General features: G+C 69.4%; 51 protein-coding genes and 1 pseudogene. 23 read left to right on the forward strand and 29 right to left on the reverse strand.

Annotated features, from left to right (window positions below):
• The 4 genes and pseudogenes from ACYVF6_RS10675 to ACYVF6_RS10690 all read left to right on the forward strand — a co-directional run.
• Positions 1-616: pseudogene (locus ACYVF6_RS10675) on the forward strand (hypothetical protein); the annotation flags it as partial.
• A gap of 190 nt (positions 617-806) precedes the next feature.
• The gene (rfbC, locus tag ACYVF6_RS10680) at positions 807-1,409 is read left to right on the forward strand and encodes a dTDP-4-dehydrorhamnose 3,5-epimerase family protein (RefSeq protein WP_460519448.1); all 603 of its coding nucleotides are present in this window, start codon (positions 807-809) and stop codon (positions 1,407-1,409) included.
• Between the two features lie 3 nt (positions 1,410-1,412).
• Positions 1,413-2,789, forward strand: a complete 1,377-nt coding sequence (locus ACYVF6_RS10685) for a hypothetical protein (protein WP_460519451.1) — start codon at positions 1,413-1,415, stop codon at positions 2,787-2,789.
• 202 nt (positions 2,790-2,991) lie between these two features.
• Positions 2,992-3,177, forward strand: a complete 186-nt coding sequence (locus ACYVF6_RS10690; protein WP_460519453.1) for a hypothetical protein — start codon at positions 2,992-2,994, stop codon at positions 3,175-3,177.
• Here the strand turns inward: ACYVF6_RS10690 and ACYVF6_RS10695 are convergent.
• The gene (locus ACYVF6_RS10695; protein WP_460519456.1) at positions 3,170-3,481 is read right to left on the reverse strand and encodes a hypothetical protein; all 312 of its coding nucleotides are present in this window, start codon (positions 3,479-3,481) and stop codon (positions 3,170-3,172) included. The two genes, ACYVF6_RS10690 and ACYVF6_RS10695, sit on opposite strands and share 8 nt — an antisense overlap.
• A 363-nt stretch (positions 3,482-3,844) precedes the next feature.
• Between ACYVF6_RS10695 and ACYVF6_RS10700 the strand changes: the two genes are divergently transcribed.
• Positions 3,845-5,392, forward strand: a complete 1,548-nt coding sequence (locus ACYVF6_RS10700) for an integrin alpha (protein ID WP_460519459.1) — start codon at positions 3,845-3,847, stop codon at positions 5,390-5,392.
• Between the two features lie 87 nt (positions 5,393-5,479).
• Here ACYVF6_RS10700 and ACYVF6_RS10705 read toward each other — a convergent pair whose 3' ends face one another.
• The 4 genes from ACYVF6_RS10705 to ACYVF6_RS10720 all read right to left on the reverse strand — a co-directional run bounded on the left by ACYVF6_RS10705 (position 5,480) and on the right by ACYVF6_RS10720 (position 10,164).
• Positions 5,480-6,532, reverse strand: coding sequence for a class I SAM-dependent methyltransferase (locus ACYVF6_RS10705; protein ID WP_460519461.1), 1,053 nt, complete (start codon positions 6,530-6,532; stop codon positions 5,480-5,482).
• Between the two features lie 109 nt (positions 6,533-6,641).
• Positions 6,642-7,604, reverse strand: coding sequence for a class I SAM-dependent methyltransferase (locus ACYVF6_RS10710; protein ID WP_460519465.1), 963 nt, complete (start codon positions 7,602-7,604; stop codon positions 6,642-6,644).
• A 200-nt stretch (positions 7,605-7,804) separates the two neighbouring features.
• Positions 7,805-8,644 (reverse strand): CmcI family methyltransferase, encoded by an 840-nt coding sequence (locus ACYVF6_RS10715; RefSeq protein WP_460519469.1) that lies wholly within the window; start codon positions 8,642-8,644, stop codon positions 7,805-7,807.
• Positions 8,645-8,826: 182 nt separating this feature from the next.
• Positions 8,827-10,164, reverse strand: a complete 1,338-nt coding sequence (locus ACYVF6_RS10720) for a hypothetical protein (protein ID WP_460519471.1) — start codon at positions 10,162-10,164, stop codon at positions 8,827-8,829.
• Positions 10,165-10,305: 141 nt separating this feature from the next.
• On the opposite strand from ACYVF6_RS10720, the gene ACYVF6_RS10725 reads away from it, so the two are divergent.
• Positions 10,306-10,947, forward strand: a complete 642-nt coding sequence (locus ACYVF6_RS10725; protein WP_460519474.1) for an O-methyltransferase — start codon at positions 10,306-10,308, stop codon at positions 10,945-10,947.
• 5 nt (positions 10,948-10,952) lie between these two features.
• On the opposite strand, the gene ACYVF6_RS10730 is transcribed toward ACYVF6_RS10725, so the two are convergent.
• Complete coding sequence (locus ACYVF6_RS10730; protein ID WP_460519477.1) at positions 10,953-12,194, reverse strand: AfsR/SARP family transcriptional regulator; 1,242 nt, start codon at positions 12,192-12,194, stop codon at positions 10,953-10,955.
• Positions 12,195-12,261: 67 nt separating this feature from the next.
• Between ACYVF6_RS10730 and ACYVF6_RS10735 the strand changes: the two genes are divergently transcribed.
• Entirely contained in the window at positions 12,262-13,329 is a 1,068-nt protein-coding gene (locus ACYVF6_RS10735; protein ID WP_460519480.1) for a phage baseplate protein, read from the forward strand.
• Between the two features lie 3 nt (positions 13,330-13,332).
• Here the strand turns inward: ACYVF6_RS10735 and rfbD are convergent, their stop codons facing one another.
• The 3 genes from rfbD to ACYVF6_RS10750 are packed head-to-tail and all read right to left on the reverse strand — an operon-like array spanning position 13,333 to position 16,237.
• The gene (rfbD, locus tag ACYVF6_RS10740; RefSeq protein WP_460519483.1) at positions 13,333-14,181 is read right to left on the reverse strand and encodes an SDR family oxidoreductase; all 849 of its coding nucleotides are present in this window, start codon (positions 14,179-14,181) and stop codon (positions 13,333-13,335) included.
• Positions 14,178-15,167 (reverse strand): dTDP-glucose 4,6-dehydratase, encoded by a 990-nt coding sequence (gene rfbB, locus ACYVF6_RS10745; RefSeq protein WP_460519486.1) that lies wholly within the window; start codon positions 15,165-15,167, stop codon positions 14,178-14,180. The genes rfbD and rfbB overlap by 4 nt, the downstream gene beginning before the upstream one ends.
• A complete protein-coding gene (locus tag ACYVF6_RS10750; RefSeq protein WP_460519488.1) occupies positions 15,164-16,237 on the reverse strand; it encodes a glucose-1-phosphate thymidylyltransferase in 1,074 nt (357 codons plus the stop codon). The genes rfbB and ACYVF6_RS10750 overlap by 4 nt, the downstream gene beginning before the upstream one ends.
• 266 nt (positions 16,238-16,503) lie before the next feature.
• On the opposite strand from ACYVF6_RS10750, the gene ACYVF6_RS10755 reads away from it, so the two are divergent.
• The 3 genes from ACYVF6_RS10755 to ACYVF6_RS10765 all read left to right on the forward strand — a co-directional run bounded on the left by ACYVF6_RS10755 (position 16,504) and on the right by ACYVF6_RS10765 (position 20,541).
• Entirely contained in the window at positions 16,504-16,998 is a 495-nt protein-coding gene (locus ACYVF6_RS10755) for a SigE family RNA polymerase sigma factor (protein WP_460519491.1), read from the forward strand.
• Entirely contained in the window at positions 16,995-18,332 is a 1,338-nt protein-coding gene (locus ACYVF6_RS10760; RefSeq protein WP_460519494.1) for a WD40/YVTN/BNR-like repeat-containing protein, read from the forward strand. Before ACYVF6_RS10755 ends, ACYVF6_RS10760 begins: the two co-directional genes overlap by 4 nt.
• Before the next feature lie 79 nt (positions 18,333-18,411).
• Complete coding sequence (locus ACYVF6_RS10765; RefSeq protein ID WP_460519497.1) at positions 18,412-20,541, forward strand: endo-beta-N-acetylglucosaminidase; 2,130 nt, start codon at positions 18,412-18,414, stop codon at positions 20,539-20,541.
• A gap of 16 nt (positions 20,542-20,557) precedes the next feature.
• Here ACYVF6_RS10765 and ACYVF6_RS10770 read toward each other — a convergent pair whose 3' ends face one another.
• Genes ACYVF6_RS10770 through ddaH form a run of 3 tightly spaced genes read right to left on the reverse strand, consistent with a single transcriptional unit; the run spans position 20,558 to position 22,959 of the window.
• The gene (locus tag ACYVF6_RS10770; protein ID WP_460519500.1) at positions 20,558-21,145 is read right to left on the reverse strand and encodes a DUF5655 domain-containing protein; all 588 of its coding nucleotides are present in this window, start codon (positions 21,143-21,145) and stop codon (positions 20,558-20,560) included.
• A gap of 10 nt (positions 21,146-21,155) precedes the next feature.
• On the reverse strand, positions 21,156-22,190 hold the full coding sequence (locus tag ACYVF6_RS10775; protein ID WP_460519504.1) for an aminoglycoside phosphotransferase family protein: 1,035 nt from the start codon (positions 22,188-22,190) through the stop codon (positions 21,156-21,158).
• Between the two features lie 4 nt (positions 22,191-22,194).
• The gene (ddaH, locus tag ACYVF6_RS10780) at positions 22,195-22,959 is read right to left on the reverse strand and encodes a dimethylarginine dimethylaminohydrolase family protein (protein WP_460519507.1); all 765 of its coding nucleotides are present in this window, start codon (positions 22,957-22,959) and stop codon (positions 22,195-22,197) included.
• A gap of 120 nt (positions 22,960-23,079) precedes the next feature.
• Here ddaH and ACYVF6_RS10785 point away from each other — a divergent pair, with 120 nt between their 5' ends.
• On the forward strand, positions 23,080-27,639 hold the full coding sequence (locus ACYVF6_RS10785; RefSeq protein WP_460519510.1) for a DEAD/DEAH box helicase family protein: 4,560 nt from the start codon (positions 23,080-23,082) through the stop codon (positions 27,637-27,639).
• Between the two features lie 575 nt (positions 27,640-28,214).
• On the opposite strand, the gene ACYVF6_RS10790 is transcribed toward ACYVF6_RS10785, so the two are convergent.
• On the reverse strand, positions 28,215-28,673 hold the full coding sequence (locus ACYVF6_RS10790) for a MarR family winged helix-turn-helix transcriptional regulator (RefSeq protein ID WP_460519513.1): 459 nt from the start codon (positions 28,671-28,673) through the stop codon (positions 28,215-28,217).
• A gap of 55 nt (positions 28,674-28,728) precedes the next feature.
• Between ACYVF6_RS10790 and ACYVF6_RS10795 the strand changes: the two genes are divergently transcribed.
• Both ACYVF6_RS10795 and ACYVF6_RS10800 read left to right on the forward strand, forming a co-directional pair.
• On the forward strand, positions 28,729-29,133 hold the full coding sequence (locus ACYVF6_RS10795) for a VOC family protein (RefSeq protein WP_460519516.1): 405 nt from the start codon (positions 28,729-28,731) through the stop codon (positions 29,131-29,133).
• Positions 29,134-29,158: 25 nt separating this feature from the next.
• Complete coding sequence (locus ACYVF6_RS10800) at positions 29,159-29,962, forward strand: sulfotransferase family protein (RefSeq protein ID WP_460519519.1); 804 nt, start codon at positions 29,159-29,161, stop codon at positions 29,960-29,962.
• Between the two features lie 214 nt (positions 29,963-30,176).
• Here ACYVF6_RS10800 and ACYVF6_RS10805 read toward each other — a convergent pair whose 3' ends face one another.
• Positions 30,177-30,410: a DUF6343 family protein gene (locus ACYVF6_RS10805; protein ID WP_460519522.1), complete on the reverse strand. Its 234-nt coding sequence runs from the start codon at positions 30,408-30,410 to the stop codon at positions 30,177-30,179.
• A gap of 28 nt (positions 30,411-30,438) precedes the next feature.
• A complete protein-coding gene (locus ACYVF6_RS10810; protein WP_460519526.1) occupies positions 30,439-30,885 on the reverse strand; it encodes a CBS domain-containing protein in 447 nt (148 codons plus the stop codon).
• A gap of 258 nt (positions 30,886-31,143) precedes the next feature.
• Here ACYVF6_RS10810 and ACYVF6_RS10815 point away from each other — a divergent pair, with 258 nt between their 5' ends.
• Both ACYVF6_RS10815 and ACYVF6_RS10820 read left to right on the forward strand, forming a co-directional pair.
• Positions 31,144-31,926 (forward strand): sigma-70 family RNA polymerase sigma factor, encoded by a 783-nt coding sequence (locus ACYVF6_RS10815; RefSeq protein WP_460519529.1) that lies wholly within the window; start codon positions 31,144-31,146, stop codon positions 31,924-31,926.
• A gap of 214 nt (positions 31,927-32,140) precedes the next feature.
• On the forward strand, positions 32,141-33,349 hold the full coding sequence (locus tag ACYVF6_RS10820) for a glycosyltransferase family protein (protein ID WP_460519532.1): 1,209 nt from the start codon (positions 32,141-32,143) through the stop codon (positions 33,347-33,349).
• Positions 33,350-33,429: 80 nt separating this feature from the next.
• Here the strand turns inward: ACYVF6_RS10820 and ACYVF6_RS10825 are convergent, their stop codons facing one another.
• Together ACYVF6_RS10825 and ACYVF6_RS10830 are read right to left on the reverse strand one after the other, a co-directional pair.
• Positions 33,430-33,633 (reverse strand): cold-shock protein, encoded by a 204-nt coding sequence (locus ACYVF6_RS10825; protein ID WP_460519535.1) that lies wholly within the window; start codon positions 33,631-33,633, stop codon positions 33,430-33,432.
• Between the two features lie 245 nt (positions 33,634-33,878).
• Positions 33,879-35,597 (reverse strand): glycerol-3-phosphate dehydrogenase/oxidase, encoded by a 1,719-nt coding sequence (locus tag ACYVF6_RS10830; protein ID WP_460519538.1) that lies wholly within the window; start codon positions 35,595-35,597, stop codon positions 33,879-33,881.
• A gap of 234 nt (positions 35,598-35,831) precedes the next feature.
• On the opposite strand from ACYVF6_RS10830, the gene ACYVF6_RS10835 reads away from it, so the two are divergent.
• From ACYVF6_RS10835 to ACYVF6_RS10850, 4 genes are all read left to right on the forward strand, one after another.
• Entirely contained in the window at positions 35,832-36,554 is a 723-nt protein-coding gene (locus ACYVF6_RS10835) for an MIP/aquaporin family protein (RefSeq protein WP_460519541.1), read from the forward strand.
• Between the two features lie 29 nt (positions 36,555-36,583).
• Positions 36,584-38,098, forward strand: coding sequence for an FGGY family carbohydrate kinase (glpK, locus tag ACYVF6_RS10840; RefSeq protein WP_460519544.1), 1,515 nt, complete (start codon positions 36,584-36,586; stop codon positions 38,096-38,098).
• Between the two features lie 141 nt (positions 38,099-38,239).
• Positions 38,240-40,246, forward strand: coding sequence for a serine/threonine protein kinase (locus tag ACYVF6_RS10845; RefSeq protein ID WP_460519547.1), 2,007 nt, complete (start codon positions 38,240-38,242; stop codon positions 40,244-40,246).
• A gap of 29 nt (positions 40,247-40,275) precedes the next feature.
• Positions 40,276-41,916 (forward strand): serine/threonine-protein kinase, encoded by a 1,641-nt coding sequence (locus ACYVF6_RS10850; RefSeq protein ID WP_460519550.1) that lies wholly within the window; start codon positions 40,276-40,278, stop codon positions 41,914-41,916.
• A 5-nt stretch (positions 41,917-41,921) separates the two neighbouring features.
• On the opposite strand, the gene ACYVF6_RS10855 is transcribed toward ACYVF6_RS10850, so the two are convergent.
• The 6 genes from ACYVF6_RS10855 to ACYVF6_RS10880 all read right to left on the reverse strand — a co-directional run bounded on the left by ACYVF6_RS10855 (position 41,922) and on the right by ACYVF6_RS10880 (position 47,691).
• A complete protein-coding gene (locus tag ACYVF6_RS10855; protein ID WP_460519553.1) occupies positions 41,922-42,566 on the reverse strand; it encodes a class I SAM-dependent methyltransferase in 645 nt (214 codons plus the stop codon).
• 9 nt (positions 42,567-42,575) lie between these two features.
• Positions 42,576-44,573, reverse strand: coding sequence for an NPCBM/NEW2 domain-containing protein (locus tag ACYVF6_RS10860; RefSeq protein ID WP_460519556.1), 1,998 nt, complete (start codon positions 44,571-44,573; stop codon positions 42,576-42,578).
• Positions 44,500-45,789: an MFS transporter gene (locus ACYVF6_RS10865; protein WP_460519559.1), complete on the reverse strand. Its 1,290-nt coding sequence runs from the start codon at positions 45,787-45,789 to the stop codon at positions 44,500-44,502. The genes ACYVF6_RS10860 and ACYVF6_RS10865 overlap by 74 nt, the downstream gene beginning before the upstream one ends.
• Before the next feature lie 179 nt (positions 45,790-45,968).
• Positions 45,969-46,664 carry a permease prefix domain 1-containing protein gene (locus ACYVF6_RS10870; protein ID WP_460519562.1) on the reverse strand — a complete coding sequence of 232 codons (696 nt, stop codon included), beginning with the start codon at positions 46,662-46,664 and terminating at the stop codon, positions 45,969-45,971.
• Positions 46,664-47,341, reverse strand: a complete 678-nt coding sequence (locus ACYVF6_RS10875; RefSeq protein ID WP_460519565.1) for a permease prefix domain 1-containing protein — start codon at positions 47,339-47,341, stop codon at positions 46,664-46,666. The genes ACYVF6_RS10870 and ACYVF6_RS10875 overlap by 1 nt, the downstream gene beginning before the upstream one ends.
• Positions 47,338-47,691 (reverse strand): PadR family transcriptional regulator, encoded by a 354-nt coding sequence (locus ACYVF6_RS10880; protein ID WP_460519568.1) that lies wholly within the window; start codon positions 47,689-47,691, stop codon positions 47,338-47,340. Before ACYVF6_RS10880 ends, ACYVF6_RS10875 begins: the two co-directional genes overlap by 4 nt.
• 165 nt (positions 47,692-47,856) lie before the next feature.
• On the opposite strand from ACYVF6_RS10880, the gene ACYVF6_RS10885 reads away from it, so the two are divergent.
• Positions 47,857-48,300, forward strand: a complete 444-nt coding sequence (locus tag ACYVF6_RS10885) for a hypothetical protein (protein ID WP_460519571.1) — start codon at positions 47,857-47,859, stop codon at positions 48,298-48,300.
• The gene (locus ACYVF6_RS10890; RefSeq protein WP_460519574.1) at positions 48,297-49,868 is read left to right on the forward strand and encodes a multicopper oxidase family protein; all 1,572 of its coding nucleotides are present in this window, start codon (positions 48,297-48,299) and stop codon (positions 49,866-49,868) included. Before ACYVF6_RS10885 ends, ACYVF6_RS10890 begins: the two co-directional genes overlap by 4 nt.
• A gap of 5 nt (positions 49,869-49,873) precedes the next feature.
• Here the strand turns inward: ACYVF6_RS10890 and ACYVF6_RS10895 are convergent, their stop codons facing one another.
• Genes ACYVF6_RS10895 through ACYVF6_RS10905 form a run of 3 tightly spaced genes read right to left on the reverse strand, consistent with a single transcriptional unit; the run spans position 49,874 to position 52,204 of the window.
• Positions 49,874-50,611 carry an ABC transporter permease gene (locus ACYVF6_RS10895; protein ID WP_460519577.1) on the reverse strand — a complete coding sequence of 246 codons (738 nt, stop codon included), beginning with the start codon at positions 50,609-50,611 and terminating at the stop codon, positions 49,874-49,876.
• The gene (locus ACYVF6_RS10900) at positions 50,592-51,569 is read right to left on the reverse strand and encodes an ABC transporter ATP-binding protein (RefSeq protein ID WP_460519579.1); all 978 of its coding nucleotides are present in this window, start codon (positions 51,567-51,569) and stop codon (positions 50,592-50,594) included. Before ACYVF6_RS10900 ends, ACYVF6_RS10895 begins: the two co-directional genes overlap by 20 nt.
• Positions 51,566-52,204 (reverse strand): ArsR/SmtB family transcription factor, encoded by a 639-nt coding sequence (locus ACYVF6_RS10905; protein WP_460519582.1) that lies wholly within the window; start codon positions 52,202-52,204, stop codon positions 51,566-51,568. Before ACYVF6_RS10905 ends, ACYVF6_RS10900 begins: the two co-directional genes overlap by 4 nt.
• Before the next feature lie 78 nt (positions 52,205-52,282).
• Between ACYVF6_RS10905 and ACYVF6_RS10910 the strand changes: the two genes are divergently transcribed.
• Positions 52,283-52,972, forward strand: coding sequence for a ribonuclease FAU-1 family protein (locus ACYVF6_RS10910; protein WP_460519585.1), 690 nt, complete (start codon positions 52,283-52,285; stop codon positions 52,970-52,972).
• 187 nt (positions 52,973-53,159) lie between these two features.
• Positions 53,160-53,411, forward strand: coding sequence for a hypothetical protein (locus tag ACYVF6_RS10915; RefSeq protein WP_460519588.1), 252 nt, complete (start codon positions 53,160-53,162; stop codon positions 53,409-53,411).
• A gap of 278 nt (positions 53,412-53,689) precedes the next feature.
• On the opposite strand, the gene ACYVF6_RS10920 is transcribed toward ACYVF6_RS10915, so the two are convergent.
• The 3 genes from ACYVF6_RS10920 to dapA are packed head-to-tail and all read right to left on the reverse strand — an operon-like array spanning position 53,690 to position 56,580.
• Positions 53,690-53,944 (reverse strand): His/Gly/Thr/Pro-type tRNA ligase C-terminal domain-containing protein, encoded by a 255-nt coding sequence (locus tag ACYVF6_RS10920; RefSeq protein ID WP_460519716.1) that lies wholly within the window; start codon positions 53,942-53,944, stop codon positions 53,690-53,692.
• Between the two features lie 30 nt (positions 53,945-53,974).
• Entirely contained in the window at positions 53,975-55,666 is a 1,692-nt protein-coding gene (locus ACYVF6_RS10925) for a ribonuclease J (RefSeq protein WP_460519591.1), read from the reverse strand.
• Positions 55,663-56,580 carry a 4-hydroxy-tetrahydrodipicolinate synthase gene (gene dapA, locus ACYVF6_RS10930; protein ID WP_460519593.1) on the reverse strand — a complete coding sequence of 306 codons (918 nt, stop codon included), beginning with the start codon at positions 56,578-56,580 and terminating at the stop codon, positions 55,663-55,665. The genes ACYVF6_RS10925 and dapA overlap by 4 nt, the downstream gene beginning before the upstream one ends.
• Positions 56,581-56,661: the final 81 nt, after the last annotated feature.

The following is a 56,661-nucleotide window of genomic DNA, read 5'->3' on the forward strand; positions in this document are numbered from 1 at the left end:
CGGCTGGACCAAGGACACCAGGATCGGCTCGCTGCGTGCCGAAGGCGTGCCGGACCAGCTGGTGCCGGCGCTGGTGGGCTCGCCGCCGCGGCTGGTCACGCCGTACTGGACCGACAAGCACAACAACCTCTCGCTCGACATCGGCCAGCGGATCCGCCGGCTCGACACCGCTCTACTGCCGGGAGCCGACGCGGCGACCGCCTCCGCGAACGAGGACGGCGTCGAGGTCACGGTTCCGCTGACGCTGGCGCGCGCGACCACCGCCGACACCGCGGCCACTCTGCGGGCCAGCCGTAGCGTCTCGGGCCAGCAGGCCGAGACCGCCGCGACGGTGACGGAGACCGGCGACCTGACCGCCGAGGTGACCGGGCGGTTCGCGTCCGGTGAGCTGACGCCCGGCAGCTGGGAGCTCGAGGTGCGTCTCACCGAGCACGGACCCTACGTCAAGCTGCCGCTGAAGCTGTCGGTGCCGGCGAAGGGGACGCCCGTGCTGCAGCGCGGCACCGCCGGCCGGGCACCGCGCTCGGCGCTCGGCACGTCGGAAGCGGCGGTGTCCAAGCCGCCGCTGGTCGCCCGCCTGCGCCGCCTGGCCCGTCGCATCCTGGCCCGCCGCTAAGCTGACTCTCACCCGAATGACCACGTTAACCACGCAATTGGCGGGTTAACCACGCGCCGGCACGTGGCCAACCACCCACTGGCGTGGCGAACCACCGGCTGCGTGGCGAAGCGCGAATGACCACGTTAACCAGCCAAAGCCGTGGTTAACGTGGTCATTCGCAGACCGAGCAAAGGAAGGACCTGTCCTCGTGAAACCGCTCGACATCGAAGGCGCCTGGGTCGTTGAGCCACCTGTCCACCCGGATCCGCGGGGCAGTTTCCAGGCCTGGTTCAGCGACTCGGAGTTCCAGCAGGCGGTCGGGCATCCGTTCGGTCTGAAGCAGGCCAACTGCTCGATCTCCAAGCGCGGCGTGCTGCGCGGCATCCACTTCGCCGACGTACCACCGAGCCAGGCCAAGTACGTCACGTGCGTACGCGGTGCCGTGCTCGACGTCATCGTCGACATCCGGGTGGGCTCGCCGACGTTCGGACGCTGGGAATCCGTCCGGCTCGACGAGGACAGCCGGCGCGCGGTCTACCTCGCAGAGGGCCTCGGCCACGGCTTCCTGGCGCTGAGCGACGACGCGACGTTCGTCTACCTCTGCTCCGAGGGCTACGCACCGACACGGGAGCACGGCGTGCACCCGCTCGACCCGGAGCTCGGCATCGACTGGGGTGGCGAGGTCGAGCCGCTGCTGTCCGACAAGGACGCCGCCGCACCGTCGCTGGCCGAGGCCGAGCGCGCGGGCCTGCTGCCGACGTACGAAGCGTGCCTGGCGTTCCGCAAGCAGCTCACCGGCGAGCAGAGCTAGCCGATGTCCGGGGCCCGGGTCAGAGCCTGCTGGGTGCCGCTGCTGGCGACCGTCGTGACGTTGGCAGGACTGGCGTCCTGTGGAACCGAGACGTCCACCCGGCCCACGCCCTCGACGTCAGCGACCTGCGCCGGGCCGACGACACCGCAGATGCTGCCGACCGAAGGCCTCGAGGACACCCACTCCGAGGCCAAGGACTACCCCCGGATCACCGGTGCCAGCGAGATCCGGTGGACCAAGACCACCGGCCGGTTCCAGCTGACCCTGCACAACGGCACGTGCGCTTCCTGGCAGGACACCGATCTGAGCCTCGACCTGGGAGGCGACCTCGGCTACCAGCCGGACAACACCAAGCTGGCCTACCGCGCCGGGTCGGCCTGGAAGCCGGTCGCGATGCACTGGTCGGATCCGGAAGAGCCCGAGACGCTCGAGAGCTCGGCCGTACCCGTCGACTTCGCTCCGGGGCAGACCAGGACCTACGACTTCCGGATCACGGTGCCGAAGCGGCCGGACGTCCGGACGATCGGGATCGGTGCCCAGCTCGCCGCGGCCGGCGACCACGCGTACGAGTGGTCGTCGTCGTACCACGTCCGCTCCTACACCGGCGTCCGGATCAAGGTGACCGCGCCGCCGTCGATCACGCCGTCCGGCGGTTGGCGTGAGTTCCAGGCCGAGGTCTGGACGGAGAAGAAGCTGCCCCGGGACGCCCGCCTCGACCTCTCGACGTCGACCTACGGTGGACCACTTATCCACGACACGGCCAGGTTCGAGGAGTACCGGTCGGATGCCTGGCATCCGCTGGACCCCAAGGTCCCCGCCACCGAGGACTTTCCGTTGCCTCCCGGCGAGCACAAACGGTTCAGGTTCCGGCTCGAGGTGCGCGAGGTCGCCGCCCAGGACAAGGACATGTTCGGTGTGTCCGCGCGGCTCCTGCTCTCCGGTGAGGCTCCGGGGGTGGCCCCGCTTGCCAGCGACGGCCGGCCGATCAAGCCGATCCTGCCGGTGATGAAGGTCGTGCAGCCCGCGCATCGGCCGAAGCAGACCGGCGACACGGCGGAGTTCCGCGTCACCGTCGACAACGACGCGAAGGTCGACTATCCCGCGCAGCGGATCGAGTTCACGATCCTGCCGTCGCCGTACCTCAGCAGGATCGACTACCGCTGCGAGCCGGACACGGGCTGGACCCGGTTGCCGACGGCGGTGGGCGACACCCGCGGCACGTTCCCGCTGCCCGGCGCCGCCGTCCCTGACGGCTACCACGCCGAGTGCCGGATCCGGATCACCGCGGGGAAGCAGGTCGACGAAGGCCTGAACTGGTACGCCGTGATGCACGGCGCGGACAACCCGAGGCCGGTGCAGTCCGTCCAAGGGCACCTCTGACCTGTCCGGACAGCGGGACGCGGGCAACCAAACGGCGGCTCAGCGGCTCTCCTGTTGCGAGACGTCTCAAGAGCAAGGATGCCCAGCCGAGCCACCGGCCGGGGACGTCGAGCTCGTTCGCGTCATCGCCGACAACCATCCGGGGATCGCCGGCGCCACCGACATCGTCTGGACGAACGGGACCGGCCGGTTCACCGTGACGATGCGGAACGACACCGATGGCTCGTTCGACGACGCTGTTCTCTTCTTCACCCTGCTCAGCCGCGGTTACGAGCGGCAGGCGCTGACGCACCTGGAGTACCGCCGGGCCGGTCGCCCGGAGCGGGCCTGGCAGCGCGTGCCGATGGGATGGGACGACCCCGAGGAGCCGGAAGAGCGGATCAGATGAGCGGACCGGTTCCGTCCACTGACGACTTCGAGCTGCCGCCGGGCGAGCACCGGATGTTCCTGTTCCGGTATCGCATCGGCGCGTTCGACAGCGCCGACCGGCCGGCGTTCGGGATTGCCGCGCACCTCCGCGAGGCGGGCGAGACAATCGGCCCGTCCTCGCTCGCCAGTGCCGGAAAGCCGGTCCGGCTGATCCGGCCGGCCATGACGGTGCTCGCTCCGGCGACCTGGCCGAAGCGAGTCGGAGAGACGGTCGACTTCCGGCTCACCATCGCGAACCGTACGAACGTGGCGATCCCGCGCACAGGATCGCCTTCACGATCTGGCCGAGGACACCCGCCGGCCGGATCGACCACCGTCTGGAGCCTGACCGGGCGTGGAAGCCGCTGCCGCTGCTGCCGCACGGGGACTTCACCGAGATCGAAGCGGGCCCCCTGGCTGCCGGCGTCCGTCGCACGTACACGATCCGGGTCACCATGGACGATCCACCGGACAAGGCCTCGGCGTGGGGGGTCGGGATGCGGCTCCAGCCGGACGGCATCGCGCTGCAGGGCGTCGGCGGATCCCTCCCGCTGAACGAGAAGTGAACGGGATCTGGCTCCCGGGCAACCTGGTCAGCGGTTAACGAGTCAGTAGATGCGACTGTGAACCGATGCCAAGGAGTCTTGATGCCAAACCGCACCACCGTCCTGCTGTCCGCGGTGCTTCTCGCCACCGTTGGAATGGCTGTGTCGGCGTCGGTCGCGCCGACAGCGGCGTACGCCGCTTCCTGTTCCACGAACGCCGAGAGCAAGCCGGACTTCGACGGTGGGCAGGAGAAGAGCCCCGACATCGCGGTCGGCATACCCGACGAGGATCTCGGCACGCAGGCGAACGCGGGTGCTGTCGAGGTGCGCTACGCCGGCGGCACCCACAAGATCCTCTATCCGAGCGACTACCACGCGGGCGACCGGTTCGGCGCCGCGTCCGTCGCGGGCGACTTCAACCAGGACCACTGCGCCGACCTGCTGGTCGGCGCGCCAGGCCGTGACGTGTCGGGCAAGAACGACGCTGGGGCGATCTTCGTCTACCTCGGCTCGACCAGCGGGCTGCACTACTCCCGGACGTTGGTCCAGGGCAGCGACGGTGTGCCGGGCGCGCCCCAGGCCGGCGCGCGGTTCGGGTCGACGCTCGCGTACGCGGGGCCGGTCGAGTACCAAAGTCCGGTGACGCGGACCTACGCCGGCGTGCCCGGCTGGAACGTCGGCGCCGCGACGGCAGCGGGCGCTGTCGTTCAGCTGGACGTCGACGGCTCGGTCGCGACGCCCACGATCGCCGGCAAGCTCTACACCCAGGGCTCGGACGGCGTGCCCGACACCGCCGAGGCCGGTGACCGTTGGGGCACCTCGCTGGTCGCGATCGGCGAGCAGGGCTTCGCCGCGGGCGCACCCGCCGAGAGCGTGGGCTCCGTGGCCGGCGCCGGAGCGGTCGTGGAGTACCGCACGATCGACGACCCCGCCTGGACCTGGCTGACGCAGGACACGCCGAACATGCCTGGCACCGCCGAGGCGAACGACCACTTCGGTTCCGCGCTCGCGTACGAGACCGGGCTGATCATCGGCGTGCCGGGCGAGGACGTCGGAACGGTCGTCGACGCCGGGATGATCAACGCCTGGTACACCACCGTCGACGACTTCGGCGCGCTCGTTCCGACCGGGCTCGAGCTCACCCAGAACAGCCAGGACGTCCTCGGCGCCGCCGAGCGCGGCGACCAGTTCGGTGCGGCTCTGGCGATCTGGCGGCCGTTCTGGGAGGACGAGGACTGGCAGTACAACACCGTCCAGGTCGGCGTGCCGGGCGAGGACATCGGCACCGCCGTCGATGCGGGGATGGTCAACACCGTCCTGTACCACCCGGGATTCGACCCGGCGTCCCGGCCGCTGCGCGGCAACGGCGGACTGTCGGCCGACCAGACCGCCGGCACCGTCGAGGCCGGCGACCGCTTCGGCGCGACGCTGGCGAGCTTCCGGCGCTACATCGGTCCGGACACCTGGAACGAGGCGGCGCTGTGGGCGATCGGCTCGCCGGGTGAGGACTCCGGCGCGGGCGCGGTCGTCATCGCCGACACCGGCAGCAACGGCATCCAGCTGGCGAGCTCGAGCCTCTGGAAGCAGGTGACCGGATCCCCCGAAGCCGGCGACGGCTACGGCTTGTCGATCGCCGGTACGCGCCGCTGATCGCGCGCTGTTCAGGCAGGACCCGAAGCGTCCCGGTGCCTTGCCAGGCACCGGGACGCTTCGGCTTGGTCAGCGGTAAAGAGCTGCTCAGCGCAGCTTGGACACCACGGCCTTCGCACCCGGGATCTTCGCCAGGAACGGCGCCTTACGTGCCATCCGGCTGAAGAAGTCGTCCGACCGCGCGGCCTTGCCCGCACCGTTCGAGCCGTTGCCCGCGGCACCACCGGACGCGCTCGCCGCCGGCTTCTTGCTCCCAGCATCCTTGCTCGCCGAGGTCTTCGCGGCCCGCTCGGCCTTGCGCGCCTTGGCCGCCATCTGCTCGCCGAGGGTGTCGGACGACGGCGCTTCGTCGTCGCGGCCGACGGACGGGTCGGGCGCCCATTCGCCGAGGTTCGGCGTGGGCAGGTCGGCGAACGCCTGGTCGATCTCAGCGATCAGCTGCTCGCGCCCGTAGTCGCTGCCGTCCTCGCGCGCGGCGAGCAGCGACTTCCAGAACGAGGAACCGAACAACTGGTCGGGTGTCATGGCCGCGGAGCGGGTGAGCAGCTCGTCCGGCACCTGCTGCGGGTCCTTCAGCAGGTAGGTCTCCATGATCTCGTCGTATTTGTCCGACAGGACCGTGTTCGACGGATCCATCCCGAAGATCACGGTCACGCCGGTCGGCGTCGTGTCCATCACCGCGACCCGGAGGTCGGGGCGGTAGCGCTGCAGCACCGGGATGATCTTGTAGACGTCGCCGGTCCAGGCGGTCGTGTGCCGGTCGCGGGCCGCCTCGTCGATGTTGCGCGGCAGCTGGTCGTCGAACACGACGACGCTGGTCCAGTCGGCGTACTTCTCGGCGTTGATGAAGTCGCGCAGCACGAACTCGAACAGGTGCATGCCGTCGATGAACGCCAGATCGATTCTGGGCTCGTCGCCGAGGTGAGCCATCGGCTGGTCCCGCTTGAAGAAGTCGTCGCTGGTCGCCTTCACCAGGCGCAGGTCGCAGGCGAGCTCAGTGGTGATCTTGTGCGCGGGGTCGACCGCCACCGTGGGCACGCGCGACAGGGTCAGGCTGCGGCCGTCGTTGACGCCGATCTCGAAGTACGTACGTGGCTGGAAGACCTCGTGCATACGGCCCAGGAACTCGTAGCGGTTCACGCATTACTCCTCGTGCGGTCCGGTCGTGATCGGGCGACTGTAACCAAGTGGCTGCCATAGGGCAACGTGGACGCTCCCTGACGTTCACCATACGGAACGCGCCGGCGCGTCACCGCAGCGCACGCACCAGCGCCCGGGCGCCGGGCAGCCGGCGCAGGAACGGTGCCCGCCTGGCGAGCTTGCGGAAGATGTCGTTGGGTGGCCGGTTGGTGGCCATCGACTTCGCCGGCGCCGGCGCGGAAGCCGCCTTGCGGTTCTGGACGACCCTGCCGACATCGGCCGCCTCCCCCGCCGTGATCGACGGGTCGAACTCCGCGTCGCGACCGGCGGACGGGTCGGGCAGCCATTCGGCGAGCTCCGGCTTGGGCAGGTCGGCCAGCGCCTTGTCGACGTCGGCCAGGAACTCCTCCCGGCCGTACGACGAGCTCTCGTCCTTGCGGCTCGCCGCCAGCGACGCCCAGAACGGAGCCTCGAAGAACACCGCCGGGTCCATCGCGCAGCTGCGCGTCAGCAGCTCCTCCGGCACCTGCTGCGGGTCCTTCAGCAGGTAGGTGTCCATGATCTCGTCGTACTTGTCGGAAAGCACGGTGTTGCCCGGGTCTGCGCCGAACACCGCCATCACGCCGGTCGGCGTCGTGTCGAACACAGCGACCCGGAGGTCGGGGCGGTAGCGCTGCAGCACCGGAATCATCTTGTAGACGTCGCCGGTCCAGGCGGTCGTGTGCCGCTTGCGGGCCGCCTCGTCGACGTTGCGCGGCAGCTGGTCGTCGAACACGATCACGGTCGACCAGTCGGCGTACTTCTCGGCGTTGATGAAGTCGCGCAGCACGAACTCGAACAGGTGCATGCCGTCGATGAACGCCAGATCGACCCGGGGGTCGTCGCCGAGATGCTCGAACGGCTTGTCCCGCTTGAAGAAGTCGTCGCTGGTGGCCTTGACCATATGGAGGTCGCAACGCAGCTCGGTGTTGACCTTGAACGCCGGGTCGACCGCCACACTCGGCACCCGGGAAAGGGTGAGGCTGCGGCCGTCGTTGATGCCGATCTCGAAGTAGGTACGTGGAGCCGACATTTTGTGCAGCCGACCGAGAAACTGGTGGCGGTTCACCGGAACTCTCCCTTGGGTTCGCCTCGCCGTGTCGCACTGTTTACCAGTGTAAAAGCACGACCGTAACCAAGTCGCGGCGCCGGCCGCAACGTGGGCGGGCCGGGCACGGACGACAGGGAGAGAACAGGACGACCCGTACGAGCGGGTGAGCGGCAGATCCGGGTCTACGTGCGCTTACGCTTGAGGTAGCCGCGCGGGTTCTGGGTCATCATGAACTTGTGCTTCGACTCGTCGATTTCGAAGTCGTGGTTCTCCTTCATGAAGTCGTCGATCGCCTCCCACGGGCCCGGACCCGCCTGGGTGCGTACCGGATGTCCGTGGATGTCGGAGTCTTCGACGATCATGTAGGAGCCGTCAGTTACGACGTCGTGCCAGAGCCGCATCTCGTCCAGGACGTGCTTGCGCGAGTGGTCCGAGTCGAGGATCACCAACGTCTTGCCGCCCTCCGGCAGCATGTCCATGACCTGTTTCCTGATCTCGGGATCCGTCGACGAGCCGATCATGAACGTAACCCGAGGATGCTTGAGGCCGTCGGTGCGGTCCTGGATGTCGATCGAGACGATGTGCCCCTTGCCGTAGCTGTCCAGCAGGTCGCCCATGTAATACGCGCTACCGCCGAACGCCGTGCCCGTCTCGATGATCAGATCGGGGCGTACCTCTTCGATGATCTCCTGGTAGAGCCACACGTCCAGCGGGCACTTCCAGATCGTCACACCCCGGTAGAACGTGTTCTGCCAGGTCTGCTTCGGCGAATGGTAGTAGATCCGGTGAAACTGGTCGATCGTGGCTTGGCGGAGTCGTTTCGACGGCAGGATCGTTCCGCGCGTGGGATCCCAGAGTCCTTCGTACGCAAGGGCGATCTGTTCGACGTACTCCGCCGAAGGTACGGAGGCGGACCGGTAGGACGACAGAGCATCGAGCGCCCGTTCCCCTTTTGCGCCCCCCTTGCCCTGCGCTGCTCGCGCCGCAAGAGTCCGCATCCGCCCGATCACGAACGAGTCCACGCGGTTCACCACTGCACGCCGCAGACCAGACGTGCGTCCACTGCCGTTGACCTGACCCACAAAACCTCCTTCTTGGAACCGAAGTGGTCCACAGAATCAGGCGATCATGCCACGACGCAAGTCGAGGTTTCACCGGATCACCCGGACGCAAGGAGAAGAGGTCGCAGTTTTCCCGAACCGGGTCACCAGTTTGTGAGCAGCACATGCTGGATCAGCAGTGCCGTCCCGGCCTGCGCTGCCAGCCAGGTGCGATACGACTCCCGCGGCAGCCAGGCGCAGGCGACCAGCAGCCAGAACGCGAACGGCAGCCAGATCCGCTCGACCTCCGCCTTGCTGAAGCCGGACAACGTAGCCAGCACGATCGCGGCGACGGCACCGAGCACCAGCAGCCCGCCGCCGCGTGGCCGGGTCCGCCGCAGGCCTGCGAGGACGACCGGCCCGATGCAGACGAGCAGCGCCGCCAGGTTGGCCCACACCCAGTACGAATAAGGCCGCTCGCCTCCAGCGCCCTGGTGATAGCGGATCGACAGCAACTGGTAGCCCTCCAGCCACCAGAACCCGCCGAGTGCCACCAGTCCGACCACGCCGGCCGCCACCGCGGCCGCGACGATGCCGGGCCGCACACGGCGCCGCGCGACGAGCACCGCGAGCGCGACGAGACCGATCAGCACCAGGCCGTACGACAGGAACAGGCTCGCGCCGAACAGCAGCCCGGCCGCGGCCGCCACGAGGTCGCTCCGCCAGGCCGTACGTTCGCAGGCGAGCGCCAGCAGCGCGATCCCCCAGGCGCTCACCGCGAGGAACACAGCGTCGGCTGAGACACCCATCCAGATGGCGGGCGGCGCCAGCACGAGGAACGGCGCCGCTCGCCGGGCAGTTTCCTCGCCTCCGTCGACCGCGCGCAGCGCCACCAGCACGGCCGCGATCGCCGTCGAGCCGATCAGCACGCACCCGGCCGCCGCCCACGCGCCGCCGGTCAGCCCGATCCGGTCGAGCAGGACGAAGAACGCGAACGCGCCCGGCGGATGCCCCGCGACGTGGGTGTGCCAGGTGTCCGGCTGGCCGCCGACGATCCGGTCGGCGAATCCGGGGAGCAGGTCGGACCAGGCGGGCGCCGTCGGCACCTCCGAGAGGTACTCCGCCGGCGAGGTAAGCCTCCAGGCGAAGCGGTCCCAGCCGTCGACCAGCGCGAGCGACCCGATCCAGGTCAGCGAGGCGAGCCACGCCGTGGCCAGCAGGGTCCGCCACGGGAGACGCAGCGCGAGCGTCGGCCCGTACGCGACGGCGCCGACGGCCAGCGCCGCCACGATCGGCGTGGTCAGGCCGACGTGCGGCCGCCACCAGATCGACAGCGGCGGCGTCGGCGCGAGGATCGGCCGGCCCGCGTGCTCGAGGACAGCGCCGACGACCAGCGCGACCGCGACGAGGGCCACGCCGGCGAGCACGGCGATCAGGTCCGCCCGATGGCCGGCAGGCCGCGTGGCTCGCCCGTCAGCCGCGGGTGCCGTCGTGAGCTGCATGATTGTGAGGCTATTGAGTTGGTCCGGGCGAAACGCCGTACGTCAGAACCCTGTAAGAAGTTTCGACTGGACACCTGCGGTTCACCTGGCTGTGGGTCGGCTGTGACCCACACGTCCGGTCGCGTTCTGTAGTGTCGTCGGATGCTATTCGAGAAGGTGGCCGAGCTGGTCGCAGGCGTTCCGCACATGACGCGCGACCAGGGCAAGACGCTGTACGACTTCGTGCTGAGCCAACGTCCGGGACGGATCCTCGAGCTGGGCTTCGCGAGCGGGGTCTCCACCTGCTACCTCTCGGCCGCCCTCGACGAGCTCGGCGACGACGGCCACATCCTCACCATCGACCGCCTCAACGCCCGCGACCGCAAGCCTCCGATCGACGAGCTGCTCACGCGCTGTGGCCTCGCCCACCGGGCCACGCCGGTCTTCGCAGACACGTCGTACACCTGGGAGCTGCTGCACCTGCTCGACCAGGATCCCAGGCCACAGTTCGACTTCGTCTTCATCGACGGCGCTCACACCTGGGACGTCGACGGCTTCGCGTTCCTGCTCGCCGACAAGCTGCTCGTCCCCGGCGGCTGGGTGCTGTTCGACGACCTCGACTGGACGCTCGACACCTCGCCGACGCTGAAGAACATGACGTGGGTGCGCCAGCTCCCGCCCGAGCAGCGTGAGACACCGCAGATCCGCAAGGTGTACGAGCTGCTGGTCAAGCCCAACCCGGACTACGGCAACTGCCGGGAGGACAAGACCTGGGCCTGGGCGCAGAAGCTCCCGGCTGTCTAGACGATCTATACCTCGGGGTCGATCTCGGCACCCCAGGTGTGCAGGCCGGAGCTCGACAACCGCCACCAGGCCTTCCAGACAACGGTCGGCTGTTCGGCGAACTCCGGGATCAGCGTGGTGACGTGGAGGTAGCGGCCGCCGGTGTCCGGCACCAGCGTGTTCCGCCACTCGTAGAAGCCTTCGCCACAACGGCGTGACGCCACGAGTAGGTCGCGCACGTCGTCCATGAACTGCCACAGGTTGTACGAGCCGTCGGCCAGCCAGATCCGGCGCTTCTTCTCGTACGGCGGATGCACGAACGGATCAGGCGTGGCGGTCAGGTACGTCCGGTAGATCTCACACAGCGGATGATGCGTGCGCGCCGAGAGCGTCGGCACCACCGCGGTCACCTCCCTGGCCGGCTGGTCGTCCGCAGCCCTGCCCGGACGTCGCGCGCCGGTGCCGGGCCGCGCGTCCGGCTCCCTGTCCTTCTGGCGTAGCACGGACAGCATCCCCGGCTCGTCCCGGACGATCGAGGTGTACAACCGCCGGAGCTCGGCCGGTGGGTCGAGCCCGAGCTCGTCGGCCAGCCGCCGCGCGGACTGGTGATAGGTCTCCAGAGCCTCCGCGGTACGGGCGGATCGATGCAGCGCAACCATGAGCTGACCGGTCGCGTGGCCTCGTAGCGGATGCCGCGCGGCGTGCTCCCGTAGCTCTGGCAGGAGCTTGGTGTCGTTGCCGAGGGCGAGCTCGGTGTCGAACAGCTCTTCCAGAACGAGCAACCGGAGCTCCTGCAGCCGCGCGGTCTCCCGGTCCAGCGCGGGAGTGCCGGGAACGTCGGCGAACGGCTCACCCCGCCACTCGGCCTGTGCCTGCCGGTACCACTCGACGCAGCGTCCGAGCCAACCCGCTTGCCTTGCGCGCCGGGCCTTGGCGATCAGTTGCTCGAACCGACGCTGGTCCAGTTCCTCGGCCTCGACCCGCAGGACGTAACCCGGCCGGTGACTCACCAACCGGGCGGACGGATCTTCCGTACCGGCGCGTGCGTCCAGGCTTTTGCGAAGCCGGGAGATGTATCCCTGCGCCAGCAGCCGCGCGTCGTCCGGGCGACTTTCCGTCCACAGTTCGTCCACGAACTGGTCCACGGTGACAAGCGATCCGGCCCGCACCAGCAGCAGCGCGAGAACGGCCCGCATCATTGGCGTGCCGACCTGCAGCGACTGGCCTTCCGTGCGGACTTCGAGCGACCCCAGGATCCGAAACTCCATGCCACCTCCGCCCCAGCACCGAAGCGACCTCCACATTATTTCCAAGTCGGTCACGCACGATGCGGCCATGACATCGTCGAAACCACGCCGCTTCGAGCTCAGCCGCCGGCAGCTCCTCGGAGGAGCCGCCGCCGTCACCGCCGGGGCCGCGATTCCCGCACTCACCGCAACCCCCGCATTGGCGTCGCTGCCCGACTCCCCGGAGTTCGACCTGAGCGGCAACGGTGGCTACTACTTCCTGCAGAAGGAGCTCCACCAGCCGTACTGGGCGATGCAGTCCTTCGCCTTCGACAACGTGAACCAACGGATCTACTTCGCGCAGAAGAAGCCCAAGGAGCAGATGGTTCCAGGCACATTCGGAGACATCTGGCTCACCAAGACCGACCTGTCGGGAAACATCCTCGGTACGATGGCCCTGCGCGGCTTCGGACATGGTTCGTCGATGGGCGTCGAGCCGGTCGGTGCCGGATCCGAGCCGTTCATCTGGATCGAGGCCGATTCTTGGCGCGTGCACGACGACACCAAGGAGCCGTACGACATCGACGACGGGGAGAAGGTCGCTCGTTTCCGGTTCGTCGACGGGCACACTCTCGACTACCGGGTTCCGGACATCCCGATGGACGACCTCACGCCGAAGGTCACCAGCTTCTCCTTCTCGCCGCGTCCGGCGATCGATCCGTACGCCAGCCGAGTTCTGTACCGCTATCACTCCGACGACAGCGACCATCCATGGCGTGTCGTGGTCTTCAGCCTGGCCGACGCCAGGGCCGGACGGCTCAGCGACGGCTACCGGCTCGCCGAGCGTGCGATCCCCACCAACAACGAGTTGGGCCTCTTGGACAGCGACCAGTTCCAGGGAATCACGCTCTGCGGCCGGTACGCATACCTGAGCTTCGGAGCCACCAATGCCAACCCCTGGCTGGTGAAGCTCGACATGAACGGCGGCCTCGGGCTCGGCTGGTCCAAGTTCCGGACGTCGGCAGGCGAGAACACGTTGTCCGGGAGGGAAGCTGAGGGCATGGCGATCCGGATGACCGGAGGCTCACCGCAGCTCGCGTTCGGCTTCTCGTCCAGGAACCCGAACGTCTACGAGAACTTCTGGACGAGCGTCTTCTACAAGAGCGACTTCGTGTAGGACTCAGACGAGTGCGGGGAACGCCTTCTCCAGCGCGTCCTTCCAGTCCTGGATCGGCTCGATGCCGGCTTCCGCCCACCGGCCGTGGCCCAGCACACTGTAGGCGGGCCGCGGCGCGGGGCGGGGGAACTTGTCGGTCGTTGTCGGCTGGACGCGTTCCGGGTCCGCGCCGAGCAGCCGGAAGATCTCCCGGGTCAGCCCGAACCACGTCGTCTCGCCCGAGCTGGTCGCGTGGAAGACACCGTGCGCGGACGGGTGGTTCCCCAACGCCACCAGGCGCTCGGCCACGTCGACCGTCCAGGTCGGCTGGCCGCGCTGGTCGCCGACCACGGAGAGCGTGTCCTTCTCGCCCTCCAGGCGGATCATCGTGCGTACGAAGTTTCCGCCGTGCGCGCCGTACAACCACGCCGTCCGCACCACGACGCCCTGCTCCGGAAGCAGCTCCAGCACGGCCTGCTCCCCCACCAGCTTCGTCCGGCCGTACGCCGACCGCGGCCCGGTGGGCGCGTCCTCGGTGTACGGCGCCGAAGCGTCACCGGCGAAGACGTAGTCGGTCGACACGTGGATCAGCCGCGCGCCGAGCGATGCGCACTCCGCCGCCAGGTTGCGTACGCCGTCGCCGTTGAGCCGCAGGGCCGTGGCCTCGTCGGCCTCGGCGTCGTCGACCCGGGTGTAGGCAGCGCAGTTGACCACGACCGAAGGCGCGTGCGAGTGGAGTACGGACTTCACCGCGGCGGCGTCGGTGATGTCGAGATCCGCGTGCCGCAGCCCCACCACGTCGGAAGAGCCCAGCGCCGTAAGGAGATCCTGGCCCAGCATGCCGCCGGCGCCGGTCACCAGCCAGCGCGTCACTGGAGCTTCGCCCTCTCTTTCAGCGGCTCCCACCACGCGCGGTTGTCGCGATACCACGCCACCGTCTCGGCGAGCCCGTCGTCGAACGAGTGCTTCGGCTCGTAGCCCAGCTCGTCGTGGATCTTCTTCCAGTCGACGGAGTAGCGCCGGTCGTGACCCTTGCGGTCCTCGACGTACTCCACGCTGTCGTCCCACGAAGCCCCACACGCCGCGAGCAGCCGCGCGGTGAGCTCCTTGTTGGTGATCTCGGTGCCGCCGCCGATGTTGTAGACCTCGCCGGCGCGGCCCTTCTCCAGGACGCGAGCCAGACCCTGGCAGTGGTCGTCGACGTGCAGCCAGTCCCGGATGTTGAGCCCGTCGCCGTAGAGCGGCACCTTCTTGCCGTCCAGCAGATTCGTGATGAACAGCGGGATGACCTTCTCCGGGAAGTGATAGGGCCCGTAGTTGTTGGAGCACCGCGTCACCCGGACGTCGAGCCCGTGCGTGCGGTGGAACGACAGCGCCAGCAGGTCGCTGCCCGCCTTCGCCGCGGAGTAGGGCGAGTTGGGCTGCACCGGATCGGTCTCCGGCCAGGAGCCCTCCGGGATCGAGCCGTAGACCTCGTCGGTCGACACGTGGACGAACGGCCCGACGCCGTTACGCAGTGCAGCGTCGAGCAGCACCTGGGTGCCGACGACGTTGGTCACCACGAAGTCGGCGGCGCCGCGGATCGAGCGGTCGACGTGCGACTCGGCCGCGAAGTGCACCACCGCGTCCTGCCCGGCCATCACGTCGTCGACGGCGGAGGCGTCGCAGATGTCGCCCTGCACGAAACTGAAACCAGGCGCACCGCGCACCGGGTCGAGGTTGGCGGGGTTGCCGGCGTAAGTCAGCTTGTCGAAGACCGTGACCTCGACGCCGTCCGAGAAGGGATAACCACCAGAGAGCGTCGTACGGACGAAGTGCGAGCCGATGAAACCGGCACCGCCGGTGACGAGGATCTTCATGAGCTGATCTGCACCCTGCTGTGGTCTCCGAGGACGAGCCGGTGCGCCTTGGGCACCCGCGGCGCCGGCGTGACCTCGACGTTGTGGCCGATGAGCGACGCCTCGATCCGGCGTACGCCCTCGATGGACGTGTCGTGCTCGACGATGGAGTACTCGATCTCCGCGTCGACGATGCGGCAGTCGTGCTCGACGGAGGTGAACGGCCCGACGTAGGAGTCGACCACCCTGCTGCCCCTGCCGATGATCGCGGGTCCGACGATCCGCGACCCCTCGACCGAGGCGCCGGCTTCGATCACGACCCGCCCGATGATCTCGCTGGCGGCGTCGACGCTGCCCTGGGTCTCCGGCTCGAGCGTCTCCAGGATGGTCCGGTTGACCTCGAGCATGTCGGCGACGTTGCCCGTGTCCTTCCAGTACCCGGAGATCACGGTCGAACGCAGGTCCATGCTCTGGTCGATCAGCCACTGGATCGCGTGGGTGATCTCCAGCTCGTTGCGCCAGGACGGCTTGATCGAGCGAACCGCCTCGTGCACGGCCGGGGTGAAGATGTAGACGCCGACCAGGATCAGGTCGCTCTTCGGCTGCTTCGGCTTCTCCTCGAAGCCGACGACCTTGCCGTTGGTGTCGAGCTCGGCGACGCCGAACGCGGTCGGGTTGGGCACCTTGGTGAGCATGACCTGGGCCGCCGGGCGTTCCTGCCGGAACTCGTCGACCAGCGGCTTGATCCCGCCGACGATGAAGTTGTCGCCGAGGTACATCACGAAGTCCTCGTCGCCGAGGAAGTCACTCGCGATCAGCACGGCATGGGCCAGCCCGCGCGGCGCGTCCTGCGGAATGAAGGTGACGTCCAGCCCGAACTGGCTGCCGTCACCCACCGCCTCCTTGATCTCCTCGGCCGCGGCGTCGACGCCGACGACGATGCCGACCTCGGTGATCCCCGCTTCGGCGATCGCCTCCAGGCCGTAGAACAGGACAGGTTTGTTGGCCACCGGCACCAACTGTTTGGCCGACGTGTGAGTCAACGGCCGCAGTCTGGTGCCGGACCCTCCGGACAACACGAGCGCTCGCATAGCGGCCCACCCTAACGGCAGCGGCTACGCAGTGCGTCACCCACTGTTCACTTTCGCGTTGATCGGGAACGAGTCCATGGAACGCTGGACGGCGGTCACGTCGTGATCACTCTGTGGCTGCCCGGAAACAAACGCGACGTGATCAACTTGTCACCAAATGGGCGAAACCAGGGCCTCGAACGAGAGGTCAGGTAGATGAGGCAACCTGTAGGCAAGGCTTGTGCGTCCTGGGGCACGACCGCCCCAAAAAGGCGGGAAGGAGTCGCGTGCAAAGCGACGACAAGGAGGTTTTTGATGCGTTCGTCCGTGCCCGGATGCCAGAGCTTCTGCGCTTCGGTCACATGCTGACGGGTAACCCCGATGCAGCGGCCGATCTTGTCCAGGACGCCCTGGAACGCACCCTGAACGCTTGGTCACGGGTGCAGAACCGGGACGACCCGGAGGGTTACGTCCGCCGCACGATGGTCAACCGCAACGTCAGCATCTGGCGCAAGCGCCGGCGCGAGTATCTGGTCGACGACGTGCCAGACCATCCGCATCATGACGACGCGGAGCCGTTCGACAGCGACCTGAAGCAGGTGCTCTCGACCTTGCCGCCCAAGCAGCGGACCGTGCTGGTCCTTCGGTTCGCCGAAGACATGTCGGAGCAGCAGGTGGCCCATCAGCTTGGCTGCTCCCTGGGAACGGTCAAGAGCCAGACTCACAAAGCGCTGCAGAAGGTACGCGACCGGCTCCAGCTTCAGCAGGAGGATGCCCGATGAGTGAGCCACACAGCGATCCGCTCGAGGATCGGATGCGCCGGGGGCTCCAGACAGACGGCTGGAAGCTGCCCGCGGACGAGGCCATGCTCGACCGTGTCCACACCGGGGCGCGGCGCCGCCGCAGGCGGCAGCAGGCCGGCATGGCGCTGGCAGCGATCGCCGTCGTCGCAGGCGGCGTCGGTGGCGCCGGCTACGCCACGACCTATCTCAAGGACGACCAGTCCACGACCGCCAGCCAGCAGGACACCGCGACCACCAACACCACCACGCCCACACCGTCGACGATGCTGGCCAGCCCCGGGTCGTCGGAGAAGTCCACCGAGGGACGCAACACCCCGGAGTCGACCGTTCCGCCGGCCGACGAGACCTCCGAGCCGAGGAACGAAGACAAGACCACGGTCAGGCTGAAGCCGGTGCCCGCCGGCTTCCACGCGGCCTCGCTGACGGCGACGTCGGCCGAGAGGTTCTGGGTGCTGGGTGCTAACGGTGACAACGCCTCGGTCGCGCTGACCGACGACGGCGGCAAGAACTTCGGCCAGGTCGGCGCGTTCGACGCCCGGGTCGCCAACGACCAGACCACCGACGCCACCACCGTCCACGACGTACGCTTCGCCGACGACGACAACGGCTGGGCCTACGGCAACGCCCTGTGGGCCACCAACGACGGTGGGCAGAAGTGGGAGCGCACCAAGGGCGTTCCCGGCGAGGTCGAACGCCTGGAGGCCGAGAACGGCCGCGCCTACGCCCTCGCCAGGGCCGGCGACTCCTGGAGTGTCTGGTCCACCAAGGCCGGCAGCCCCACCTGGCAGCAGCTGAAGGTGGCGTTGTCCAAGCCGTCCGACCTCGCGGCCACCAACAACACCGTCGCGATCGCCGACCGTACGGACGACGAGACCTACACCATGATCTCCGAGGACGCGGGCCAGACGTTCGACAAGCGGCCGACGCCGTGCGCGCCCGATCTGTCCGGCGGCGACCTGTCGGCCAGCGACGGCTCGCTGTGGCTGCAGTGCCCGACCGGCACCGGCTCCGAGCTCCTGCGTTCCGACGACGCCGGACGCCAGTGGGACCCGGTCGACACCGGCGGCGACGCCGTGTCCACCAACGCCAGCGCGGTCGGCGCGCAGGGCAAGGACGGCGCCGTGCTCGCGGTGCCGGGTGAGGTCCGCAAGGTCGACGGCGACCAGTCCGCCACCGTGCCGGTCGAGGGTCTCGACACGCCGACCTACTCCGGCTTCACCACGCCGGAGGTCGGCTACATCATCGACCTGCAGGGCAACCTGTTCCGTACCACCAACGCCGGGTCGGACTGGAACCCCGTCTCGGTCAAGTAATAGTCGAACAGCCACCGGCCGATCGGCCGAATGCGGACCGCGCCTGGTAGCGGGCGCGGTCCGCTGGTATTGGTCGGTAGTGATCAACCGTCGTAGGTTCGTTCAGACCGCCGGAGCCGCCGGAATCGCGGCTTTCGCCCTTGGCGACGGCCTGGCTTTCTCGACGCTGCCGGCCGCGTACGCCGCTGATGCCGCCATCGTCGAACCGCCGTTGGGAATCCCGTTCCTGCACGGCTATGACGCCCCCGCGATCAAGTCGTGGACGTCCGCGTCCGATCCGTACGCGAAATACCTGCGGTCCCGGGTGCCCGTGGCCACCCGGATCCCGGCCTTCCAGGCCACCCAGGCACGTCCCGGGCTGGCCGGCGGGCCGCGCATGATGAGCCTCGCCAACGACTACATGGAGGCCGACAACTTCGTCCTCGCGCACAAGTACGGCACGAGCTTCCAGGCCTACGCGCTGCGCTTCTGGCAGTACCTCGACCTGATGGGCTCCTGGCACGGGCTGCCGGTCGACGGCGACCACGACGCCGAGGAGCCGCGGTTCGGCATGATCAACCTGCCGAACCCCGCCTGGTCGGACACCGCGCACCGCAACGGTGCGCTGAGCCTCGGCTGCTGGTACTGGCCACGGCCGGAGGACTTCGCGCAGGTGCTGGAGCAGCGAGCGGACGGCTCGTTCCCGATGGCGGACCAGCTGGTGTCCATCGCCCGGTACTTCGGCTTCGACGGCTACTTCATCAACCAGGAAGCGCAGATCACGCCCGAGCAGGCGGCACTGCTGCACGACTTCTTCTCGTACCTGGCCAAGTCCACGCCGGATTCCACGGAGCGGAGCGACAAGTCAGCACTGCACGTGCAGTGGTACGACTCGCTGACGACGGCCGGGACGGTGCGCTACCAGAACGAGTTCAACACCGTGAACTCTCCGTGGGTGCTGAGCGACGGCGAGCGGGTCTGCGACAGCATCTTCCTCAACTACTGGTGGAACGACGCCAGGATGCAGCGCTCGCACGACTACGCCGTCTCGCTCGGGCTCGATCCCTACGAGGTGGTCTACTCCGGCACCGAGGGCGGGCTGAACAACTTCTCCCAGCCGTACGACCCGAGGTTCGTCTTCCCCGAGGGCGCTCCGGCCCGTACCAGCTGGGCGATCCTCGGCTCGGAGTTCGTGTGGCGGATCGCACCCGGTGAGAAGGCGACGGTCGAGGAGCAGGCGGTCGCCTACACGTACGAGCGGCAGTGGTGGTCGGGTCCCGCGCAGGATCCGAGCCGGACCGGGCGTTCGCTGCCGCCGACGGGCTCCGACAAGCTGAACCCCGAGCGCTGGGACGGCGTGGCGCACTACATCGTGGAGAAGTCGGTCGTCGGCAGGTACCCGTTCGTGACGCGGTTCAACACCGGCACGGGACTCGAATGCTTCGTGAACGGCCGGACGGTGAGTGAGCGGCCGTGGTTCAACATCGGCGTGCAGGACCTGCTGCCGACCTGGCAGTGGTGGACGAGCGCGGGTCTGTCGGCCGACTACGACTACGCGAGCGCGTGGAACGGACCCACGTCGCTCCGGCTGAGCGGCGCGCTGGAGGCGGGCGTACCGCTCGAAGCCAAGCTGTACAAGACGAGACTGGCGGTCTCCAGCGACGTCACGCTGGCGGTGCGGTACCGGACGGGTGCGGATGCGGCGCAGGCTCCGAGCCACCTGCGGATCGGGCTGGTCTTCGAGGACGCACCCGGCGAGACGGTGTGGCTGGCGGCCGGGCGGACCCGCGGCAGCGGCTGGTCCGAGCAGCACTGGGCGCTCGGGCGATACGCGGGCCGGACCATCGCCGCGATCAGCGCCGGGCTGCTTTCGCCCGAGGCGGTCGAGGCGCACACGGTCTGGCTCGGCGAGCTGGCACTGCGGCGGGAGGCCGACTGCCGGCCGCCGCGGCGGCCGAAGGGGTTCCGGGTCGAGCAGGCGCACTTCGGTGACGGCACCGCGACCGCCTACCTGGCTTGGGAGCTCGAGGCCCGGGACGTCTGGTACTACGACGTGTTCCGGGTCTGGGACGACGGCCGGGAGTGGCTGGGCCGGACGTACGACGAGGTCTTCGTGGTGACCGGCCTCACGCGGCAGGGGTCGGAGCCCGCGACCAGGCTCGAGCTGGTCGCGGTGTCGACCGCGGGGCTGCCGAGCCCGGGTGCCGGGGCGGCCGTGCGCTGGTCCTGACGGCGCTGCCCCGGACCTATCCGCGCGGCTGGCTCGAGGTGTAGGCCCGCCGCAGCAGCGCCCTGACCTCGGCGTCGACCTCGTCTGGCGAGGCCAGGGCGACGCGCACGTTGATCGTGTCGTTGCCGAGGCTCTTCGCGGCCTGCAGCCGGCCGGCCGGCTCGGCGTTCGGCAGCCGCAGGCCGACGTCGACGCGCTTCTTCGTCGTCGGCTGCACGATCGCGAACGTACGCCGTGGACCGACCAGCGACACATAGGTCTTGCGGGCCTGGATGGTGAGGTCGTCGAACCGGGACACGACCGTGAGCACCGCGTCGAGGATCGGGCGCAGCGCGGGCCGGTCGGCGTACTGCTCGTCGACCAGCTGGTCGGGGCCCTTGAGCAGGAAGTCGGGATACCCGAACGTCTCGTGCACCAGCAGCATCTGCGCGTACCCGGTGACGCCCTGCTCCTTCAGCCAGGACCGCAGCGCCTCCTCGTCCGAGGCGGCGAGACCGCTCTTGGCGATCCGCTTCCGCCAAGTCTCCAATCCTTCGCCGGTCGAGCGGGTCAGCAGATCGATCTGCCAGTCCCGCATCTCCTCCCACGACTTCACCTGAACCATGCGGGCCAGCCTATTGGAGGTCGCAACGCGGGTCGCGGGCCCACGGGAGCGGGCGCAGATCCGGCCAGCGACGCAGCATGCTCGTGCGTACGGCGACCGCGAGCCGGCCGAACGCGGGCAGGCCGGAGTCGTCGCCTGCCAGGTGCGCGACGACACCGAGCCGGTGCACCAGCCGCTCGCGGGCCGTGGGCGGTCCCCAGTCCCAGTCCTCGTGGAGTACGCGGGCGAGCTGGTCGGCCTTCTTGCGTTGCGAGGCCTGCACCAGCATGTCGCCCCTGATCAGCCAGCCCGCGCACGCGTCGGCCAGGTCGCCTGGGACGTCGGTGCCTGTCTCGCGGTTCCAGGCCGAACGGTAGGCCTCCTCGCCCTCGGCCAGCGCGGCTACCGGCAGCTCCATCGACGTCCAGCAGGTCGGGAACCCGATGCGTAGGTAGGCGAGCTCCTGCAGGCCGTTGCCCAGCGCGGCACCCTCGTAGTCGACGAACCGCACGCCGTCGTCGACGTGCAGATCGTTGCCCGGACAGGGATCGCCGTGCAGCAACGCGAAGTGCCCGGCGGGAGCCAGCCGGTCGAGCAGTGCGTCGAGCTCCTCCTTGACGGCCGGGTCCTCCTTCGCGTCGAGCGCGCCGGCGAACCGCAGGAACGCCTCGACGTCGGCGGGCTGTGGCGCCTCCCATTCCGGCAGGGATCCGGCGTCGGCCGGGCCGGTGGTGGCGTGCAGGCGGGCCAGGGTCTCGGCGTACCCAGTGACCCACTCCGGGCCGGGCCGGTGGCGTGCCAGATGTTCCAGCACCAGCACGCGTTGCGACTCGTCGGCCGCGAGCAGGCGGGGAGCGACCGGAGGGTCCGCGCGGGCCGCCGGCCGCAGGGCGGTCGCCTCGCGGGCGTACTGCGCGTCCGGGTCGGCGCCGTCGACGATCTGCTTGACGATCGCCGGCGTTCCGTCGAGCTCGATCCGCCACACCCGGGAGCGTGGGCTGCTGTGGAGCTTGCGGACGCGTTTCGGCTTGCCGAGCTCTGCCCGCAACGCGTCGCCGAACGGCACCCGCCTAAGCATCGATCAGCACCGACAGGCAGGTCACGCAACCCTCGAGCTTCTCGAACTCGCTGATGCCGACGGCGACGACGTTCAAGCCCTTGCCGGTAAGGAGTCTCGCGGTCTCGGGCGCCGAGTCGGCCAGCAGCACGGTGTCGCCGCCGAGCAGCACGACGTGCGCACCGGTCTCCTCTGGTGACGCCAGCAAGCCGGGCAGGTCGACGTGGTCCGGATTGCCGATCAGCGTGCCGTCCGGCAGCGCGGTGACCGCCGACTTCAGATGCAGAGCGCCGGTCAACTCGACGGGGACGACCGTACGGCCCCGCGCCGCCAGCGCCCTGGACAGCTGCGCGATTCCCTCGTCGTTGGTGCGTCCCGACCGGCCGACGTAGACCGTCGAGCCGACCTGCAGGACGTCTCCCCCGTCCAGCGTTCCGGGCGAGTCGATGCCGACTGTCTGGAGGCCGAGCTCCTGGCTCACCTCCCGAATGGCCGAAGCGGCGCCGGCCAGCTCGCCGCGCCGCTCGGGTGCGCCGGGCCGGGTCAGCACGGCAAGGCCGGCGAAGGAGACCACCATGTCCTCGATGAACGGAGCGTCCGGATGCTCTTCGGCGGCCGGCACCTCCACGGGCCGCCAGCCGTGCTCGCGTAACGCGGAGACGTAGGCCGCGTGCTGCCGCTCGGCCAGCTCGGCGTCGACGGGCTCCCGTCGCTGGTAGGTGACGATCCCCTCGGCGAGCCTGGGGCCAGGCCGGCGGACGAGTGCGACTCCGTTCATGGCCCCAGGCTTACCAGTTCGGCCTCAGCCGGACTGGCGGGCGTTGCCGATCCCGCCGAGGTTCTCGGGCTGCCGGGCCTCGGACAGGCATATGTCGGTGGTCCGAGAGACGATGGGCCCATGCAGGTTCTGGAGCGGTTCTCAGCGGCGACCAAGGAGTGGTTCGCCGCTTCCTTCGACGCGCCGACGCCCGCCCAGGCCGGCGCCTGGGATTCCATCAGCCAGGGTGAAAACACGCTGGTCGTGGCGCCCACCGGGTCCGGCAAGACGCTGGCGGCGTTCCTCTGGGCGATCGACCGGCTGGCCAGCACGCCCAAGCCGGCCGACAAGCAGCGGCGCTGCCGGGTGCTCTACGTCTCACCGCTCAAGGCACTGGCCGTCGACGTCGAGCGCAACCTTCGCAGCCCGCTCACCGGCATCGGTCACACCGCGCAACGACTCGGGCTGGAGCGGCCCGACATCGAGGTCGCGGTGCGGTCCGGCGACACTCCGGCCGACGACCGGCGACGGTTCGCGCGCACCCCGGCTGACGTTCTGATCACCACGCCGGAGTCGCTGTTCCTGCTGCTCACCTCGCAGGCGCGCGACGCGCTGCGTGGCGTGGAGACCGTGATCGTCGACGAGGTACACGCCGTGTCCGGCACCAAGCGTGGCGCTCATCTCGCGCTGTGTCTCGAGCGGCTCGACGCGCTGCTGGAGCGGCCGGCGCAGCGGATCGGGCTGTCGGCCACCGTTCGCCCGGTCGAGACCGTGGCGCGCTTCTTGGGGGGCAGCCGGCCGGTTCAGGTGGTCAACCCGCCCTACGCCAAGCAGTTCGACCTGCAGGTGGTCGTTCCGATCGAAGACATGAGCGCGCTCGGCGAGGTGCTGTCCGACGACCAGCAGTTCGGCGCGGCGGCCGGGCCCGAGCGACGGTCGTCGATCTGGCCGCACGTCGAGGAACGCGTGGCCGACCTCGTCGAGGAGCACCGCTCGACGCTGGTGTTCTCCAACTCCCGGCGGCTGGCCGAGCGGCTGACCGCGCGATTGAACGAGATCTCCTACGAACGCACTCATGGCGAAGCCATGCCCGAGGGCGAACCGCCGGCGCAGATCATGGCGCAGTCCGGCGCGGCCAAGGGTGCCGAGGGCGTGCTGGCGCGGGCTCACCACGGCTCGGTCAGCAAGGAGCAGCGGGCGCTGATCGAAGACGACCTGAAGTCCGGACGGCTGCCGTGCGTGGTGGCCACCAGCAGCCTGGAGCTCGGCATCGACATGGGCGCGGTCGACCTCGTGGTGCAGGTCGAGGCGCCGCCGTCGGTGGCCAGCGGCCTGCAGCGGGTCGGGCGGGCCGGGCACCAGGTCGGTGCCGTCTCGCGCGGCGTGATCTTCCCGAAGTTCCGTGGCGACCTGGTGGCGACCGCGGTGGTCACCGACCGGATGCGCACCGGGCAGATCGAAGAGACCCGGATGCCGGCCAACCCGCTCGACGTGCTGGCCCAGCAGGTGGTCGCGGCGGTCTGCATGGACGGGTGGGACGTCGACGACCTCTACGACCTGGTGCGAGGCGCGGCACCGTTCGCGACGCTGCCGCGGTCGGCGTACGAAGCGGTGCTCGACATGCTGGCCGGGCGCTATCCGTCAGACGAGTTCGCGGAGTTGCGGCCGCGGGTGGTGTGGGACCGGGTGGCCGGGTCGTTGAGCGCGCGGCCCGGTGCGCAGCGGCTGGCGGTGACCAGCGGCGGCACGATCCCCGACCGCGGGTTGTTCGGTGTGTTCCTCGTCGGTGAGAAGGCGTCCCGGGTCGGCGAGCTCGACGAGGAGATGGTCTACGAGTCGCGCGTGGGCGACGTGTTCACGCTCGGTGCCTCGTCCTGGCGGATCGAGGACATCACCCACGACCGGGTGCTGGTCTCGCCCGCGCCCGGCCAGCCCGGCCGGCTGCCGTTCTGGAAGGGCGACACGCTCGGGCGGCCGGCGGAGCTGGGGCGCGCGATCGGCGGTTTCGTTCGCGAGCTGGTCAAGCTCGGGCCGGAGGCCGGGACCGCGCGCGTGCGCGAGGTCGGGCTCGACGAGTGGGCGGCGGCCAACCTGGTTTCCTACGTGCAGGAGCAGAAGCAGGCCACCAAGCACGTCCCCACCGACAAGACGATCGTGGTCGAGCGGTTCCGCGACGAGCTGGGCGACTGGCGGCTGTGCGTGCACTCGCCCTATGGCGCGGCGGTGCACGCGCCGTGGGCGCTGGCGATCGCCGGGCGGCTGCGTGAGCGCTACGGCGTCGACGTCCAGGCCATTCACGCCGACGACGGCATCGTGCTGCGGATCCCCGACACCGAAGCCGATCCGCCGTCGGCCGAGCTGGTGGCATTCGACCACGACGAGATCGAGCAGCTGGTCACCGAGGAGATCGGTGGGTCGGCGCTGTTCGCGTCGCGGTTCCGCGAGTGCGCGGCGCGGGCGTTGCTCCTGCCCAGGCGTGACCCCAAGCGGCGGTCGCCGTTGTGGCAGCAGCGGCAGCGGTCGGCACAGCTGCTGGCGGTGGCCAGCAAGTACGGCTCGTTCCCGATCGTGCTGGAGACCGTGCGCGAGTGCCTGCAGGACGTCTACGACCTGCCCGGGCTGGTCGGCCTGCTGCGCGACATCTCGGCCCGCCGGGTGCGGGTCGTCGAGGTCGAGACCCAGGAGCCGTCGCCGTTCGCGAAGTCGCTGACGTTCGGCTACATCGCGGCGTTCATGTACGAAGGCGACGCACCGCTGGCCGAACGCAAGGCGGCGGCGCTGGCGCTCGACCAGTCGCTGCTGTCCGAGCTGCTCGGCCACACCGAGCTGCGCGACCTGCTCGATCCGGGTGTGGTGGTGCAGACCGAGGTGGAGCTGCAGCGGCTGGCCGACGATCGGAAGGCCCGCAACGCCGAAGAGGTGGCCGACCTGCTTCGGCTGCTCGGGCCGTTGTCGACCGCCGAGGCCGTCGAACGTTCGGCCGAGTCGTCGTCCGTCGTCGGTGGCTGGCTGGCGGAGCTGGAGAGTGCACGGCGGCTGATCCGGGTGAAGATCGCCGGGGTTGAGCGCTGGGCCGGCGTCGAGGATGCCGGGCGGCTGCGCGACGCGCTGGGGATTCCGTTGCCGGTTGGCGTTCCGGAGGCGTTCCTCGCGCCGATGGCCGATCCGCTGGGTGACCTGGTGGCGCGCTATGCCCGCACGCACGGGCCGTTCCACGCTCTGCAGGTGGCCGAGCGGTTCGGGCTGGGTGTGGCGGTCGTGCTCGACACGTTGCGGCGGCTGGCCGGCGAGGGCCGGGTGTCGGAGGGTGAGTTCCGGGCCGGCGAGCTCGGCACCGAGTGGTGCGACAGCGGAGTGCTGCGCACGATCCGGCGGCGTTCGCTGGCGGCGTTGCGGCGCGAGGTCGAGCCGGTGGAGCCGGTCGAGCTGGCGCGGTTCCTGCCGGCGTGGCAGCACGTCGGTGGGCGGTTGCGTGGCGTCGAAGGCGTGCTGCGGGTGGTCGAGCAGCTGGCCGGGTGCGCGGTGCCGGCGTCGGCGCTGGAGCCGCTGGTGCTGTCCGCGCGAGTCGTCGACTACTCCCCTGCGATGCTCGACGAGCTGACCGCTTCGGGCGAGGTGGTGTGGGCCGGGCATGGTGCACTGCCGGGTGCCGACGGGTGGGTCTCGCTGCACCTGGCCGACACGGCCGACCTCACGTTGCCGGATCCCGATCCGGAGTTCGAGCCGGGGACCTTGCACCAGGCGGTCGTCGACCTGCTGTCGCCGGGTGGTGGGTTCTTCTTCCACCAGCTGTCCGATGCCGTGGGCGCGACCAACGACACCGAGCTGGCCACCGTGTTGTGGGACCTCGTGTGGGCCGGCCAGCTGACTGGCGACACGCTGGCGCCGCTGCGCGCACTGCTCGGCGGCGGGCGCACGGCACACCGGTCGCAACGTTCCTCGCCCCGAGCCCGGGTGGCCGGCCGGCCTCGGCTGGCCCGGCCGTCGATGCCGAGCCGCACCGGCCCGCCCACCGTGGCCGGCCGCTGGTCGGCGCTCCCCCTGCGCGAGCCCGACCCGACCCGGCGCGCCCACGCCGCCGCCGAAGCCCTGCTCGACCGGCACGGCATCGTGACCCGCGGCGCCGTCATGTCCGAAGGCCTGCCCGGCGGCTTCGCCGCGACCTACAAGGTCCTGACGGCATTCGAGGAGTCCGGCCGCTGCCGACGTGGCTACTTCGTCGCCGGCCTGGGCGCCGCCCAGTTCGGCGCACCAGGAGCGGTCGACCGCCTGCGCGCGGGAAGTGGCGGCAGCGGTGACAGCAGGTCGGACGAGAAGCCCAACCGCACGGTCGTGCTGGCCGCGACCGACCCCGCCAACCCCTACGGCGCGGCCCTGCCCTGGCCCGACCAACCGTCCGACCACGGCCACCGTCCCGGCCGCAAAGCCGGCGCCCTCGTCGTCCTCGTCGACGGCGCCCTGATCCTCTACGTCGAACGCGGCGGGCGCAGCCTCCTCACCTGGACCGAAGACTCGCTCCTCCTCCAACCCGCCGCCGACGCCCTCGCCCTCTCCGTCCGCGACGGCATGCTCGGCAAACTCACCGTCGAACGCGCCAACAGCGAAGGCGTCCTCCAGCCAGGCCCACCCGGCCCACTGGCAACCGCCCTCTCCGCCGCCGGCTTCCACACCACCCCGCGCGGCCTCCGCCTGCGCAGCTAGGTCGTATCTCCAAAGGAGCCGGTCGGAACCAGCAACAACAAAACCCGCATGACGGATACGTCGCATCGATGCCGGTCCTCCAAGCTATGGTCCCGCCCGGAGAGCCGAAAGCCTCACGTCGTCAGGTGTCGGCGACTGTGCTCCTACTCGCGATCCAGCGCGGCTGGGACGGCGCACCGTTGCCGGATCCCTCGACTTGGACGGCACAAGGCGGTAGCTACGTCTCTGGCCACGTGTTCTTGGTTGTCATCGGCCTTACCGCAGAGGTGGCACTCGCCTGCCTGTTCTCGGCCGGTACAGCCTTGCTGGTGACCCGGACGATGCCGGCAACTCTGTCCCCGAACGGTGCGTGGGCAACACGCTGCGCTGGCGCCGGAGCGCCACCGCGGACGTCGAACTGATCGGATGAGAAAGGCCGGCTCAGAGGGCACCGAACCCGCGACAACCCGGATGGCCCGACCCGCCCGGACAAAAGTGATCCTGCTGCGACCGGCAGGGACACCGACGATCGAGTTCCAGCCCCGAAGTCTGAGCCGCCCAAACCGACGGCAGGATGAGGTTGCAGCCTGGCGCCCTTACCCGCCGGCGAGCTGGTCGAGGATGGCGGCCGCTCGGTTGAGGGCAGCCAGGTCGGCCCGGCTCAACTGCTCCAGGTCGGCCGCCAGGGTGGCGATCCGGCGGGCGCGGGCCGCCTCCATCAGGCGGCGGCCGGATGCCGTCGCGCGTACGGTCACCACCCGGCGGTCGGCCGCGGACCGGACCCGCTGGACCAGCCCTTGCTCCTCCAGCAGCGACACCGTGCGCGTGATCGCCGGCGCGGTCACGCGTTCGGCGTCGGCGAGTTGGCCGATGGTGCGCTCGCCGGCGTAGACCAGGACGGACAGCAGGGACATCCGCTCGGCGGTCAGGCCCGACTGCTCGTCCGTCCGGGCGATCCGGCGCAGCAGGTGGATCGCCACGCTGTTGAGCCGATTGGCCACGGCGATCCGATCGTCGTCGGCAGGCAGGCCCTTGGGCAGCGGCGGGATTGACACGGATACTTCAGCTCCTTAGTATTTCACTACCTGAAGTACTTTACAGGAGGCTCAGATGGCCTTGGAGATCAGCGCTGTCGGCCAGATCCACATCAGCGTCACCGACCTGGACCGCTCGATCACGTTCTATCGTGACGTGCTCGGCCTGCCGTTCCTCTTCCGCGTGCCCGGCCAGCCGATGGCGTTCTTCGACTGTGGCGGTGTGCGCCTCTACCTCGGCATTCCCGAGGACGAACGGTTCCGTTCACAGCCGATGCTCTATTTCACCGTCCCCGACATCGACGCGGCCTACGCCGAGTTGGAGACGGCCGGCGCCGAGTTGTTCGACCGGCCCCACATCGTCAACCGTACGGACGATTCGGAGCTGTGGCTCGCCGTCTTCACCGATCCCGACGGGTGCAAGCTGGCCCTGATGGAGGAACGCACCCAGCCCGCACCCAGCGGCTTTACAGCCGATTGACAGGCACCTACGCCACGATCGGCGCATGCTGCGAAAACTGGAGCGTCGACTGCACCGAACGGCAACCCGTTTCCACCGCTACCGCCGCGAGATCGCCATCCCGGCAGCCGACCGCCTGGTGGCCGCGCCCGTCTTCATCATCTGCTCTGTGCGCTCGGGGTCGACGCTCCTGCGCTGCGTCCTCAACAGCCATTCGCGGATCCACGCGCCGCACGAGCTGCACCTGCGCTGGCTGCAGCTGGACGTCAAGCAGCCGTACGCCGAGACGTCCGTCGAGCTGCTCGGCCTGGACAAGGAGCAACTGGAGCACCTGCTCTGGGATCGGCTGCTACATCGCGAGCTGGTGCTGAGCGGCAAGTCCATCGTGGTCGACAAGACGCCGTCGAACTCGACGTTCTGGCCACGGCTGGCCGAGTGCTGGCCGAACGCCCGCTACATCTTCCTGACCCGGCACCCCGGCTCGATCTTCGAGTCGCTCCGCGCCACCCACCCCGACCGCGCCGACGACGTCCACGCCCGCGCGGTGCTCGGCCACCTCACCGGCGTCGACGAGGCGAAGAACAAGCTGCCGGGCCACGTCGTGCGGTACGAGGACCTCACCACCGAGCCGGAACGTGTCACGCGGGACCTCTGCACCTTCCTCGGCGTCGACTGGGAGCGGCGGATGCTCGACTACGGCAGCAGGGAGCACGGCCCGTTCCGCCCAGGCGTCGGCGACTGGAGCGCCAACATCCGCTCCGGCGAGATCCGGGCACCGCGCCCGGCCCCGGAGCCGGACAGCATCCCGGAACTCCTCCATCCGATCGCCCGCACGTGGGGCTACCTCTGAAACCGCGGCCCTGCCGCCGGGCTCGCGGGAGGTGCCGGAAACGCTAGGCGATCTGTTCCAAGGGGTCGCCGGTCAAGCGCGCGGCGCATGGCGCCGTTCGTGGGGGTGGGCACAGCCGGAGGAGGAGCCAGGAAGGGCCTCCGGCGATCGACGACAACGCAGCCAGCGTGGATGCCAGGCGCCGCGCGTCAGGCGACCCCTTGGAACAGATCGCCTAGGGCCGTCGGCGCAGCACCAGCAGGTCGACGCCCGCGATCACGACGGTGACCAGACAGATGCCCGCCGCGATCCAGTTGGCTTCCGGCCGGCCCACCGCCCGCAGGGCCAGCACGGCGAACGCCACCGCGCCGATCAGCCCGCCGGCGAGTGCCATGCCGGCCAGCACCCGCCGCAGGCCGTACGGGCTGCGCGCGGCCAGTGGCTCGGTCCCGGTTCGGCGAAGTCTCATCGTTGGTCAGGGCTCCCGGCCCATCCGTTCAGAGGTTCGGCGGGGCGAGGCTGATGTCGGCGAGTACGGACGTCGGCTGACGCGCCGCCGCCAGGTCACCGATCGAGAGGGCGCCGACGGGGTGGCCGTTGTCGTCGACCACGGGGAGGCGGCGTACGGCGCGCTCGCGCATGACGCCGATCGCCGCTTCGATCGGGGTGCTCGGCGTGACCGCGACCAGGTCCTCGCTGCAGATCTGGCCCGCCCGGGTCATCACCGGGTCGAGGCCGGCGGCGATCACCCTGACCACGAGGTCGCGGTCGGTAAGGATGCCGATCAGGCGGTCGCCTTCCATGACGAAGACGTCGCCGACGTGGTTGTCGCGCATCTGTTCCGCGGTCTCGGTCACCGTGGCGACCGCGGCCACGCTGATGACCTCCGGAGTCATCACGTCGGCGGCCGTGCCGGTGGTGCGGGGTTCGCTTCGCGTTGCCATGAGGTCCTCCTCTCGTTGCCCGTTCGACGCGCATACCCCGCCCCTCATATGCAAACTAATACAATGTGCATATTCGTTTTTACGCTTCGTATTCGCGCATTCTCATTCCGGACACACATTGCGTTTTCCGGACACATCTTCCGAATGCTGAACGGGAAATCTCGGCATGCGAGCGCAATCGCGAGGAAGCGGTTTAGCCATCTCCCGCTTCGGGGAGCCCTCAAAGTACGAGGGAACAAACCAAGGAGGGGTTTGCCCATGTCGACGACCGTCCAAAACACCCCGGTTCTGGACAGCACGTCGCAACACAATTCCGAAGCGTTAGTGCAGGATCACCTGGAGCTCGCTCGCAAGCTCGCATACCGGTACGCGGGGCGTGGAGAACCGGTCGAGGAGCTGGTCCAGGTCGCGATGCTCGGACTGGTCCAGGCCGCCAAACGTTACGATCCCGAACGCGGCAACGGTTTCGTGCCGTTCGCCGTACCCACGATCCTCGGTGAGATCCGACGCTACTTCCGCGACCAGTGCTGGGCGGTCCGCATCCCCCGCCCTCTGCACGACTTGTACCGCCAGCTGCAACCTGCTCGCGAAGAGCTGTCCGCAAAGCTCAACCGCGCACCGACGCCGCGGGAGCTCGCCGAGCACCTCAAGGTCGACGAACACGACATCCTCGAGGCACTCGAGTGCGGAACGGCCTACAGCGCGGTCTCTCTCGACGCACCCGAGGCCGACTCCGACGACGGCAGCCGTACGGTCGGCGAGACCGTCGGTGCCGACGACGACCGGATGGACCTCGTCGAGAAGCGCGAAGCCGTACGCGGTGCGCTGGCCCAACTTCCCAGCCGGGAAAGGCGAATCCTCGTCCTGCGTTACTACGGCGAGCGCACCCAGGCCGAGATCGCCGAAGAGCTCGGCATCTCGCAGATGCACGTGTCAAGACTCCTGACATCCACCCTCAAGCTGATCCGATCCGCCGTACTGGAGGACGAGGCCGAGCCGATCCGCTGGCCGGCTCCCCGTCGCCACTCCCGCGCTGCCTGACTCCAACTCCTGACCGAGAACGTTCCGCCCACCACGACAACGACGGCACCAAGCCGGCCGAATGGCCGCCCGCCACCGCGGTGGAGGGGTTTGACCGCTGTCGTGGCGGGCGGGGTCTGGAACGTGGAAAAAGCGCTACCAGTCGGTGCCCCGCATAACGCGACCAAAACAACTCGACACGACCTGCGGTCAATTACCGCGAAGGAGAGCGAACATGCAAGTCGCCCTCGTTTCAGTACACGTTGGGACGCATACAAAAGCGCTGGCAAAAGCCCTGGCCACAGCGCACGACGTCACGATTTACACGCGTAACGAAGGTTCCAGATATCCCGCCCGTGAGAATATTTCCGATCAGCTGGAATTGGTACGACTTCCCGTCGGTCCGGGCAGGCAACTCGCCGAGCCCGACCTGCTGAAACTTGTGCCGGATTTCGGCGCCGCGCTCGCCGAGGCGTGGGCCGTCCGCCCGCCCGACGTCGCGCACTCGCAGTCGTGGCTGGCCGGCCTCGCCGCGCTGGTCGGTCGCGAGAACCGGGCGATCCCCCTCGTGCACACCTGCCACGGCCTGGTGGCCTCCTGGCTGCGGCACACCCGCTCCGGCGACGACCATGCCTCCGGACCGATCGAGTCCGCCGTCGACCCCGCCGTGGCCGAACGGATCCGGCTCGAGAGCGCGATCGCGCATGACGTCGACCAGCTGATCGTGACGAACCGGGCAGAAGTCGAAGAGCTGCGAACGATGGGTGTCCGGAGCTCGAAGGTGACGGTGATCCCGAACGGCGTCGACCTGGAGCACTTCCGGCTGAGCGGCGAGCCCACGTCCGGCTCGGGCGGCGGGCCGCGGCTGTTGATGCTCGACGGAATCGGCGCCCACCACGGCGTCGAGACCATGGTCACAGCGCTGCGCGGAATCCCCGACGCCGAGCTCGTGGTCGCGGGCGGGCCGGCGCGGAGCCGGCTGAAGCAGGACGACTCGGCCAAGCGGGTACGCACGCTCGCCGACCAGTGCGGCGTGAGCAAGCGGGTCCAGCTGCTGGGCGCGGTGGCCTACGAGGGTCTGCCCGCGCTGATCAGCTCCGCCGACGCCGTGGTGAGCGTCTCGTCGTACGAGCCGGTGGGTGCGGCCGCGCTGCAGGCGATGGCGTCGGGCCGGGCCGTGATCGCGTCGGCGGTGGGCGCGCTGAGCGACGTGGTGATCGCCGGAACGACCGGCGTCGTCGTGCCTCCGGGCAAGCCACGCGCGCTGGCCGAGGGCACCCGGCAGCTGCTCCGCGATCCGCTACGGCTGGAGGGTTACGGGCTGGCCGGCCGGGAGCGCGCGGAGTTCCGGCACAGCTGGTCGCGAATCGCGACCGAGACCGCGCAGGTCTACGAGCGGGTGTACGAGCAGTCGTGCGCCGACCGGCTCATCGACATCATCTGAAAACCAGCCCGCAGAACGCGATTGGGGCGGCCAACGGCAAGCCGTTGGACGCCCCAATCGCGAGATTTTGGGTAGCTTTACTACAGCACGCGAACCTGTTCGGCCTGCGGACCCTTCTGCCCCTGGGTGGTCTCGAACTCCACCCGCTGACCCTCTTCAAGCTGCTTGAAGCCGGTGCCTTCGATGTTGCGGAAGTGAACGAACAGGTCCTTACCGCCTTCATCAGGGGTGATGAAGCCGTAGCCCTTGTCACCGTTGAACCACTTCACGGTGCCTTGCGACATTTAACTAACTCCTAGACCACGCGGTGTAACCCCGCGCGAATAGCACGATCCAGACTCGCCTGCGACGCGTCTGGCGGTTGCTGACGCCAACAACTCCTCGCACACACTAGCATGCGAATTGTCAACACGGAGGGCTCTCGAAGATCAGCGCGGCGTGACCGGGCAAGCACGGCGCCCAGTCGATGCGGATCTGTCCAGATCTGTCCGGGTCCGTCCACGCCAGTGCAGACGATCAGTGCGGATGATCAGTGCAGAGCGCGGCCCACGGCGAGCTTCCGGGTGTCGGGCGCCAGCATGCGCTCGGCCTCGGCCGTCTGGTCGTCGGGCTGCTCCTGCGACTCGCGTTCGGCCGCCACCCGAGCCTGGTAGATCTCGACCTCGTTCTTCGCCCGCTGCTCGTCCCACCCCAGCACGTCGGCCACGAGGGTGGCCACCGCCTCGGCGCTCTCCGTGCCGCGGTGTGGCGTCTCGATCGAGATGCGGGTGCGGCGGGCCAGCAGGTCGTCCAGGTGCACCGCGGCCTCGTGGGTGGCGGCGTAGCGGGCCTCGACCTTGAGGTATTCGCCCGCGCCGGGCAACGGCTCCAGCAGCGACGGGTCGTCGGCCGCCAGCTCGAACAGCTCGTCGATCAGCGAGCCGTAGCGGTCGAGCAGCCGGTTGATCCGCCACACCGGCAGCCCGTGCTCGGCGGCCAGGTCGTCGACCTGGTTGCTCAGCACGTGGTAGCCATCCGCGCCCAGCAGCGGGACGTACTCGGTCACCGACGGCTGCAGCTGCTGGCCGAGGTCTTCGGCGGCGGCGTTGACCGCATCGGCCGCCATCACGCGGTAGGTGGTGTATTTGCCGCCCGCGATCGACACCAGCCCGGCCAGCGGCCGGGCCACCGCGTGCTCCCGCGACAGCTGGCTGGTCTGCTCCGACTCCCCTGCCAGCAGCGGCCGGAGCCCGGCGTAGACACCTTCGATGTCGTCGTGCGTGAGCGGCACGGCCAGCACGTTGTTGACGTGCTGGATGAGGTAGTCGATGTCGGCCTTGCTCGCCGCCGGGTGTGCCTTCTCCAGCGACCAGTCGGTGTCGGTGGTGCCGATGATCCAGTGGTTGCCCCACGGGATCACGAACAGCACGGACTTCTCCGTGCGCAGGATCAGCCCGACCTCCGACGCGATCCGGTCGCGCGGCACGAGGATGTGGACGCCTTTGGACGCCCGCACCTTGAACCGGCCACGCCCGCCGGTGAGCCGCTGGATGTCGTCGGTCCAGACGCCGGTGCAGTTGATCACGACCTTGGCGCGTACGACCGTCGTGGCGCCGGTGTCGACGTCGCGCACCTCGGCCCCAACGATCCGGTTGCCCTCCCGCAGGAAGCCGATGACCTCCGCGGAGTTGCGTACGACCGCGCCGTAGCGAGCCGCGGTGCGGATCACGGTGAGGTTGAACCGAGCGTCGTCGGACTGGGCGTCGAAGTAACGCACCGCACCCACCAGCGCGTCGCCGCGCAGCCCCGGGCACAGCTTGAGCGCGCCCGTTCGCGAGAGGTGCCGATGGACGGGCACCGAGCGGCCCCGGCCCATCGTGTCGTAGAGGACCAGGCCGCTGCCGACGTACGGCCGCTCCCACCACCGGCGCTTCAGGGGGTAGAGGAACGGCACGGGCTTCACCAGGTGGGGCGCGAGCCGGGTGAGCATCAGCTCCCGCTCCTTCAGCGCCTCGGCCACCAGCCCGAAGTTCAGCTGCTCGAGGTAGCGCAGCCCGCCGTGGAACAGCTTGCTCGACCGGCTCGACGTGCCGCTGGCGAAATCACGGCTTTCCACCAGTGCGGTGGACAGCCCTCGGGTGACCGCGTCGAGGGCGGTGCCCGCTCCGGTGATCCCGCCGCCGACGACCAGGACGTCGAACTCACGCTCGCCAAGCTGCTTCCAGGCATCGGAGCGCTCCTGTGGCCCCAACCGCGCCGAGCCTTTCACGGCCACCTCCTGCTGCGAAGTTGTTCCCGGTGTCCCTCGAACCTACTCGTTGTTTTCTTCGAAGGTTATTGACACGACCCGGGGGGATCAATCTACTGGGGAGCACCCGACGTCCCTGTTTCCGGGCTGGCGGACCGGGTGCGGTCGGGCGACTCCAGTAACCGGCGGCTAGGCCTGTCCCGGCGTGTCTCGGACGAGGGGCAGTTCCTAACGGCCAGACGTTAGGAGGTCGTTGTGGGAACCATCATTCTCTCCGAGACGCTGGGCACGATGCTGCTCACGCTGCTCGGGTGCGGGGTTGTCGCCAACCACGTACTCAACAACACCAAGGGGCACGCCGGCGGCTTCCTCATGGTGAACTTCGGCTGGGGACTCGCGGTGTTCGCCGGTGTGTACGCGGCGTACAAGAGCGGTGCTCACCTCAATCCTGCCGTCACTCTCGGCTTGCTGGCCAACGGCGCCGACGAATACGCCAAGGGCGTGGACGTCAACCTGGTCAACACGATCGCCTACTTCATCGGCGAGTTCCTCGGCGGCTTCCTCGGCGGTGTCCTGTGCTGGTTGGCGTACCGGCAGCACTTCGACGTGCACGAGGTGCCGGAGGAGAAACTCGCGGTGTTCTCGACGGGGCCGCAGATCCGCAGCGTCACCTGGAACCTCGTGACCGAAATCATCGCGACCTTCGTCCTCGTGTTCATCATCATCATGTTCGGCAACACACCGAGCGGTCTCGGGCCGCTGGCGGTCGCCCTGCTCGTGGTCGGTATCGGCGCCTCGCTCGGTGGTCCCACCGGATACGCCATCAACCCCGCGCGTGACCTCGGACCACGGATCGCGCACGCGGTCGTGCCCATCAAGAACAAGGGATCCAACGACTGGAGCTACTCCTGGGTGCCTGTCGTCGGTCCCATCATCGGCGGCGTGCTCGCCGGTCTTCTAGCGCTCGCAATCAGCTAACGTCGGCTCTACGTCAGAAGGAGCACACGATGACCGACTATGTCGCCGCAATCGACCAAGGCACGACGAGCACGCGCTTCATGATCTTCGACCATGCGGGCCGTGTGGTGAACTCGCACCAGATCGAGCACGAGCAGATCTTCCCGCGTGCCGGCTGGGTCGAGCACGACGCCGAAGAGATCTGGCGCAACACTCGCGAAGTCGTCGGCGCGGCTCTCGCCAAGGCCGATCTCACGGCGTCCAGCATCGCAGCCGTCGGCGTGACCAACCAGCGCGAGACCGCGTTGGTCTGGGAACGTTCCACCGGCAAGCCTGTCTACAACGCGATCGTCTGGCAGGACACCAGGACCGACCGGATCTGCGAGGAGCTTGGCGCGCTCGGTGGCGGAGCCGAACGCTACAAGGACAAAGTGGGCCTGCCGCTCGCGACCTACTTCTCCGGGCCGAAGATCCGCTGGATCCTCGACAACGTCGACGGAGCCCGTGCGAAGGCCGAACGCGGTGAGCTGCTGTTCGGCAACATGGACACCTGGTTGCTGTGGAACATGACCGGCGGTCCCGAGGGCGGTATCCACATCACCGACGTCACCAACGCGTCCCGCACGATGCTGATGGACCTGTCCACCCTGCAATGGGATGCCGATATCGCCGGCGAGATGGGCGTGCCGATGTCGATGCTGCCGGAGATCCGGCCGTCGTCGGAGCGTTACGCCGAGGGACGTCAGGGCGGCTCGCTGCCCGGCGTTCCGATCGCGGGCGACCTCGGCGACCAGCAGGCGGCCACTTTCGGCCAAGTCTGCTTCGATGTCGGCAACGCCAAGAACACCTACGGCACCGGCAACTTCCTCTTGCTCAACACCGGCACCGAGCAGGTGAAGAGCGAGAACGGTCTGTTGACCACGGCCTGCTACAAGATCGGCGACGGCGACTGCGTCTACGCGCTCGAGGGCTCGATCGCCATCACCGGCGCGCTCGTGCAGTGGCTGCGCGACAACCTCGGGCTGATCGGGTCCGCGCCCGAGATCGAGCAGCTCGCCGCTTCGGTCGACGACAACGGCGGTGCCTACTTCGTGCCGGCGTTCTCCGGGCTGTTCGCGCCCTACTGGCGTTCCGACGCCCGCGGCGCGATCGTCGGGCTCACGCGCTACGTCAACAAGGGTCACCTGGCCCGGGCGGTGCTGGAGGCGACCGCGTTCCAGTCCCGCGAGGTGATGGACGCGATGAACGCCGACTCCGGCGTCCCGCTGACCGAGCTCAAGGTCGACGGCGGCATGGTCGCCAACGAGCTGCTGATGCAGTTCCAGGCCGACCTGCTCGGCGTCGACGTCGTACGCCCGAAGGTCGCCGAGACCACCGCGCTCGGCGCCGCGTACGCCGCCGGTCTGGCGGTGGGCTACTGGTCGACCCAGGACGACCTGCGGCAGAACTGGCAGGAGGACAAGCGCTGGACTCCGCAGGCCGACGCCAAGACGATCGACAAGGAGTACGCCAGCTGGAAGAAGGCGGTCACGAGAACCTTCGACTGGGTTGAACCAGACGCCTGACCCCATGCGTACCCGTCTGTGAACCGGGCACTCCGCCGCACGCGCCGCGATGGGGTGCCCGGGCTCCAAACGGCGGGACCGGTCCTTCGGACCCGCCCTAGGATTGAAGCGCACTGACGGTCCTGTGGAGGGGCGGGCACGTTGGACCAACTGCGGGCGAACGATCCGCGACAGCTGGGCGGCTACACCCTGGTGGGCAGGCTCGGCGAAGGTGGGCAGGGCACCGTCTACGCAGCGCGTACGCCTGCCGGCGTCCCGGTCGCCATCAAGTTGCTGCGCGCCGACCTGGCCGACGATCCGGCTGCCCGGGCGCGGTTCGTCAAGGAGCTCGCGGCCAGCGCACGGGTCGGTCCGGCCTGCACCGCGCGGGTGCTGGAGGCCGACGTCGAGGGCGCCCGGCCGTACGTCGTCAGCGAGTACGTCGACGGCCCGTCGTTGCAGGCGCTGGTCGCGCAGCGCGGCCCGCTCGCCGGCGCGGAGCTCGCGCGGCTCGCGGCCGGCATGCTGATCGCGCTCGAGGCGGTGCACGCGGCCGGGATCGTCCACCGTGACTTCAAGCCGGCCAACGTCCTGGTCGACGCGAACGGGCCGCGGGTCATCGACTTCGGCATCGCGCGTGCTCTGGACGCCACGGCGACGCTGACCAGCAAGGTGATCGGCACGCCGGCCTACATGGCGCCGGAGCAGTTCACGGCCGACAGCGCGCCGGCCGGCCCGGCGGCGGACGTGTTCGCGTGGGCGGCGACGGTGGCGTTCGCCGCGACCGGGCGGGCACCCTTCGGGTCGGACTCCGTGCCGCAGGTGATGCACCGGATCCTTTACTCCGGGCCCGACCTCACGGGGATTCCGAACACGCCGCTGCTGCGCGTCCTCACCCGCTGCCTGCAGAAGGATCCGCGGCAGCGGCCGACCGTACGAGAAGCGCGCGCGGAGCTCGCGGCCGGCGGCACGTCCGATGCTGTTCCGGATGACGTAACCGCTCCCGTGTGGCCGCCTGCCGGCGTACCCGGCGATGGACCGAGGCGGCCGCGGCGGCGGGCGCTGGTCGCCGTGTCCAGCGCGCTGAGCGTCGTCCTCGTCGGCGTCCTGGTCTGGGCCGGCGTGCACTACCTCGATCGCGAGCGCGACCTGAACGCCGGCAACGATCCCACCGGCAGCCGGTCGTCCTCGGCGGTGCCAGCGGCTGCGGCGGACAAGTGGCCGCGGGCCGGCCTGCGGCTGGAGGACACCGGAGCCACCGTCGCGTCCGACCTGGACGAGGAGGTCACGCTCACGTCGTTCAACGCCTCCCGCTCGTTCGGACCTCAGCCGTACCTCTGGAACCCGAAGTCCGGGGTCTTCGAGGCGGTCGCCAACGCGAAGCCGTACCAGACGGTGCGCGCGTCCCCGGACGGGCGGTGGGCGGTCGGTACGTTCAGCTTCCGGGCCGGCAAGGACTCCAACTACGTCACGCTGATCGACCGGAACAACCCGGCGCCGGAGGACCGCCAGATCATCCGCCCACCGGACGGCTCGATGCGGCTGCACGAGGCGTTCTGGTCACCGAACGGCAAGCACCTGCTGATCCTGGTGCTGGACAACACGTTCAAGACCGGCCAGGTGCCGAGCATCAAGGGCCTCCTGCTGGTCACGCCGGGCAAGCGCCTCGACGGGACGCTCCTGGACCTCGCCGACCGCAGCACGTTCGCCTGGCAGCCCGACAGCGTTGGCTTCGCCGTCAACGTCGACCCGCCGAACCCCGGCGACCTACCCGACATCCTGTTCTACAACCTGCAGGGAAAGCAGCAGGACGAAGGCGGAAAGTTCCCCAAGGCCGGCTGGCTCGGCAGCATGGGGTACGGCAGCTTCTCGCCCAGTGGCAAGAAGCTGGTCACGTCCTGCGGCAAGCCCGGCGAGCCGGCGATGGCCTGCGTGTACGACATGGAACGGACCGTCCCGATCACCGCGTTCCTCGACACGACGCAGACCGATCCGTCGCTCGTGCCGATCGGGTTCTACGACGAGAACCACCTGCTCACGGTCCAGGAGATCGGCAAGGACGCGAGCCAGGGCAGCAAGGTGGTCGTGCTGGACCTGGACGGAAATCCGGTCAAGACGTTGGTAAACAACCCGAGGAATGTCACTCTAGAGTTTTCAGTGAGGCCGTAGTACGCGACAGGGGTGGACGGGAGGGAACCATGCACGCCCTGCAGCCGGACGATCCCCGGCAGATCGGCGCCTACGCGCTGCTCGGCCGGCTCGGCCGCGGCGCGATGGGGATCGTCTACCTCGCCAAGTCGCCTGGTGGACGCCCGGTCGCGGTCAAGGTCTCGCGGTCAGAGCTCGCCGACGACACGGAGTTCCGTGAACGGTTCCGCCGCGAGGTCGAGATGGCCCGTTCGGTAGGTGGCTTCTGGACCGCGCAGGTCATCGACGCCGACCCGCTCGCGGCCCGGCCGTGGCTCGCGACGGAGTACGTCCCGGGGCCGTCGCTGCAGCACGCGGTGTCGACGCACGGCCCGTTGCCGGAGGCGGCCGTCCGCCGGCTGGCCGCCGGGCTGGCCGAGGCGCTGGCGATGATTCACAAGGCCGGGCTGGTCCACCGCGACCTGAAGCCGTCCAACGTCCTGCTCGGCTCGGACGGGCCGCGGGTCATCGACTTCGGCATCTCGCGCGCGCTCGAGGGCGCGAAGCTCACCGCGACCGGCGCGTTCTTCGGAACCCCGGGCTTCCTGTCCCCGGAGCAGATCACCGGTGAGCCGATCGGGCCGGCGAGCGACGTCTTCGCGTTGGGCGCCGTGCTGGTCTTCGCCGCGACGGGCGAGGGACCGTTCGGCGACGGTGACACCTCGGCGCTGGTCTACCGCGCCGTGCACACCGAGCCCAAGCTGACCAGGCTGACCGACCGGATGCGACCGATCGTTTCGGCCTGCCTGCAAACCGATCCGGCCCTGCGTCCGGCACCGGGCCAGTTGCTCGACTGGATCGGCAACGTCGGAGTCAACACGCCGGCGGCCGGGTCCGACCAGTGGCTGCCCGCGGCCGTACAGACGCTGGTGAAGCAGTACCACAACGAGCTCGACGAGTCGGTCTCGGCGACCGCGGTGATCGCGCAGCCGCCGGATGTGCGGGCGCGAGCCCGGGCGCAGGCACGGGCGCAGGCCGAGGCTCAGCGGCCGACGCCGCACGCCGGCCAGTGGCCGCCACCGAACGGGCCCGCGGCCGGACCGTCACCTCAGGGCACTCGGCGGCAGCCCGCGCCGGGCTGGAACGGCCAGTCCTCGCCGGTCGCCGCGGCGACCGGGCCGGGGAGCGCGCAGCAGCAGGGCTCGCTGAGCCGGTCGGCGGAGTTCCACACCTCCCGGGCCACCGCGCTGGCCTGGTCCGCGCTCACCGGTTTCGCCGGATTGTTCTTTGCCACGGTCGCCAACGAGAACTCCGGCCAGGCCCCAGCCATCCGGCTGCTCGCGCTGCTGGCGTTCATCTTCTTCGTCGTGGTCACCATCCGCATGCTGGTCACCGCGTTCCGCTCGCAGTACAGCGTCGAGGTCAACCAGATCGGGCTCAACGTCACCAAGGACGGGCAGCACTGGCAGCTGCCCTGGCACACCATCGCACGGGTCCGCATCGTCAACACCGACTCCAAGCCCTGGCTCGTGGTGTGGTTCAACGACCTCTACCAAGGCCCGCACCTGAACGCCTTCGAAAGCCGTCACGGCGGCGTCCGCGTCTTCCCCGTCGGCCACGAACACCTCCGTAGGCGCCGCTGGACCGAAGTCCGGGAGCTCCGCGCCGCCCTCGCCTGGCACGCACCGCAGGCGCTGGACCGGAGCCCCTGACGACGCTACGGCAGCCGGGCCACCAGGCGCTCGACCGCGCCACCCTTGGATCGTTCCTGCTCCTCCACCACGAAGCCGGCCGCCTCGACCAGCGGCAACGGCCGCCGCAGGAACTGCTCCCCGCTGGTCGGCCGGAACCGGTTCACAAACCACTGCACCACCTGCAGCAGCCACAGCAAAGGCGGCGCGGTCGGGCGCACGTGGTCGAGCAGCACGAGCCGCCCGCCGGGCCGCAGCACCCGCCGCATCTCGGCGATCGTCGCCGCTAGATCGGGCACGGAGCACATCGACAGCGTGGACACCACCGTGTCGAACCTCCCGTCCTCGAACGGCATCCGCTGCGCGTCGGCCTCCCTGAGGTCGACCTTCGAACCGAGCGACCGCGCCCGCCGGCGCGCGAGATCGAGCATGCGAGGGCTGAAGTCGATACCAGTGAGCTCCACGGTGTCGGGATAGAGCGGGAGGTTCCGGCCGGTGCCGATCGCGACCTCGAGCGTTCGACCGTCGGCCTTCGAGCATGCCCACGCCCGGCCGTCGCCGATCAGAAACCGATCGAACGAGTCCATCGAGCGGTCGTAGCGGGGTGCCATCTCGTCCCAGTGCGAACGGATGGCCTCGGTCAGGTCGGCAGGGTCCGGTCGTCGTGCCATACGCCAACGCTACGCGCACACCACCCGGGCGTCCGCCCAGTCGCCGTGGTCGCTGTTGACACCGTCACCGCCGTCCAGCACGCGCAGCTCCACGACGTCGACGCCCGTCAGATCCGCACGCAGTGGCACGGCCGCCTGCCCTCCCGTCAGTACGGGACTGGCCGCCAGCCGTACGCCGTCGCCCCAGATCTCGAACGCGACCGACCCTTCGCCGGCCTCCTCGTCGTCGACGCCGACGTACGCGCTGACCGATGAGCAGCCGCCGCCGGCGAAGACCGACACGACCGACGGCGCGTGCGCGCCGACCCCTTTGGCGTAGGCGGTTCCGGCGATCGTGATCGGACCGCCGTCGCCCGCGGCCTGCTCGCCGTTGCTGGTGTCGCGTTCCACCGGACCCCAGCCGTTCTGCGACTCCAGCCACGGCAGGTCCGACACGAAATGCTCCCCCGCGGGTACCGGCCGCGCGACGGTGAACGACGTGCCGAGCTGCGCTTGGAAGCCGGCACCGGACGCCGACCAGCTCGCGGTCGTCGCCACGTCCACCCGGCCCGGATCCACGAACTGGTCGGGCTCGAGCCTCCAGTTCAGGCTCGCCTGCCCGCCCGGCCGCACCCGCGGCACCTCTCGTACGCCGGCCGGCGTCACGGCCCATCCGGTGGGCGCGGTGAGCCCGAGCCGGGCCCGGGTCAACGCGACCGATCCGTCGTTGTACAACGTGGTCCGCGCACTGACCGGCGAGCCCAGCGAGGCGTACTTCGGCAGCTCGACCCCGAGTGTGACCAGCGGCGGGTACGACCGGCTGCTCGGCCGGACGACGAACATCGCCGCGCCGTGCGCAGGTACGGTCGCCCGCACCACTCCCCCGCTCTCCACGGTCGTGTTCGCCCACAGGTCGTGGACGGCGTACCGCCGGGCACCCGGCAGGTCCAGCTCGGCCGGCGAGGCGGCGATCGTCTGGGTCCGGCTGTCGCGGTTCAGCAGAACGACCGCCACACCGCCACCCGACGACGCGGACATCGGCTTCGCCCACACCTCGGCCGTCCCGTCGTCCCGCCGCTTCGAGCCCTGCGAGCCGCCCCAGTCCTGGTCGACGGCGATCACGTCCGGGTCGGTCAGCATGCGGGTGGTCGCGCCGGACATCGTGCGCAGGTCGTTGCCGGCGAGCAGCGGGGCGTTGAGCAGCGCCCACAGGCTGAAGTGCGCGCGGTACTCCGTCTCGCTCATGCCACCGTTGCCGACCTCGAGCATGTCGGGGTCGTTCCAGCCGTCCGGTCCGGAGTAGGCCTCCAGCCCGACCTGCTGGTCGAGCAGCGACATCACGCTCGCCCAGTTGTCGCTGATGTCACCGGTCGTACGCCACAGGTCGCCGCCGACGTCGTTGCCCCACAGCCACGGGTCGTTCGATCCCCACTCGCAGATGCTGTAGACGATCGGCCTCCCGGTCTTGGCGAGGGCGGCGCCCATCGCGGCGTACCGTTCGCGCGCCGGCACGCCCTGGTTGTTGCAGTTGTCGTACTTGAGGTAGTCGACGCCCCATTCGGCGAACGACGCGGCGTCGACATCCTCGTGCCCGAGACTGGCCGGAAGCCCTTGGCAGGTGGCGGTTCCGGCCGAGGAGTAGATGCCGAGCTTCAGCCCGAGGCCGTGTACGTGGTCGGCGAGCGCCTTGATCCCGCCGGGAAAACGCACCGGATCGGGCTGCAGCCGGCCGGCGGAGTCGCGGGCCGGCGCCATCCAGCAGTCGTCGATGTTGACGTACTCGTAGCCGGCGTCCCGCAGGCCGGACGACACCATCGCCTCCGCGGTCTCGCGGATCAGGTGCTCGTCGATGTCGCAGCCGAACCTGTTCCAGCTGTTCCACCCCATCGGCGGCGCCGGCGCCAGCCCGGCCTGGGCCTGTGACTGGGCCTGTGACTGGGCCGGCAGGACGGGCTCAGCCGCCGCTACGGGCAGGTACAGAGCCGTCATCGTCGCGGTCATCGTCAAGAACGCCAGTGCCTTGTTCACTTCGCCCTCCCTCGACCGGTTCCACCCCATCGTGCGCGCGGATCGCCTTGGCGTAAAGGGCAAGGGCGGGAGCGGCCAGCAGCCCGGCGACGACGAGTGCGGCCCGGATCCCGAAGCGCTCGCCGACCGCTCCGACCGGCGGGCCACCGAGGATCTGGCCGGCCGCGTCGAACTGTCCGTTCATGGAGAACACCGTTGCCCGCGTACGGCTCTCGGTCTGCCCGGCCATCCAGGTCATGAACAGCGGACCGCGCGCCGACCGCGCCAGCCCGGCGACCAGTGCCGCCGCGACGGCGAGCCAGAACTGCCCGGCCAGCGCGAACCCCACGACCGCGACGACGTTGAGCGCCTGGAACCAGATCAGCATGCGCCCGATCCGTTCGGGATGCCGTTCCATCCGGCGCCGGATCGCCTCCGTCAGCAGGATCGAACCGAGCATCCCCGCGATGCTCAGCGCACCGAACCACAGCGGCGGGTTGCCGAGCGCCGGGAACGTGAGGTTCGTCAGGAAGTTCGCCTGGTTCAGCCGGTCCCAGCCCTCGCTGCCGAGACCGATGAACAGCGTCGCGCCCAGCAGGCAGAGCAGCACGGGTCGCCGGCGTACGACCTGCGTGCCCTGCACGAACTGCGACCGCATCGAGGCGAACGAGCCGTGTTCACCGGCACGGTGGAAGTTGGCCTCCGGCATCAGGACGACGAGCAGGGCGGCCAGCAGCAACCAGACCGCTCCACCGACGACGACCGGGATGTTCAGCGCCAGGCTGCCGAGCGCGACACTGGTGGCGATACCGAGCACAGTGGCCGCCTGGCCGACCTGGGCGCCTCGGGTGAACACCTGACCGGAGCGCTCCTCGCCGACCTCGTCGACGACCCAGGCCTCCTCCGCGCCGTCGACGAACGTCGCGCCGACGCCCCACAGCAGCTGGGTCGCGAGGATGACGAAGAAGCTCGGCACCAGCCCTTCGATGACGAACGCGGTGCCGATCAGCAGGTTCCCGATGATGACCGACAGCCGGCGGCTGTAGAGGTCGGCGACGACACCGGTCGGCACCTGCGACAGGAACGCCGTGACCTCGAGCGTCGTACCGACCAACACGAGCTGCAGCGGCGTCATGCCGACGGTCTGGACGTGGTAGATGAGGTTCAGCGTGAACGCGGTCGCGGCGGCGAACGCCGAGAGCGCACGGATGAGCAGATAGCAGGAGTAGGCGGGCATGGGACCTCTAAGCTCACGAAGGGACGGGAACCCTCCGGAGCCGCCCGGCGACAGACCGCCGATCGGTTGTGGCGGTTAGGCGAAAACGCGGAGCATGACAGTCGCAGCGGCACCAGAGGCGAGGGCGGCGCGAGAGACTGTCATCGGAAGCTCCTTCCAGCGGGATCTGCGCGGCCAGCCTAGCCTGTCCTGGCCCGGCGGTTGAAGCTGATTTTGAGCGTGCGCCACACCGAGCGAGCCTGTACGACCGTGAGCGCCATCGTCAGCACGCCCAGCAGTCCCGCCGGGCTGAGAGAGAACAGCATCCCGGCGTCCACGCCACCCTCGATCAGCAGCGCGTTCATCACGATGTTGGAACCCACGTGGACGAGCAGGAACGTGCCACTCGCCAGCGCGACGGCCTTCACCACCCATCCCGTGGCCCGGCCGCGGCGTGCCGCCCAGATCAGTGCCGCGAGCCCGGCCAGGGCCGAGACACCGCCGATGTAGGCGGCCCAGTCGACAACCCGCGAGAGCGCCATCGTCAGCTCCGACACCGGCCACTGACGGGCGACCTCGAGGTCGCCGCCGAGGCGCCACATTCCGGTCCAGGCGAGTACGACGGCCGGCAGCGAAAGACCGATCAGTGCGGCTGTCCGCTGGCCATGAGACGCGGCCAGCTCGGCGTGGTAGGAGGCCGCCACCACGTCGGTGTCGCCGGCGTCGCGGACGGCCCGCAGCTCCGCCAGCCGCCCGTCGAGGCCAGAGTGCCGGTAGGCCTCGGCTGCGTCGTCGAGCCCGTCGCGTAGCTCGGCGATCAGGTCCTTGCGCACGCCACGATCGCCGGGCAGCAGCCGCTCGACCTCCCGGACGTAGCTGTCGATCGCGCTCCGCATCAGCGGTCCAGGGTGTGGGTCGTACGGGCCGTCCGCCACAGCGCGGAGAGCAGCACGAACATGGTCAGCACGGAAGCGGCGGTCAGGACGCCCAGCGCGGCCGAGTCGTCCATCATCCGGCCAGCGTCGCCGACGCTGACGAGGTTCATCGCCAGTGCACTGGCCACGATGACCGCGATCGCGGTCGCTCCCGCCGTGACGATCAGGGTGTTGACCCGGCGTACGGGCACCGGCGTGCGCCCTGGCACGCGACCCGGCAAGCGCAGCATCGCGAGGCCGAGACCGCAGATCACGGCGCACAGCACGGTCGAGCAGGTGATCACGCGAGCCAGGACCCCGACGCCCGGCATCGGCGCGCCGCCACTGGGAACGACGAACCAGATCAGATCCCAGGAGACGTTGGTCGCCAGCAGCATGACCATCAGTTGCATGGCCGTGTGCTGGCCGGACTTCGCGGCGAGCTCGGTGCGGTAGTCGGCCACCAGCTCGCCGATCGGACCGCTCTCGCGTACGGCGAGGAGCTCGGCGTCGCGCGCGGGCAGGCCGGAGGCATGGTGGATGTCGGCGGCGTCGCGGAGGCCGTCGGTGAGCTCGGCCAGCAGGTCGCGGCGGACCTGCCGCGGGCCCGGCAGCGACTTGGCCAGGTCGGATACGTAGGTGTCGATCGGGCCGCTCATCCGGTGATGCCTTCCGCGGCGTTGCCCCGGCCCGGCAGGCCGAGCGCGTTGCCGACCGCGTCGGTGAAGCGGCTCCAGTCGGCGCGTTCGCTGGCCAGCGCCTGCTTGCCGGCCCTGGTCAGCTGGTAGGTGCGCCGCCGGCGACCGCCGACGATGCTCCACTTGCCGCTGATGAAGCGCGCCCGCTCCAGCCGGCGCAGCGCGGGGTAGACGCTGCCGGTGGGCAGGTCGAGCACGCCACCGCTGCGCGCCTGCAGGGACTCGATGATGGCGTAGCCGTGGAGGGGGCCGTCCTCGAGCGCGGCGAGGATGAGCCCGTCCAGGTGTCCTCTGACGATGTCGGACTTCACAAGCAGAGAGCCTACTCTTCCCCGCCCTGCGATGGGGCGCACGTGAGGCGATCTCAGGTACCCCTGAGCCGGAATTCCGGGTCCAACCCTGATGCATGTGTAGGCTAGCTACTCATATTCTGGTTGCCATCTACATATGAAGGCTGCCAACTTAAGGAGTGGATCGTGGCGCCTGTCACCGCTGTTCCGCCGACGCCCGCCGGTCCCGTCGTTCGCGGGCCGCGCGCGTCACTTTGGGCGCTGCGTGTCACCGCTGTGCTGCATCTGTCGATCCTCGCGCTGCAACCGCTGCTGGCCGGGATGTACCTCGATGGCGACGTCGACGCGATCGAGTTGCACGGCATCAACGCGCACATCGTGCAGGTGCTCTGCTTCGCCCAGATCGTCGCGGCGATCTTCTACGCCTGGCCGGGTGGCGGGCGGATCTGGCCGCTGGCGTTCTCCAGCGCGTGGTGGTTCGCCGAAGGGGTGCAACTCGGCATGGGGTACGCCCGCATCCTGGTCGTGCACATCCTGCTCGGCGTCACGATCGTCGCCGGGCAGGCGCTCTTCGCGGTGTGGACGTGCCGGCGCTCTGCTCGCGTACCACGGAAGGGGCGCCGCAAATGAGCTTGTCCAGAAGGGGATTCCTCGGCCTGGCCGGGCTGGCGGGCGCGGCTGGAGCCGCGGCCAGTTTTGGCCTCGGCGGGTGCGGCGTGGCGCGTGGGCAGACCGCGGAGCTGCTGACCAGCAACCTCCAGCTGCCCGAGCCGTTCCAGGTTCCGTTGCCGATCCCGCCGGTCAAGCAGCCGACGCGCACCGACGGAACGACCGACTACTACGACATCGTGCAACGCGTCGCCGACGTCGAGATCCTGCCCGGCCGGAAGACTCCGATCTTCGGGTACGACGGGATCTTCCCCGGACCGACGCTCGCGACCCGTAGCGGCCGGCGTGCGGTGGTCAGGCACCGCAACCAGCTGCCGGTGCCGACCGTCGTACACCTGCACGGCGGGCACACGCCGCCGGAGCACGACGGCTACCCGATCGACCTGCTGCTGCCACTGTCCGGCTGGAAACCGCCGGGCGGCGGGCACGGCTCGATGCTGGAGGGCGGCAAGAACGCCAACGGCGTAAGGAACTACGTCTATCCGGGCAACCAGCGGGCAGCGACGCTGTGGTATCACGACCACCGGATGGACTTCACGGCTCCGCAGGTCTACCGCGGGCTGGCGGGCTTCCATCTCGTCCACGACGACGAGGACGACGCGCTGCCGCTGCCGAAGGGCGAGCGGGACATCCCGTTGATGATCTGCGACCGCGCGTTCGAGGCCGACGGGTCGTTTCGCTATCCGGCACTGGACCGCGCGCTGCGCTCGACGCCGGGCGTGCAGGACGCTTACATGGAAGGCGTTCTGGGCGACGTCCTGCTGGTCAACGGCGCACCGTGGCCGGTACTGGAGGTCGACGCGGCACGCTACCGGTTCCGGCTGCTGAACGCGTCGAACGCGCGGCGGTACAGCCTGGCGCTGACGTCATCCGCGGGCAACCAGCCGTTCGTCCAGGTCGGCAGCGACGGCGGGCTGCTGGAGGCGCCGCAGGAGCACACCGACCTGCTGATCGCGCCCGCCGAACGCTTCGACGTCGTGGTCGACTTCTCGAAGCTGCCGGTCGGAACCGAGGTCACGATGGTCAACAGCCTCGGCAGCGAGTCGACCGCACAGGTGATGCGGTTTCGCGTTGCCCGTAAGGCCTCCGACGACTCGCGGGTGCCTGCCCGGCTGTCGAGGATCGAGCAGCTCGACCCGGCGAAGGCAGTGCGCACCCGCGACTGGAAGTTCCGCCGCGTGTCGAGGGCCCAGCAGCCGGACGGCGGTCACACCAAGCTGCACTGGGCGATCAACGGCAAGGGTTTCGACCCGCACCGGATCGACGCCACACCCCGTCTGGGCGACATCGAGATCTGGCGCTTCGAGTCCGACCTGCACCACCCCGTCCACGTCCACCTCGACCCGTTCCAGGTACTCAGCGGCGGCGACACCAACCAGGGCTGGAAGGACACCGTCGACCTGCGCCCGAGCCAGATCGTCGAGGTCGCGGTGCGCTTCACCGACTACGCCGGCGCGTACATGATGCACTGCCACAACCTGGAACACGAGGACATGGCGATGATGACGACCTTCCGTACCGTGGCCTGACCGCCTCAGGCCCGCCGCAGCATCACCCGCGAGGTGACCGCGAGCCCGACGACGCTCCACACGGCCAGGACGACGAACGGAAGCAGCGAGAGCCCGGTCGCCGGAACGTCGACGGTCTCGCGGATCGCCTGCGCCATGTACTGGAACGGAAGCCAGGCGTGGATCGCGGCGAGCCAGCCCGGCAGCTGCTCGGCCGGGAAGTTGATCGGCGCGAACATCAACGCCACCAGGATGATCGCCTGCGTGATCAGGCCGACCAGCGTCGGCTTGACGGCGAACGCGACCGTGTAACCGATCGCCACTCCGCCTGCCACGACGAGCAGGATGGCGGGTACGAGCAGCGGGCTGACCGTGAACGACAGGTCGAACCGCAACGCCGCGACGACCATCGCAAGTGCGAGGCCCGGAAGTGCCAGCGCGACCCAGACGGTCGCGTCGGCGGCCATCAGCGCCATCCGCGGCACCGGCATCGAGCGCTGGTAGTCGAAGAAGCCGGCTTGTCTTCGGTAGGCGATACTCTGCGGCGCAAGCACCATCGCGACCGTGATCAGCGAGATCGTCATGCCGCCCGTACACAGGTAGAGCGCAGTCTCGGGTGTCGGATCCGGGATCAGGAAGGAGAATCCGATCACGACACCGATCGCCAGCAGGGTCTGGACCACCAGGTAGATGGCGAGGTCCGCTCGCAGGCGGAGCAGGTTCCAGACCAGGAGCAGGTAGTAGCTACGAAACCAGTGCCGCATCCTCGATCCCCCTCTTCTGTTCTTCGGTGCCGGCCGGGCTGACCAGGCGGATGTAGACGTCCTCGAGGCTGACCGGGACGATCGAGAACTCCTCGATCCGGCCAGCGGTCCGCTCGTCCTGGGCGCGGGCGATCGCACGGCCGGCGTCGCCGGCGGCGATCGTCACGACCAGCCGACGGCCGAGGACGGTGGGCCGGTCGGCGGTGAGCTCCTCGCTCAGCGCGAGTGCGGCGGCGTTGTCGAGCGCGACGAGCTCCAGCCGGAGGCGGTCGCCGTCGTCGCCGCGCAGCTGGGCCGGTGTACCCTCGCCGACCACCTTGCCCTTGTCGAGGATGACGAGCCGCTCGACCGCGCGTTCGGCCTCGACCACGTTGTGGGTGACGAGGACGACCGCGCATCCGGCGTCGGCGAGCTCGCGTACCTGCTGCCAGAGCAGGCGGCGGCGTACGGGATCGACATCGTTGGTGGGCTCGTCGAACATGACCAGCCGGCCGGGCCTCGCAGCTGCCATGGCGAACGCGGTCAGCCGCTTGACGCCGCCGGACAGCTGGTCGCCGATCTGGTCCGCCCAGGCTTCGATGTCGAGCGCGGCGAGCAACGCGCCCGCGCGCTGACGCGCCTCGCGCCGGCCGGCACCGCGGATCCGGGCCGCCAGCTCAACGGCCTGCCGCGGCGTCACGCTGTCCAGCGGAGCTTGCGTCTGCGGCTGGAACGAGCAGAGCGTGCGCGCCAGGTCCGGGTCGGCGACGGCGTCGCGGCCGTCCACCCGGATCGCTCCTTCGGTTGGACGGGCCAGGCCGATCACCTGGTTGAGCAAGGTGGTCTTGCCGGCCCCGTTGTGGCCGAGCAGGCCGACCACCTCGCCGGCGTCGACGTGGAAGCTGATGTCGTCGTTGGCGCGTACGCCACGGCGATAGACCTTGGTGAGGTGCTGGATCTCCAGCAACGGTGTGGTCATTGTTCCCCCTCTGGTGTTTCGCTGTCGGGTCCGCCCGGGATCGCCCAGGCGTTGAACCGGATCGGACGGCAGCCGGGCGGCCGGCGGTCTGGATCGACCCGGTCGATGGTGGCGAGGACGTACCGGTCGGCGAGCTCGTTGAGCTCCCTTGTGAAGTCGGCGAACTCGGTGGCGGTGAGCCAGCCCCAGGTCTGCCACTCGGTCGCCGCTTCCCGCCAGGTGGCTGTCTCCTGGTGCTTGGACGTGCGCCACTGGCGGAGCGCCTGCAGCTCGCGTTCGATCAGGACGTTCCACATCGCGTCCTTGACCGGGCCGTTCGCAACGTCGGGCTCGTAATCCCAGACGTCGAGGCTCACGGTCTGCCGGACGAACCGCCACGGCCGTTGCCTGCCCTTGCCACCCTCGGCCGACTCGACCAGGCCGTACTTGTGCAGCTGACGCAGGTGCCAGGAGCAGTTGGCCTGGGTGTCGCCGATCCGCTCGGCGAGCTCGGTGGCAGTGGCCGGGCCGTACTGCAGGAGCTCCTCGAGCAGCTGCACCCGCACTGGATGCGCGAGCGCCCGGAGCGTGGCGGCGTCGCGCACCTGCCGGTGCGGGACGGCGGGATGCAGCCTGTCGGTCTCCTCGTTCGCCATGGGTCAAAAGGATGCCTTTGATAGGTAGGGCGGCGCAAGAGGTATCCAAAGAAATCTTTTGTCACCTAGGGTGGAGGCATGACGACTTCGGTACCGGCCCGGTTCGAACCAGGCAGCGTGGCGGTGCGGCGCAACGTCTACCGCGGGAAGGTCCGATCGGCCTGGCCGATGCGCGTCGTCTCCGACGACGGCTCCTCTCTCGTGCTGTCCTGCTGGGAGGGCACCGAGCTGACGTCTGAGTCCGGCAACGCAGCGGCGTGGCGTAACGGCGACCGCCAGGATTCCCGGCACATCCGATCGGTCGTCGACCAGTCGATGTCCGAACTGGTCGCCGGCGACTGGACGCTCGGCACCTCAGTACTCGGCGGCGTCACCCTGCTGGGCGCCCAGCTGCCGGACGTGTGGTTCAGCGTGCTGCTGTTCTTCCGCGAGGACGGCGAGTTCGCGAAGTGGTACGTCAACTTCGAGCGCCCCTACCGCCGTACACCCGTGGGCGTCGACACCTGGGACCTCACCATCGACCTCATCTTCAACCCCGACGGCACCCACCGGTGGAAGGACGTCGAGGAGTACGCCCAGGCCAGACACCTCGGCATCATCACCGACGCCGAGCACGCCGAAGTCGAGGACGCGAAGGAGCAAGCCTTCGCGATGTTCGAACACCGCGAAGGCCCGTTCGAAGAACGCTGGCTCGGCTGGCAGCGAAACCCCGACTGGCCGATCCCCACCCTCCCCGAAGGCGCCCTCGCGGTCCCCGCCGCCGGCTAGGGCTGGGTTTTCGAAGCCGGGCCGTGTCGTGTCGTGCTCGCCGACGACTGACGCCTCCGCCCGAGGCCGCGAATGACCACGTTAACCACGCAATTGGCTGGTTAACCACGCCCCGGGACGTGGCGAACCACCTACTGGCGTGGCGAAGCGCGAATGACCACGTTAACCAGCCAATGCCGTGGTTAACGTGGTCATTCGCGGCGCAGCGACGTCGGCGTGGGAACGGGCCGACGTGCCGGCGCCGCTGTCGGGCAAGGAACGGCGGCCACTAACGCACGGAGCCTCGGAATCCGGCAACCCGGCCGCGCAACCAGAGCCAGAGGTCGACGTCGCCGCGGCGAGCGGAGACAGCTACCGCAGCGGGTCGGTCGGGTGCTGCATGCGGCTGGTCGGCGACGCCGGGTTCGCGCAGGGCGGCCGGCGTCTCACCCACCCATAGCTGCGGCTGTGCGCGCGGTGACCGCGCCCGGCTGGCTGGAGCCTGCGAACCCATGCTTCAGACGTGGGCACGCCCGGAGCAGGCACGCGGCGGCGTGGCTAGCGGTCCACGCCGGCTGGGTGCTGCGTGCCGTTGGCCGGCAACGCCACATTCGCGCAGGGCGGCCGGGCTGGCCCACAACTCCGGCGGAGCGCGGTGGCCGCGCCCGACCGGCCGGCCAGCCCTGCAAACCCACGGCCCGACGCGGCCACGCCCGGGGCAGGCACGGCGCGGCGTGGCTAAAGGTCCACCTCGCGGCGGCGAGAGGACACCGCCGCCGCGACGCCGGACAGGAAGCGTTCCGACGACATCGGCTGCAACCGGCGGCCACCACGCAAGCGGACCGCCACCGCGTCCACCGCGGCTTCACGTTCCCCGATCACCGCGACATACGGCGCCCTGCGTTCCCGCGCCACCCGAATCCGCGCACCCAGACTCTCCGACCGATCATCGACCTCGACCCGCAGACCCGCGGCCAAACCGCGCCGGGCCAGCCGCGTGCATCCAGCGGCTGGCCGACGGGCTCAGACCTCGACGACCACCGGGATGATCATGGGGCGGCGGTTCTGGGTGTCGCTGACCCACTTGCCGATCGTGCGGCGGATCACCTGTTGCAGCTGGTACGTGTCGTCCACGCCCTCGCGGGTCGCGCGGTCGAGAGCCTCGGAGATCAGCGGCCGCACTTCGTCGAAGACCGTGTCGTCCGCGGCGAAGCCGCGAGCCTTGATCTCCGGCCCGCCCGTGATCTTCCCGTTGACCGAGTCGACCACCACGATGATCGAGATGAAGCCTTCCTCGCCGAGGATGCGCCGGTCCTTCAGCGAGCTGTCGGTGATGTCGCCCACCGTGGAGCCGTCGACGTAGACGTAGCCGCACTCGACCTTGCCCGCGATCCGCGCCACGCCGTCGATCAGGTCGACCACCACGCCGTCTTCGGCGACCACCGCACGTGAACGGGGGACGCCCGTCGCGATCGCGAGGTCGGCGTTGGCGCGCATGTGGCGGATCTCGCCGTGGATCGGCAGCACGTTGCGCGGCTGCACGATGTTGTAGGTGTAGAGCAGCTCGCCAGCCGGCGCGTGCCCCGACGTGTGGACCATCGCGTTGCCCTTGTGGACGACGTTCGCGCCCCAGCGGGCCAGCCCGTTGATCACCCGGAACACGGCGTTCTCGTTGCCCGGGATCAGCGACGACGCCAGCACCACGGTGTCGCCCGGCTCGACGCGGATCAGCGGGTGGTCGCGCCCGGCGATCCGCGACAACGCCGACAGCGGCTCACCCTGCGAGCCCGTCGAGATCAGGACGACCTCGTCGGGCGCGTAGTTGTCGAGCTCCTTCAGGTCGACCAGCGTGTTGGCGGGTACGCGGAGGAAGCCGAGGTCGCGCGCGACCGCCATGTTGCGCACCATCGAACGCCCGATGTAGGCGACCTTGCGCCGGTGCGCCACCGCCGCGTCGAGTGCCTGCTGTACGCGGTGTACGTGCGACGCGAAGCAGGCCACGATGATGCGCCGCTCGGCGCTCGCGAAGATCCGGTCGAGCACCGGCGCGATGTCGCGTTCCGGCGTGACGAAGCCCGGCACCTCGGCGTTCGTCGAGTCGGGCATGTAGAGGTCGACGCCCTCCGCACCCAGCCGCGCGAACGCACGCAGGTCGGTCAGCCGTCCGTCGAGCGGCAGCTGGTCCATCTTGAAGTCGCCGGTGTGCAGGACCAGGCCCGCGGAGGTGCGGACCGCGACCGCCAGCGCGTCGGGGATGGAGTGGTTGACCGCGATGAACTCACACTCGAACGGGCCGAACCGCTGCCGCTCCCCTTCGCGCACGACCTGCCGCGGCACGTCCTTCAGGCGGTGCTCGCGCAGCTTGCTGTCGACCAGCGCCAGCGTGAGCTGCGAGCCGACGACGGGGATGTCGGGGCGTTCGCGCAGGAGGTACGGCACCGCGCCGATGTGGTCCTCGTGCCCGTGCGTGAGCACGATCGCCTCGATCGCGTCGAGGCGGTCACGGATCGGCTCGAAGTCGGGAAGGATCAGGTCGACGCCGGGCTGGTGGTCGTCGGGGAACAGGACACCGCAGTCGATGACGAGCAGCCGTCCCTCGTTCTCGAAGACCGTCATGTTGCGTCCGACCTCACCAAGGCCGCCGAGCGGGATCACCCGCAGGGCGCCCGCGGAGAGCGGCGGCGGCGGTCCGAGCTCAGGGTGCGGATGACTCATCGCATCAGCCCCGCTTCGGCCAGGTCGCTGCGTAGCCGCGCGACATCGTCGTCACTGGCCGGCAGCAACGGCAGCCGGGTGACGCGGTTGGGGAGTACGCCGGACAGTTCGAGCGCGGCCTTGGCCATGATGGCGCCCTGGCTTCGAGTCATGATCCCCTTGTACGCCGGGAGCAGCCGGCGTTCGATCGCGCGGGCGGCGGCGAGGTCACCGGCGTCGACGGCGCGCACCATCTCGGCGTAGTCCTTGCTCGCGACATGTCCGACCACGCTGACCATTCCGGCCATGCCGATCGCGAGGAACGCGAGGTTGTTCTCGTCGGAGCCGGAGTAGTAGGCCAGGTCAGTCTTCGCCAGCACCTCGACGATGCCGGGGATGTCGCTCTTGGCGTCCTTCACCGCGACGATCCGCGGGTGCTCGGCCAGCTTCAGCAGCGTCTCGGTCGCGATCGGCGTGCCGGTGCGGCCGGGGATGTCGTAGAGCATGACCGGCAGCGCGGTGGACTCGGCGACCGCGCGGAAGTGTGCGAGCAGGCTGGCCTGCGGCGGCTTGTTGTAGTAGGGCGTGACGACGAGCAGGCCGTTGGCACCGGCCTTCTCCGCCTGCCGGGACAGCTCGATGGCGTGCTTGGTGTCGTTGGTGCCGGAGCCGGCGACGATCGTGGCGCGGTCGCCGACGGCCTCGATCACGGCACGCAGCAGCGCCTCCTTCTCGGCGTCGGTCGTGGTCGGGGACTCACCGGTGGTCCCGCTGATCACCAGACCATCGTTGCCGGCGTCGACGAGGTGCGTGGCCAGCCGCTGGGCGGCGTCGAGGTCGAGCACCCCATCGGCGGCGAACGGCGTCACCATCGCGGTCAGCACCCGGCCGAAGGGCGCGTTTGGTCCCAGGGTGTGGGCAGAACTTGCAGCCATGGAACCCAACGCTACCTGGACACACCGTCACGTAAATAGGTCGCCGCGCTGGTTGATCACCAGATAGGCTGTGAGACATGT

The organism is Flindersiella endophytica (assembly GCF_054779015.1).

Excerpts from the sequence above, each read along its gene's own strand:
- ACYVF6_RS10685 (WP_460519451.1), top strand. The coding sequence starts at position 1,413 with ATGTCCGGGGCCCGGGTCAGAGCCTGCTGGGTGCCGCTGCTGGCGACC.
- ACYVF6_RS10690 (WP_460519453.1), top strand. The coding sequence starts at position 2,992 with ATGCGGAACGACACCGATGGCTCGTTCGACGACGCTGTTCTCTTCTTC.
- ACYVF6_RS10700 (WP_460519459.1), top strand. The coding sequence starts at position 3,845 with ATGCCAAACCGCACCACCGTCCTGCTGTCCGCGGTGCTTCTCGCCACC.
- ACYVF6_RS10710 (WP_460519465.1), bottom strand. The coding sequence starts at position 7,604 with ATGTCGGCTCCACGTACCTACTTCGAGATCGGCATCAACGACGGCCGC.
- ACYVF6_RS10720 (WP_460519471.1), bottom strand. The coding sequence starts at position 10,164 with ATGCAGCTCACGACGGCACCCGCGGCTGACGGGCGAGCCACGCGGCCT.
- ACYVF6_RS10725 (WP_460519474.1), top strand. The coding sequence starts at position 10,306 with ATGCTATTCGAGAAGGTGGCCGAGCTGGTCGCAGGCGTTCCGCACATG.
- ACYVF6_RS10730 (WP_460519477.1), bottom strand. The coding sequence starts at position 12,194 with ATGGAGTTTCGGATCCTGGGGTCGCTCGAAGTCCGCACGGAAGGCCAG.
- ACYVF6_RS10735 (WP_460519480.1), top strand. The coding sequence starts at position 12,262 with ATGACATCGTCGAAACCACGCCGCTTCGAGCTCAGCCGCCGGCAGCTC.
- rfbB (WP_460519486.1), bottom strand. The coding sequence starts at position 15,167 with ATGAAGATCCTCGTCACCGGCGGTGCCGGTTTCATCGGCTCGCACTTC.
- ACYVF6_RS10750 (WP_460519488.1), bottom strand. The coding sequence starts at position 16,237 with ATGCGAGCGCTCGTGTTGTCCGGAGGGTCCGGCACCAGACTGCGGCCG.
- ACYVF6_RS10760 (WP_460519494.1), top strand. The coding sequence starts at position 16,995 with ATGAGTGAGCCACACAGCGATCCGCTCGAGGATCGGATGCGCCGGGGG.
- ACYVF6_RS10770 (WP_460519500.1), bottom strand. The coding sequence starts at position 21,145 with ATGGTTCAGGTGAAGTCGTGGGAGGAGATGCGGGACTGGCAGATCGAT.
- ddaH (WP_460519507.1), bottom strand. The coding sequence starts at position 22,959 with ATGAACGGAGTCGCACTCGTCCGCCGGCCTGGCCCCAGGCTCGCCGAG.
- ACYVF6_RS10785 (WP_460519510.1), top strand. The coding sequence starts at position 23,080 with ATGCAGGTTCTGGAGCGGTTCTCAGCGGCGACCAAGGAGTGGTTCGCC.
- ACYVF6_RS10795 (WP_460519516.1), top strand. The coding sequence starts at position 28,729 with ATGGCCTTGGAGATCAGCGCTGTCGGCCAGATCCACATCAGCGTCACC.
- ACYVF6_RS10800 (WP_460519519.1), top strand. The coding sequence starts at position 29,159 with ATGCTGCGAAAACTGGAGCGTCGACTGCACCGAACGGCAACCCGTTTC.
- ACYVF6_RS10805 (WP_460519522.1), bottom strand. The coding sequence starts at position 30,410 with ATGAGACTTCGCCGAACCGGGACCGAGCCACTGGCCGCGCGCAGCCCG.
- ACYVF6_RS10810 (WP_460519526.1), bottom strand. The coding sequence starts at position 30,885 with ATGGCAACGCGAAGCGAACCCCGCACCACCGGCACGGCCGCCGACGTG.
- ACYVF6_RS10815 (WP_460519529.1), top strand. The coding sequence starts at position 31,144 with ATGTCGACGACCGTCCAAAACACCCCGGTTCTGGACAGCACGTCGCAA.
- ACYVF6_RS10820 (WP_460519532.1), top strand. The coding sequence starts at position 32,141 with ATGCAAGTCGCCCTCGTTTCAGTACACGTTGGGACGCATACAAAAGCG.
- ACYVF6_RS10825 (WP_460519535.1), bottom strand. The coding sequence starts at position 33,633 with ATGTCGCAAGGCACCGTGAAGTGGTTCAACGGTGACAAGGGCTACGGC.
- glpK (WP_460519544.1), top strand. The coding sequence starts at position 36,584 with ATGACCGACTATGTCGCCGCAATCGACCAAGGCACGACGAGCACGCGC.
- ACYVF6_RS10850 (WP_460519550.1), top strand. The coding sequence starts at position 40,276 with ATGCACGCCCTGCAGCCGGACGATCCCCGGCAGATCGGCGCCTACGCG.
- ACYVF6_RS10855 (WP_460519553.1), bottom strand. The coding sequence starts at position 42,566 with ATGGCACGACGACCGGACCCTGCCGACCTGACCGAGGCCATCCGTTCG.
- ACYVF6_RS10865 (WP_460519559.1), bottom strand. The coding sequence starts at position 45,789 with ATGCCCGCCTACTCCTGCTATCTGCTCATCCGTGCGCTCTCGGCGTTC.
- ACYVF6_RS10870 (WP_460519562.1), bottom strand. The coding sequence starts at position 46,664 with ATGCGGAGCGCGATCGACAGCTACGTCCGGGAGGTCGAGCGGCTGCTG.
- ACYVF6_RS10875 (WP_460519565.1), bottom strand. The coding sequence starts at position 47,341 with ATGAGCGGCCCGATCGACACCTACGTATCCGACCTGGCCAAGTCGCTG.
- ACYVF6_RS10890 (WP_460519574.1), top strand. The coding sequence starts at position 48,297 with ATGAGCTTGTCCAGAAGGGGATTCCTCGGCCTGGCCGGGCTGGCGGGC.
- ACYVF6_RS10895 (WP_460519577.1), bottom strand. The coding sequence starts at position 50,611 with ATGCGGCACTGGTTTCGTAGCTACTACCTGCTCCTGGTCTGGAACCTG.
- ACYVF6_RS10900 (WP_460519579.1), bottom strand. The coding sequence starts at position 51,569 with ATGACCACACCGTTGCTGGAGATCCAGCACCTCACCAAGGTCTATCGC.
- ACYVF6_RS10905 (WP_460519582.1), bottom strand. The coding sequence starts at position 52,204 with ATGGCGAACGAGGAGACCGACAGGCTGCATCCCGCCGTCCCGCACCGG.
- ACYVF6_RS10910 (WP_460519585.1), top strand. The coding sequence starts at position 52,283 with ATGACGACTTCGGTACCGGCCCGGTTCGAACCAGGCAGCGTGGCGGTG.
- ACYVF6_RS10925 (WP_460519591.1), bottom strand. The coding sequence starts at position 55,666 with ATGAGTCATCCGCACCCTGAGCTCGGACCGCCGCCGCCGCTCTCCGCG.
- dapA (WP_460519593.1), bottom strand. The coding sequence starts at position 56,580 with ATGGCTGCAAGTTCTGCCCACACCCTGGGACCAAACGCGCCCTTCGGC.